Source organism: Jeotgalibacillus alimentarius (assembly GCF_000829445.1).
Classification (GTDB): Bacteria; Bacillota; Bacilli; order Bacillales; family Jeotgalibacillaceae; genus Jeotgalibacillus; species Jeotgalibacillus alimentarius.
In genome coordinates this window covers 230,289-287,959 of record NZ_JXRQ01000025.1, presented here as the reverse complement: position 1 = coordinate 287,959, position 57,671 = coordinate 230,289, and the positions used below count along the sequence as shown (strand labels likewise).

The 57,671-nt window shown below is 44.0% G+C and carries 54 protein-coding genes (2 of these 54 cut by a window edge); 43 read left to right on the top strand and 11 right to left on the bottom strand.

Annotated features, from left to right (window positions below; all coding sequences use genetic code 11):
- Positions 1 to 4, bottom strand: partial view of a WCX domain-containing protein gene (locus KP77_RS17650; protein ID WP_052474261.1) — the 5' end (the start) only. The gene continues 242 nt to the left of window position 1, outside the view; 4 of the gene's 246 nt are visible here — the first part of the coding sequence; the start codon lies at positions 2 to 4; its stop codon lies beyond the left edge, outside the window.
- A gap of 243 nt (positions 5 to 247) precedes the next feature.
- The gene (locus KP77_RS13970) at positions 248 to 544 is read right to left on the bottom strand and encodes a hypothetical protein (RefSeq protein ID WP_041123329.1); all 297 of its coding nucleotides are present in this window, start codon (positions 542 to 544) and stop codon (positions 248 to 250) included.
- A gap of 327 nt (positions 545 to 871) precedes the next feature.
- Here KP77_RS13970 and KP77_RS13965 point away from each other — a divergent pair, with 327 nt between their 5' ends.
- From KP77_RS13965 to mtnA, 5 genes are read left to right on the top strand one after another with little or no spacing between them, the layout of a single operon-like run.
- On the top strand, positions 872 to 1,993 hold the full coding sequence (locus KP77_RS13965) for a sugar ABC transporter substrate-binding protein (protein WP_041123328.1): 1,122 nt from the start codon (positions 872 to 874) through the stop codon (positions 1,991 to 1,993).
- 51 nt (positions 1,994 to 2,044) lie between these two features.
- Complete coding sequence (locus tag KP77_RS13960) at positions 2,045 to 3,550, top strand: sugar ABC transporter ATP-binding protein (RefSeq protein WP_041123327.1); 1,506 nt, start codon at positions 2,045 to 2,047, stop codon at positions 3,548 to 3,550.
- Position 3,551: 1 nt separating this feature from the next.
- Positions 3,552 to 4,550 (top strand): ABC transporter permease, encoded by a 999-nt coding sequence (locus tag KP77_RS13955; RefSeq protein ID WP_041123326.1) that lies wholly within the window; start codon positions 3,552 to 3,554, stop codon positions 4,548 to 4,550.
- A 19-nt stretch (positions 4,551 to 4,569) separates the two neighbouring features.
- Positions 4,570 to 5,796, top strand: a complete 1,227-nt coding sequence (mtnK, locus tag KP77_RS13950; protein ID WP_041123325.1) for an S-methyl-5-thioribose kinase — start codon at positions 4,570 to 4,572, stop codon at positions 5,794 to 5,796.
- Between the two features lie 12 nt (positions 5,797 to 5,808).
- Positions 5,809 to 6,870: an S-methyl-5-thioribose-1-phosphate isomerase gene (mtnA, locus tag KP77_RS13945; RefSeq protein WP_041123324.1), complete on the top strand. Its 1,062-nt coding sequence runs from the start codon at positions 5,809 to 5,811 to the stop codon at positions 6,868 to 6,870.
- A gap of 80 nt (positions 6,871 to 6,950) precedes the next feature.
- Here mtnA and KP77_RS13940 read toward each other — a convergent pair whose 3' ends face one another.
- Entirely contained in the window at positions 6,951 to 7,709 is a 759-nt protein-coding gene (locus KP77_RS13940) for a DeoR/GlpR family DNA-binding transcription regulator (RefSeq protein WP_041123323.1), read from the bottom strand.
- 179 nt (positions 7,710 to 7,888) lie between these two features.
- Here KP77_RS13940 and KP77_RS13935 point away from each other — a divergent pair, with 179 nt between their 5' ends.
- From KP77_RS13935 to KP77_RS13855, 17 genes are all read left to right on the top strand, one after another.
- Positions 7,889 to 8,662 carry a class II aldolase/adducin family protein gene (locus KP77_RS13935; RefSeq protein ID WP_041123322.1) on the top strand — a complete coding sequence of 258 codons (774 nt, stop codon included), beginning with the start codon at positions 7,889 to 7,891 and terminating at the stop codon, positions 8,660 to 8,662.
- A 13-nt stretch (positions 8,663 to 8,675) separates the two neighbouring features.
- Complete coding sequence (locus KP77_RS13930) at positions 8,676 to 10,223, top strand: aldehyde dehydrogenase family protein (protein ID WP_041123321.1); 1,548 nt, start codon at positions 8,676 to 8,678, stop codon at positions 10,221 to 10,223.
- 17 nt (positions 10,224 to 10,240) lie between these two features.
- The gene (locus KP77_RS13925) at positions 10,241 to 10,570 is read left to right on the top strand and encodes a BMC domain-containing protein (protein WP_152614740.1); all 330 of its coding nucleotides are present in this window, start codon (positions 10,241 to 10,243) and stop codon (positions 10,568 to 10,570) included.
- A gap of 15 nt (positions 10,571 to 10,585) precedes the next feature.
- Entirely contained in the window at positions 10,586 to 10,870 is a 285-nt protein-coding gene (locus tag KP77_RS13920; RefSeq protein WP_041123319.1) for a BMC domain-containing protein, read from the top strand.
- Positions 10,863 to 11,177, top strand: a complete 315-nt coding sequence (locus KP77_RS13915) for a BMC domain-containing protein (RefSeq protein WP_052474259.1) — start codon at positions 10,863 to 10,865, stop codon at positions 11,175 to 11,177. Before KP77_RS13920 ends, KP77_RS13915 begins: the two co-directional genes overlap by 8 nt.
- On the top strand, positions 11,170 to 11,442 hold the full coding sequence (locus tag KP77_RS13910) for a BMC domain-containing protein (RefSeq protein ID WP_041123318.1): 273 nt from the start codon (positions 11,170 to 11,172) through the stop codon (positions 11,440 to 11,442). Before KP77_RS13915 ends, KP77_RS13910 begins: the two co-directional genes overlap by 8 nt.
- A gap of 24 nt (positions 11,443 to 11,466) precedes the next feature.
- Positions 11,467 to 11,748 (top strand): BMC domain-containing protein, encoded by a 282-nt coding sequence (locus KP77_RS13905; protein WP_041123317.1) that lies wholly within the window; start codon positions 11,467 to 11,469, stop codon positions 11,746 to 11,748.
- A gap of 16 nt (positions 11,749 to 11,764) precedes the next feature.
- Positions 11,765 to 12,448, top strand: coding sequence for a phosphate propanoyltransferase (locus KP77_RS13900; protein ID WP_041123316.1), 684 nt, complete (start codon positions 11,765 to 11,767; stop codon positions 12,446 to 12,448).
- Positions 12,445 to 12,744 carry a EutN/CcmL family microcompartment protein gene (locus tag KP77_RS13895; protein WP_041123315.1) on the top strand — a complete coding sequence of 100 codons (300 nt, stop codon included), beginning with the start codon at positions 12,445 to 12,447 and terminating at the stop codon, positions 12,742 to 12,744. Before KP77_RS13900 ends, KP77_RS13895 begins: the two co-directional genes overlap by 4 nt.
- On the top strand, positions 12,741 to 14,075 hold the full coding sequence (locus KP77_RS13890) for a CoA-disulfide reductase (RefSeq protein WP_041123314.1): 1,335 nt from the start codon (positions 12,741 to 12,743) through the stop codon (positions 14,073 to 14,075). The genes KP77_RS13895 and KP77_RS13890 overlap by 4 nt, the downstream gene beginning before the upstream one ends.
- A gap of 16 nt (positions 14,076 to 14,091) precedes the next feature.
- A complete protein-coding gene (locus KP77_RS13885; RefSeq protein WP_235420723.1) occupies positions 14,092 to 14,955 on the top strand; it encodes a CoA transferase subunit A in 864 nt (287 codons plus the stop codon).
- Positions 14,956 to 15,669, top strand: a complete 714-nt coding sequence (locus KP77_RS13880; protein WP_041123313.1) for a CoA-transferase subunit beta — start codon at positions 14,956 to 14,958, stop codon at positions 15,667 to 15,669.
- 240 nt (positions 15,670 to 15,909) lie between these two features.
- On the top strand, positions 15,910 to 17,667 hold the full coding sequence (locus KP77_RS17645) for an S-layer homology domain-containing protein (protein ID WP_052474256.1): 1,758 nt from the start codon (positions 15,910 to 15,912) through the stop codon (positions 17,665 to 17,667).
- Positions 17,668 to 17,815: 148 nt separating this feature from the next.
- On the top strand, positions 17,816 to 18,064 hold the full coding sequence (locus KP77_RS18205; RefSeq protein WP_041123312.1) for a DUF3006 family protein: 249 nt from the start codon (positions 17,816 to 17,818) through the stop codon (positions 18,062 to 18,064).
- A gap of 336 nt (positions 18,065 to 18,400) precedes the next feature.
- Positions 18,401 to 19,069 carry an S-layer homology domain-containing protein gene (locus tag KP77_RS13865; protein ID WP_041123311.1) on the top strand — a complete coding sequence of 223 codons (669 nt, stop codon included), beginning with the start codon at positions 18,401 to 18,403 and terminating at the stop codon, positions 19,067 to 19,069.
- Positions 19,070 to 19,162: 93 nt separating this feature from the next.
- Complete coding sequence (locus KP77_RS13860) at positions 19,163 to 20,500, top strand: S-layer homology domain-containing protein (protein ID WP_041123310.1); 1,338 nt, start codon at positions 19,163 to 19,165, stop codon at positions 20,498 to 20,500.
- 267 nt (positions 20,501 to 20,767) lie between these two features.
- A complete protein-coding gene (locus tag KP77_RS13855) occupies positions 20,768 to 21,679 on the top strand; it encodes an acetamidase/formamidase family protein (protein ID WP_041123309.1) in 912 nt (303 codons plus the stop codon).
- Between the two features lie 64 nt (positions 21,680 to 21,743).
- Here KP77_RS13855 and KP77_RS17640 read toward each other — a convergent pair whose 3' ends face one another.
- The 3 genes from KP77_RS17640 to KP77_RS13840 all read right to left on the bottom strand — a co-directional run bounded on the left by KP77_RS17640 (position 21,744) and on the right by KP77_RS13840 (position 25,063).
- On the bottom strand, positions 21,744 to 22,832 hold the full coding sequence (locus KP77_RS17640) for an S-layer homology domain-containing protein (protein ID WP_052474254.1): 1,089 nt from the start codon (positions 22,830 to 22,832) through the stop codon (positions 21,744 to 21,746).
- A 179-nt stretch (positions 22,833 to 23,011) separates the two neighbouring features.
- On the bottom strand, positions 23,012 to 24,022 hold the full coding sequence (locus tag KP77_RS13845) for a hypothetical protein (protein ID WP_041123308.1): 1,011 nt from the start codon (positions 24,020 to 24,022) through the stop codon (positions 23,012 to 23,014).
- A 210-nt stretch (positions 24,023 to 24,232) separates the two neighbouring features.
- Positions 24,233 to 25,063 carry a hypothetical protein gene (locus tag KP77_RS13840; protein WP_041123307.1) on the bottom strand — a complete coding sequence of 277 codons (831 nt, stop codon included), beginning with the start codon at positions 25,061 to 25,063 and terminating at the stop codon, positions 24,233 to 24,235.
- 350 nt (positions 25,064 to 25,413) lie between these two features.
- Between KP77_RS13840 and KP77_RS13835 the strand changes: the two genes are divergently transcribed.
- Entirely contained in the window at positions 25,414 to 25,884 is a 471-nt protein-coding gene (locus KP77_RS13835; RefSeq protein ID WP_052474252.1) for an immunoglobulin-like domain-containing protein, read from the top strand.
- 166 nt (positions 25,885 to 26,050) lie between these two features.
- Entirely contained in the window at positions 26,051 to 26,392 is a 342-nt protein-coding gene (locus tag KP77_RS13830; protein ID WP_160289533.1) for an immunoglobulin-like domain-containing protein, read from the top strand.
- A 36-nt stretch (positions 26,393 to 26,428) separates the two neighbouring features.
- Here the strand turns inward: KP77_RS13830 and KP77_RS13825 are convergent, their stop codons facing one another.
- Positions 26,429 to 26,962, bottom strand: coding sequence for a CueP family metal-binding protein (locus tag KP77_RS13825; protein ID WP_041123306.1), 534 nt, complete (start codon positions 26,960 to 26,962; stop codon positions 26,429 to 26,431).
- A gap of 299 nt (positions 26,963 to 27,261) precedes the next feature.
- On the opposite strand from KP77_RS13825, the gene KP77_RS13820 reads away from it, so the two are divergent.
- The 3 genes from KP77_RS13820 (at position 27,262) to KP77_RS13810 (ending at position 31,953) form a co-directional block, all read left to right on the top strand.
- Positions 27,262 to 29,784, top strand: coding sequence for a bifunctional 2',3'-cyclic-nucleotide 2'-phosphodiesterase/3'-nucleotidase (locus KP77_RS13820; protein WP_084218713.1), 2,523 nt, complete (start codon positions 27,262 to 27,264; stop codon positions 29,782 to 29,784).
- A 295-nt stretch (positions 29,785 to 30,079) separates the two neighbouring features.
- A complete protein-coding gene (locus KP77_RS13815) occupies positions 30,080 to 31,318 on the top strand; it encodes a LysM peptidoglycan-binding domain-containing protein (protein WP_041123305.1) in 1,239 nt (412 codons plus the stop codon).
- 56 nt (positions 31,319 to 31,374) lie between these two features.
- Positions 31,375 to 31,953 (top strand): hypothetical protein, encoded by a 579-nt coding sequence (locus tag KP77_RS13810; RefSeq protein WP_041123304.1) that lies wholly within the window; start codon positions 31,375 to 31,377, stop codon positions 31,951 to 31,953.
- Positions 31,954 to 32,085: 132 nt separating this feature from the next.
- Here KP77_RS13810 and KP77_RS13805 read toward each other — a convergent pair whose 3' ends face one another.
- Complete coding sequence (locus KP77_RS13805) at positions 32,086 to 32,394, bottom strand: hypothetical protein (RefSeq protein WP_041123303.1); 309 nt, start codon at positions 32,392 to 32,394, stop codon at positions 32,086 to 32,088.
- A 275-nt stretch (positions 32,395 to 32,669) separates the two neighbouring features.
- On the opposite strand from KP77_RS13805, the gene KP77_RS13800 reads away from it, so the two are divergent.
- From KP77_RS13800 to KP77_RS13765, 8 genes are all read left to right on the top strand, one after another.
- Positions 32,670 to 33,659 carry an ABC transporter substrate-binding protein gene (locus KP77_RS13800; protein WP_041123302.1) on the top strand — a complete coding sequence of 330 codons (990 nt, stop codon included), beginning with the start codon at positions 32,670 to 32,672 and terminating at the stop codon, positions 33,657 to 33,659.
- A 61-nt stretch (positions 33,660 to 33,720) separates the two neighbouring features.
- Positions 33,721 to 34,635: an ABC transporter permease gene (locus tag KP77_RS13795; protein WP_041123301.1), complete on the top strand. Its 915-nt coding sequence runs from the start codon at positions 33,721 to 33,723 to the stop codon at positions 34,633 to 34,635.
- 6 nt (positions 34,636 to 34,641) lie between these two features.
- On the top strand, positions 34,642 to 35,436 hold the full coding sequence (locus KP77_RS13790; protein ID WP_041123300.1) for an ABC transporter ATP-binding protein: 795 nt from the start codon (positions 34,642 to 34,644) through the stop codon (positions 35,434 to 35,436).
- Between the two features lie 226 nt (positions 35,437 to 35,662).
- A complete protein-coding gene (locus KP77_RS17635; protein WP_052474247.1) occupies positions 35,663 to 37,234 on the top strand; it encodes a plasmid pRiA4b ORF-3 family protein in 1,572 nt (523 codons plus the stop codon).
- Between the two features lie 93 nt (positions 37,235 to 37,327).
- Positions 37,328 to 38,530: an MFS transporter gene (locus KP77_RS13780; RefSeq protein ID WP_041123299.1), complete on the top strand. Its 1,203-nt coding sequence runs from the start codon at positions 37,328 to 37,330 to the stop codon at positions 38,528 to 38,530.
- A gap of 198 nt (positions 38,531 to 38,728) precedes the next feature.
- Entirely contained in the window at positions 38,729 to 39,097 is a 369-nt protein-coding gene (locus KP77_RS13775; protein ID WP_041123298.1) for a MerR family transcriptional regulator, read from the top strand.
- Between the two features lie 5 nt (positions 39,098 to 39,102).
- Positions 39,103 to 40,602 carry a class I adenylate-forming enzyme family protein gene (locus KP77_RS13770; protein ID WP_041123297.1) on the top strand — a complete coding sequence of 500 codons (1,500 nt, stop codon included), beginning with the start codon at positions 39,103 to 39,105 and terminating at the stop codon, positions 40,600 to 40,602.
- Entirely contained in the window at positions 40,599 to 42,275 is a 1,677-nt protein-coding gene (locus KP77_RS13765; RefSeq protein WP_041123296.1) for an acyl-CoA dehydrogenase family protein, read from the top strand. Before KP77_RS13770 ends, KP77_RS13765 begins: the two co-directional genes overlap by 4 nt.
- A gap of 78 nt (positions 42,276 to 42,353) precedes the next feature.
- Here the strand turns inward: KP77_RS13765 and KP77_RS13760 are convergent, their stop codons facing one another.
- Positions 42,354 to 42,878, bottom strand: coding sequence for a VanZ family protein (locus KP77_RS13760; RefSeq protein ID WP_052474245.1), 525 nt, complete (start codon positions 42,876 to 42,878; stop codon positions 42,354 to 42,356).
- Positions 42,879 to 43,110: 232 nt separating this feature from the next.
- Here KP77_RS13760 and KP77_RS13755 point away from each other — a divergent pair, with 232 nt between their 5' ends.
- The 3 genes from KP77_RS13755 to KP77_RS13745 all read left to right on the top strand — a co-directional run bounded on the left by KP77_RS13755 (position 43,111) and on the right by KP77_RS13745 (position 47,344).
- On the top strand, positions 43,111 to 44,748 hold the full coding sequence (locus KP77_RS13755; protein ID WP_052474244.1) for a glucosaminidase domain-containing protein: 1,638 nt from the start codon (positions 43,111 to 43,113) through the stop codon (positions 44,746 to 44,748).
- Positions 44,749 to 44,870: 122 nt separating this feature from the next.
- Complete coding sequence (locus tag KP77_RS13750) at positions 44,871 to 46,058, top strand: aminotransferase-like domain-containing protein (RefSeq protein ID WP_041123295.1); 1,188 nt, start codon at positions 44,871 to 44,873, stop codon at positions 46,056 to 46,058.
- Between the two features lie 143 nt (positions 46,059 to 46,201).
- Positions 46,202 to 47,344, top strand: coding sequence for a Gfo/Idh/MocA family protein (locus KP77_RS13745; RefSeq protein ID WP_268747472.1), 1,143 nt, complete (start codon positions 46,202 to 46,204; stop codon positions 47,342 to 47,344).
- A 102-nt stretch (positions 47,345 to 47,446) separates the two neighbouring features.
- Here the strand turns inward: KP77_RS13745 and KP77_RS13740 are convergent, their stop codons facing one another.
- The gene (locus tag KP77_RS13740) at positions 47,447 to 47,974 is read right to left on the bottom strand and encodes a YehS family protein (RefSeq protein WP_041123294.1); all 528 of its coding nucleotides are present in this window, start codon (positions 47,972 to 47,974) and stop codon (positions 47,447 to 47,449) included.
- 247 nt (positions 47,975 to 48,221) lie between these two features.
- Between KP77_RS13740 and KP77_RS13735 the strand changes: the two genes are divergently transcribed.
- The 4 genes from KP77_RS13735 (at position 48,222) to KP77_RS13720 (ending at position 56,198) form a co-directional block, all read left to right on the top strand.
- Entirely contained in the window at positions 48,222 to 48,743 is a 522-nt protein-coding gene (locus tag KP77_RS13735; RefSeq protein WP_041123293.1) for a nuclease-related domain-containing protein, read from the top strand.
- A 262-nt stretch (positions 48,744 to 49,005) separates the two neighbouring features.
- The gene (locus KP77_RS13730) at positions 49,006 to 53,772 is read left to right on the top strand and encodes a S8 family serine peptidase (protein ID WP_052474242.1); all 4,767 of its coding nucleotides are present in this window, start codon (positions 49,006 to 49,008) and stop codon (positions 53,770 to 53,772) included.
- Positions 53,773 to 53,946: 174 nt separating this feature from the next.
- Positions 53,947 to 54,735, top strand: a complete 789-nt coding sequence (locus KP77_RS13725; protein ID WP_041123292.1) for a transposase — start codon at positions 53,947 to 53,949, stop codon at positions 54,733 to 54,735.
- A 152-nt stretch (positions 54,736 to 54,887) separates the two neighbouring features.
- Complete coding sequence (locus KP77_RS13720) at positions 54,888 to 56,198, top strand: acetamidase/formamidase family protein (protein WP_084218711.1); 1,311 nt, start codon at positions 54,888 to 54,890, stop codon at positions 56,196 to 56,198.
- A gap of 100 nt (positions 56,199 to 56,298) precedes the next feature.
- Here the strand turns inward: KP77_RS13720 and KP77_RS13715 are convergent, their stop codons facing one another.
- Positions 56,299 to 57,225, bottom strand: coding sequence for an LCP family glycopolymer transferase (locus KP77_RS13715; RefSeq protein ID WP_041123290.1), 927 nt, complete (start codon positions 57,223 to 57,225; stop codon positions 56,299 to 56,301).
- A gap of 263 nt (positions 57,226 to 57,488) precedes the next feature.
- Between KP77_RS13715 and KP77_RS13710 the strand changes: the two genes are divergently transcribed.
- On the top strand, positions 57,489 to 57,671 hold the 5' end (the start) of the coding sequence (locus tag KP77_RS13710; RefSeq protein WP_041123289.1) for a histidine phosphatase family protein. Its footprint extends 402 nt past the window's final position; only the first 183 of its 585 coding nucleotides appear in the window; the start codon lies at positions 57,489 to 57,491; its stop codon lies beyond the right edge, outside the window.

Below are 57,671 nucleotides of genomic sequence, written 5' to 3'. Positions count from 1 at the left end.
TCAATGATCTCTGGTTCTCCGGCAAACATATGAAACAGTTTTGACTTATATTCTTGCAGGTTAAAATATTGACCCTTCAGGAAATCCTCTACTGAAATTTGTACATCCCTCATCCTGTCAATGCGGTAATTAATGATTTTTTTGTTTTGCCTCATCAAAGGCTACAAGATAATAAAAATCCTGATACCAGAGCACTCCGTCCCCACATCCAAAATAGAGCATGAAGACCTGGGACTGTACCGGGTCTTCAAAATATCAAAAAGTATACATACACAATTAATGTCACCATCACAAAATAAAATACATAAATAACTAAAGCAGTCTGAACGAAATGTTTCAGGTTGTTTTCTTCTCTAAACTCAACAAAAAAACAAATCACACTTGGCACAGCTGAGACAAGAAAATAAAGGCCGAATGGAAAAAGAATAGTCTGAAACCATGTGTCAGGGTCTGCAAACATTAGAACATGTATAGCGAGACCAGGAAAAATAACAAAGTGAAAAGGCAGTCCGAAGATATTATAGAGAAGGTATTTTTTTGTCATGGTGATCCTTTCCTGCAAAGCAATGGCTCTTGCATAGAACGCTTAAGTTGCTGTTTTGGTAAGTACTATTTCAATCAGTTTAGCAGATTTCCAAATTTTTGTGCGGAAAACAAAAAGAGCACATGATAAAAAAAGAAAAGTTACAACACCTCAAAACAAACATAAAACATTTGTGATATTATGATCAAGTTCAACATAAACAACACAAATCCACACAAAATAAATAAAATACAAAATAAATATTGTATAAAACAAGTATAGGTGGTATTATTTTTTTAATAGTTAGAAATGTAAGCGTTTTAATTAAAGACAAAAGGGGGCTATTGCATGAAGAAGGGGTTATTCAGAAGTATTTTGTTGCTAATGTTTGTTTTGATGTTTGCATTTGTCGCAGGGTGTGGAAATGATGAGGCTGATGAAGGTTCTGAGGATGGCGGTAATGCAAATGCAGCTGATCTTGAAGGTGTACCTGAGGGATTAACGGATGAAACGAAAAAAATCCGCGTGATCCGCAAGATTGGCGGAGATGATCACACGGCTCAGTTTCTTGCTGGTGCCAGCGGAGAAGGGCAGTCACTTGGATTTGATGTAGATGTATTTACAGCAAACGGTGATTCAGCACGTTTCCTTGATGCGATTGCTCAGGCAATTGATGAAAATGTAGATGGATTAATTATTTCTCACGGTGATGATGCAGCGACGCTAGATGCAATAAAGGAAGCAAGAGAAAAAGGAATTGAAGTAGTTACATTTGATTCAATTGCTGACCTTGAGGACGTAGATGGTGTAACAATGACATCTCAGGATGATGAAGCACTTGCAACACTTGCGCTTGATCAGCTTGTTGAAGATTTTAACGAAGAGGCTAACATTGTATATCTTTGGGTGGATGGATTCCCTCCAATGGTACGACGTAACAATATTTATACTGAATACCTTGATCAATATACTGGTTTGAACGAAGTTGACCGCTTTGGTGTTGCCGCTGAAGATACAACTGTGCAGACTCAGAATGCAGTATCTGCAATGCTGAACGCACATCCAGAAGGTGAAATTGATGCGATTTTTGCGACATGGGATGCATTTGCAATTGGTGCAGCACGTGCAGTTAAAGAGGCTGGCCGTGATGAAATCAAGATTTATGGAATTGATGTATCAAATGCTGATCTGCAGATTATGCAGGAAGAGAACAGCTCTTGGGCATATACAGCAGCAGTTGATCCAAAGTTAATCGGTGCAGTTAATATGAGAATACTTGCAAAGAAACTGGCTGGTGAAGAAACGCCTGATACATATGACCTTGAAGCGTCATTGATTTCTCAGGAAGAACTTCAGGCAAGCGGTGAACCGGTTAATATGGAAAGCCTTCAGGATTTAGTTCCTGGTTGGGGAGAAACAGATGCATTCATGGAAGACTGGATGCAGACGTTAAAAGATCATAACGAATAAGTTACCAGAAGGGGAGATGCCAATCTCCCCTTTTTAAAAGAGGTGATAGTGATGGGGAAAACGGTTCTCGAAATGAGAGAAATCTCAATTGAATTCCCGGGTGTTAAGGCGTTGGATCAAGTGGACTTTACAACTGAAACCGGGAGCTCCCATGCATTGATTGGAGCAAACGGAGCGGGGAAGTCAACCCTGATGAAGGTTCTTTGCGGGGCCTATAACCATTATACAGGTGAGATTTTAATAGATGGTCAGAAGGTCAATATCAGATCACCAAAGGATGCGCAGGAACTTGGTATCCAGATTGTGTACCAGGAAGTAGATACTGCACTTATCCCATATTTGAGTGTAGCTGAAAATATTATGTTAAATGAAACGGTCAGCGATCTGGGGAAAAAACAGTTTGTGAACTGGAACCATATATATGATGAAGCAGAAAAGGTATTAAAAAGTATCAATGTACATGTGCCGCCTAAAAAGCTTGTAAGTGAGCTTACACTTTCAGAAAAGCAGATGGTGTTAATTGCAAGAGCCATTTCGAGAGATTGTAAGTATCTGATCTTAGATGAACCGACTGCTCCACTTAGTATTCATGAGACAGAAGAGCTGTTCAGAATCGTCAGAGACTTAAGAAGCAGGAATGTAGGCATTATTTTTATCTCGCACAGATTGACTGAGTTGTTCGAAATTTGTGATGAAATTACAGTGATGAGGAACGGTCAATTCGTCAGTAAAGAAAATATTCCTGACACTACGATTAACAGCGTCATTGAGCAGATGCTTGGTCAAAAGCTTGATGAACAGTTTCCTCCCAATACATCGCAGATCGGGGAAGTTTTGCTGGAAACGCACAAGCTGAATGATAATGGGAAAATTGATGAAGTTTCGATGAAGGTTCATACCGGTGAAATTGTGGGCATTGCAGGTCTTGTTGGCGCCGGGAAGACGGAGTTTTGTAAGGCGTTATTCGGCGTATCGCCAAAAGTGACCGGAGATATCACGATAAAAGGTAAAAAAGTAAGAAACCGCACGCCCCACGCAGCTGTAAAAAATGGATTTGCGCTTGTACCTGAGGAGCGGAGAAAAGAAGGCGTTCTGGTACATGAAACGGTGGTAACCAACTTTTCTGCTGCCAGTCTGAACAATTTCCTGAAAGTATTCAGCTTTCTGGATTTTCGAAAGGAATCAGACAAAGCGAAGGAAATGATTAAGAGTCTTGGGGTTAAAACACCTTCAGAACAGACGATTGTTGAAAATCTTTCAGGAGGTAACCAGCAAAAGATTGCCATAGGCAAATGGCTTGTAGCTGATGCTGATGTATACATCTTTGATGAACCTACAAAAGGAGTAGACGTTGGCGCAAAAAAAGATATTTTCACGCTGATCACGGCACTTGCCGAGCGCGGAAAATCTGTTATTTATGCATCCAGTGAGCTTTCTGAAATTATGGGAATCAGTGATCGGATTTATGTGATGTATGATGGGCGGATTGTAAAGGAAGTTATGAAAAAAAATACGGACGAAGAGAAATTACTGCTTTATTCAACAGGAGGGAATTAGCATGAGTACCTCAAATACGGACACAGCTAAGAAACATGGTACCGGGTTTGATTTTTTTGACTTTATGTATAAGTATGGAACACTGATTTTAATTGTTTTATTGGTTATATTTTTCGCGGTAATGAATCAGAATTTTCTGCAAACCAGTAATCTGATTAATATATTAAGATCTATTTCAATTGTCACCATTATTGGTGTTGGTATCACACTCTCACTTTCTGTAGACGGATTTGATTTGTCCGTCGGATCGGTTGCTTCATTAGCCAATGCTGTGGTGATTTCGATGTTTGTCTGGTATCAGCAGCCGACTTTTATTGCAATTGGAGCGGGACTGATGGCTGCACTTGCAGTTGGTGCGCTTAATGCTTTTATGATCGTAAAGGTGAGAATTCCGGATTTACTGATGACACTGGCGACTATGTTCATCATTCAGGGTGTAGCACTTACTTATACAAGAGGAGCAACAATTTCTGAGAATATGATTATGTCTGATGGCACATATGCTGAAGGTCAGATTTCTCCATTTTTTGAAAAGCTCGGACAAATTCCGTGGATCATTATCATTATGTTTGTCGCGGTCATTGTCGTTCATATTTTTCTTACATATACAAAGCATGGACGATATATGTATGTGATTGGCGGAAACAAAGAGGCTGCGAGATTATCAGGGATTCCGGTTAATAAGTATAAAGTCCTTGCCTATCTGCTTTCAGCAATTTTTGCCGCAATCGGAGGAATGGTTCTGGCTTCAAGAGTCATGACAGCCGAGATCAACGCCGGCGGACCTTATCTGATGGATGCTGTAGCAGCAGCATTTATCGGCTTTGCAGTACTGGGTGCTGGAAAACCGAACGCGATTGGTACGTTTGTGGGAGCAGTACTGATCGGTATATTGGCAAATGGCTTGGTTATGATGTCTGTACCATATTATGCAATGGATATCGTCAAAGGTACCGTTCTCGCACTTGCGCTTGCGCTGACATATTACAAACTGAAATAAGTGAAAGGGGTTACGCATAATGGCTGCAGTGGATTTTAAAAGTGAATATTTTACAATGTCAGAAGAAGATGTTGTGAGGTATGTGAAAACCGAAATGGATTTCTTTGATAGCAATGAGCAATTGAGCTGTAAAGAAATTGGTGATGGGAACCTGAATTATGTTTTTCGTGTGAAAGGCAGTAGTGGTAAATCAGTCATTCTTAAGCAGGCAGGCCCGGTTGCAAGGATCTCAAATGAGTTTAAAGTTTCTCCTGATAGAAATAGAATTGAAAGTGAGATTCTTAGAATACAAGGGAAGCTTGCTGAAGGGTTTGTACCGGAAGTCTATCATTATGACCCTGTCATGAATTGTATGTCGATGGAAGACTTATCGGATTACACGATTATGCGCGATGCCCTGCTGAAAAAGGAAACATTTCCGCAATTTGCTGACCATATTACAACATTCATGGTAAACACGCTGCTGATGACTTCTGACGTTGTAATGAATCATAAGGATAAGAAGGCGCTTGTGAAAGATTTTATTAATCCTGATCTTTGTGAGATCACGGAGGATCTGGTATTTACAGAGCCTTTTTTTCCTTCACTAAGAAATGACGTGTTTCCAGCCTTACAACATTTTGTAGAGAAAGAAATCTGGGGTGATGAAAAGCTCAAGCTTGAAACAGCAAAGCTGAAGTTTGAATTTATGACAAATGCTCAGTCATTGATTCACGGAGACTTGCATACAGGCTCTATTTTCATTAAAAAAGATGCAACAAAAGTGATTGATCCGGAATTTGCCTTTTATGGACCGGCTGGCTATGACGTTGGGAATGTCATTGCCAACCTTACTTTTGCTTACATGAATGGTGCTGTCACAATGAAAGATCAGCAGAGTAGAGAAGATTTTTTGCATTTTATAGAGCAGGCGATTATTGATGTAATCGATCTCTTTAAATCAAAATTCGAAAAAGCGTGGCAACAGCATGCTTCTGATCAGACGGCAGCTTATGAAGGGTATATGGAATATTATTTGCAGAATATCTTAAGAGACACAGCAGCAGTAGCCGGGTGTGAATTGATAAGGAGAACCATTGGCCTTGCCCATGTGAAAGATCTGACTTCTATTAGTGAGGAAGAAGATAGAGCAGCGGCTGAAAAAGCCTGTCTGACAGCCGGTAAAACATTTATTATGAATAGAGAATCCTACAGTGATGGGACTGCGTTTTTTAAAGTAATAAGTGATGCAATTATTAAAGATTAACAGGAGGAAATAATGGCGATCAATGTGATACAGTCTGTAAAACTTGAAGATAACCTTAATACACTTGTTCTGCTGGATCAGACAGTCTTGCCTGGTAAAACTGAATTTCTGGATTTAACCACTCAGGAGGAGATCTGGGAAGCGATCTTTGAATTGAAAGTACGCGGTGCACCTGCTATTGGCATTGCTGCTGCGTATGGTGTCTATCTTGCTGCTAAATCCTCTGCAGCAGAGAACGTGGATGAATTTTATCAGGACTTTAAAAAAGCAAAGGACTATCTGGCAACCTCACGTCCTACAGCAGTTAACCTGTTTTGGGCACTTGACCGGATGGAAAGAAGATTAAAAGAAGAAACAGAAAGAAATAAAGATGTAGAAGCACTAAAAAATGCCCTTCTCGAGGAAGCTCATGCTATCAGGGATGAAGACGAAGAAGTATGTAAAACAATCGGTGAGCACGCATTAACTCTTTTAAAACCTGAAATGGGGATTCTCACACACTGTAATGCAGGTACCATTGCAACAGCTAAGTATGGTACTGCACTGGCACCAATTTACCTGGGGACTGAACAGGACTATAACTTTAAAGTGTATGCTGATGAAACAAGGCCATTGCTGCAGGGTGCCCGCTTGACAGCATGGGAACTCGAACAGGCAGGTGTGGACGTCACGCTGATCTGTGACAACATGGCTTCTATTGTAATGAAAGAAGGAAAAGTTCAGGCTGTTCTCGTCGGTTGTGACAGAGTTGCGCAAAATGGAGATACCGCTAATAAAATTGGCACATCGGGTGTGGCGATTTTGGCGAAACATTACAACATCCCGTTTTATGTATGCGCTCCTTTATCTACAATTGATTTGAACTGTAAAAATGGTGATGATATTGAAATTGAAAACCGGGGTGCAGAAGAAGTTACTGCAAAGTGGTACAGCGAAAGAATGGCGCCTGAAGAGGTTAACGTCTATAATCCTGCATTTGATGTGACAGACCACAGTTTAATTACTGCAATTATTACTGAAAAAGGGATTGCTTATCCGGACTATCAGGATAGTTTGAAAAAGCTGTTTGACTGAGGGGTTTGATTTAAAAGGGCAGGGAATGTACCCGTTCTCCATAAGGAGGTCAGATACTTTCCCTGCCTTTTACCATACATTTAAGCCTCATGAAGCGAGATGTTAAGCTCTTTAAAAAAAGTATGCCAGTCGTCTGATAGTGTATCATCAACGATCACTGCATTAATCTGATCGAAGTTACATATTTTTGTGAAAGAAGTTTTATCGAACTTTGTGTAGTCAGCAATGAGAAAAACCTTGTTAGCCTGCTTAGTAGCAACGTATCTGACGCCTGCCTGAAGTTCGTTGGAATCTGTAATGCCGTGATCCATACTGACTGATCTGCATGAAATAAAAGCTGTATCGAAGAAATAGTTTTGCATATTCGCTTCTGCATTACGTCCAAGATTAGACTGTGAGGAAGAAGCGAACGTTCCGCCGATAATAATTAAATTAATCGTAGGCTGATCTTTTAACATATTCACTACCTTAATAGAATTAGTTACAACAGTCAGTTTCAATTCTTTAATCATAGAGGCGATCATCAGTGAAGTGGTTGAAGCATCCAGAAAAATGGAGTCTCCATTGTGTATAAATGATAAGCATTTACGTGCGATTTTCTTTTTCCCATCAACATGAATATATTCACGGAGATTAATGTCTACATCATTTTGCACACCTTCTGATATATAGGCACCGCCGTATGTGCGCGTAAGAACACCGTCATCTTCAAGCTGCTTCAGATCACGCCTGATCGTCTCTTCTGTCACTTTATACTGTTTAGTCAGTTCAGCCACCGTAATGCTTTTCTTTTCAACAATCAAATCTTTAATTCTGTTTTTACGTTCAATAGGAAGCATTGTTTTTTCTCCTTTGTTATAACTGCTTGATGATCATATTATACCATATTTTCTAAATTAAAAACAAAAAAACACACACCAAATCAACTAAAACAACATAAAACCAAATAAATATTGACAAAAACAACAAAAAGTAAGAAGATTAATGCAAGAACTGTGTATTGGAAGGAGGATTGCATATGAAGCAATCCAAGTATTATTCAGACTTTGAAGCGAAAAAAATGATTTGTGATATAGGAAGCAGAATTTACCAGAAGAACTTTGTTGCTGCTAATGATGGTAATATTTCAGTAAAAGTGGGTCCGGATACAATATGGACAACGCCAACCGGTGTCAGTAAAGGTTTTATGCGGCCGGATATGATGGTCAAAATGAAAATGGATGGCACCGTCATTCAAGGTAAATACAAACCATCATCAGAAGTAAAGATGCATTTGCGTGTGTATAAAGAGAACCCGGATGTAAATGCTGTAGTGCATGCACATCCACCGGTTGCCACTTCGTTTGCAATTGCGGGAATTGACCTTGATAAACCGATTTCTCCGGAAGCTGTAGTGCTTCTCGGTACAGTGCCGGTTGCACCTTATGCGACACCCGGTACAGAAGAAGTGCCGGAATCTATTGCGCCATATTGTAAAACGCATAATGCCGTCCTGCTTGCAAATCATGGAGCACTTACATGGGGCAAAGATCTGATTGAAGCACATTACAGAATGGAATCCCTGGAGCATTATGCATTAATGACGATGTATTCTAACCACATCATTCACCGCACAAATGAACTGGATTGCGGACAGGTGTCAGATCTGATTAATATCAGACAGAAAATTGGAATTACATCCGGCGGTACACCTCCATGTGAAACACCTGTAAAAGAAGAAAAAACTGACATTGATATTCAGTCAATCGTCAGTCTAGTAACAAAAGAAGTATTGAAAAAATATCAGAATTGAAAGGAGCAGGATGATGTCAATATCCGAAGAAACCCTACAGCAAATTATTAAATCTGTTGTTACTCAGGTAGAAAGTGAACTTGGACATAAGCATTCTGCTCCGGCAACCGGATCTCAATCAGCAACACCGGTTGCGCCGGTAAAAATGAAAGCGGTAACAAACAAGCCGGTATTCAAAGAACACACTTATAGGTCTTCAGGCGAAGGGATTTATACAACTGTTGATGAAGCAGTCAGCCGATCTGCAGCAGCACAAAAAAAATACGTGAAACATTTTACAATGAATGACCGTGTGACTGTGTTGAATGCCATTAAACAAACGGTACTGTCTTCTAAAGACACACTCTCTAAAATGGCAGTTGAGGAAACCGGCATTGGCTGTTATGAAGATAAAATTCAAAAGCATGAATTAGTGTGTAAAAAAACTCCGGGAATTGAAGATCTTAAAACAGAAGCGATGTCAGGAGATGACGGGCTGACAATCATTGAAGAAGCACCCTTTGGCGTAATTGGAGCTGTAACGCCAGTGACGAATCCCACTACGACAATTATCAATAACAGTCTTTCTATGCTCGCAGCGGGTAATACAGTCGTTTTTAACGTCCATCCTTCTTCAAAAAAAGTCTGCAGTTATCTAATCAGGGAATTGCATCAGTCCATTGTACAGGCTGGCGGTCCGGCAGATCTGATAACAATGGTTGCTGACCCAACACTTGACACGCTGAATGAACTTGCAGCACATCCGGATATCAGGTTGCTTGTCGGCACAGGCGGCCCGGGGCTGGTAAAATCACTCCTTCAGTCAGGGAAAAAAGCAATCGGTGCCGGAGCTGGAAATCCTCCTGTCATTGTTGATGAAACAGCGGACTTAGTGAACGCAGCGAAATCAATTATTCTTGGCGCTTCCTTTGATCACAACCTTCTTTGCATCGCTGAAAAAGAAGTATTTGTATTAGAAGAAGCAGCAAATGAACTGATTTACCAGATGCTTGATCAGGGAGCTTATATGCTGAACAACGAGGAACTCAGCCGGGTCATGTCACTCGTTCTGACTGAAGATTCCAGTTCTCCTGTTGCAGGAGGATGTACAGGCAAACCATCTAAAAAATATCATGTGAAAAAAGAATGGATTGGTCAGAGTGCAGCTGCTATAGCGCGTGCTGCAGGTATCAATAAAGAGAATATCAAGCTTCTAATTTGTGAAACTGACCCGGATCATCCATTTGTCGTCCTTGAGCAAATGATGCCTGTACTGCCAATTGTGAAAACACAGTCGTTCGAAGAAGCCGTCGAGTGGGCAGTAGCTGCTGAAAAAGGTAACAGACATACGGCAGTTATTCACTCTACAAACGTCGACCGTATGACAGCTTTTGCCCGGGCGATTGAAACCACTATATTCGTTAAAAATGCATCTTCACTTGCTGGAGTGGGTTTTGGGGGAGAAGGTCACACCACCATGACAATAGCAGGTCCTACAGGTGAAGGCGTAACCTCAGCGAGATCTTTTACACGAAAAAGACGATGTGTGCTGGCTGAAGGCGGATTTAGAATAATAGGATGATAGGCAGGTGATCAGAGGTGGGGAGTTCTTTAGGGATGATTGAAGTGCTTGGCTTCAGTGTTGCGATGAAAGCGATGGATACAGCATGCAAACATGCAGAGATAGAGATAAAGGGAATTGACTGTAATAATCCTGTCGAGGGTGACGCTGCAAAAATCCCGGTGGTAATCCAGGTGAAATTTTCCGGAGACATCTCTCAAGTACAGGAAGCACTCAATCAGGCAAAAAGAGAAGCACTGAATTATCTAGATGAAAAGGATATACACGTGAAAATGATCCCCAGCTATTCACCGGAAATTGAGCCGCTATTGATGGCTGGAAAAGTGAAAAATAAAAGACCGGTATAAGAGGGGTGAAAATGATTGAAGCAATCTTACGGTTTTCTGGAAGTAACAGGGTATGCAGCTGCTTTGAAATGTGCTGATATCATGATTAAAACCGCTTATATTACGATCAGTCATATGGAGAGGATTGGCTCAGGCCTTGTCACAATCATGATTGAGGGAGACCTGGCATCAGTTCAGGCGGCTATTGAAGCAGGCATTGAGTCAGCTGAATCATCATTACTGACTGCCAATGTGATAGCAAGACCTTACGAAGGTTTTCTGAATGTTACTAATCAGACGAAGGAGGGATCAGATGGATAAGCCAGAAGCAATCGGTCTGATTGAAACGACCTTTTATACAACAGCGCTCCGGCTCGTAGATATGGTTTGTAAAGCAGCTGATATCAGGCTTATCAGCAGTGAAAAATATCTTGGCGGCAGATTAGTCACACTTGTGATTGCAGGTTCTGTCTCGAGTGTGAAGGAAGCCCTGTTTTTTGCAGAACAAGGTGACAGCCAAAATCATATAAAGTCTGCAATCCTTATCTCGAGTCCGGCTGATGAAATCATGAAATATCTAGCAACGAAAAAAACTAAGAAGAACATGGAGGAAACAGAAAATGAATGAATCGATCGGAATTATTGAAACAAGAGGGTTCACAGCAGCGATTGAAGCAACGGATGCAATGCTTAAAGCAGCGAATGTCAAAGTAACAGGCAGTGAAAAAATTGGCTCAGGGCTTGTATCAGTCATGATTCAGGGTGACGTTGGTGCAGTAAAAGCTGCAACAGAAGTAGGAGCTGAAGCAGCAGAACGTGTTGGAGAGCTTGTAGCGGTACATGTCATTCCAAGGCCCCACGAAGAACTTATGCAGCTGTTACCAAAAAAATAAAGAAAAGATCAGGGAGGAATTTACATGAGTCACTCAATAGGAATGATTGAAACAAGAGGACTGACAGCAGCGATTGAAGCAGCTGATGCGATGTTAAAAGCAGCAAATGTTGAAATAGTAGGCAGTGAAAAGATTGGTTCAGGACTTGTAACAATCGTGATCAGGGGAGAAGTCGGCGCTGTTAAAGCAGCAATTGATGTTGGTGCAGAAGCTGTACAGCGAACTGGAGAACTTGTCGCTTCACATGTGATACCACGTCCCCATTCAGATGTTGAAAAATTACTGCCAATGATGCAGACAGTCTGAAGCAGGGAGGGATGACATGGTGGAACGCACAGAACTGATTAAAGAAGTAACCGATTCAGTTATAAAAGTACTGTCGGCGTATGGTATTGAAATCAGTACAGATCAACATCAGACGGATATTCCAATCAGTGTCTCAGCACGCCATCTCCACCTGTCTCCTGAACACGTTGAATATCTGTTTGGCAAAGGTTATCAACTGACACCATTTAAAGAAATTTCACAGCCGCATCAGTATGCCTGTAAAGAGCAGGTGACGATCTCAGGGCCAAAAGGACAAATTGAGAGAGTAAGAGTGCTCGGACCTTCAAGAGGTAAGACTCAGGTTGAAGTCTCAAAAACTGACGCCCGCGTACTTGGTTTACAGCCGCCTGTCAGAAGCTCAGGTGACCTTGCAGATTCTTCGCCAGTGACCATTACAGGTCCAACGGGGACAGTACTAAAATTGTCTGAAGGATGCATCATTGCTGACAGGCATATTCACATGACACCTGCAGATGCAGCACATTATGGCGTAAAAGACGGCGATCGAACTGATGTGGCGATTGATGGAGATAAACCCGGTATTTTAAAAAATGTAGCCATCAGAGTAAAAGATACTTATGCACTTGATATGCACGTCGATACGGATGATGGCAATGCATTTTTAATTGAAGGAAGCGGCAGAGTCCGATTGCTGAAAAAGGAGGAGCAACAGCTATGATCATGGGGAAAGTGGTTTCCAGTCTCGTTTCTACACGTAAATATGATGAACTCCAGGGATATAAGCTCCTTGTCATTGAACTTCTTTATACTGAGCAACCGTCCTATGTTGTAGCTGCAGACCGGATTGGTGCAGGCAGAGATGAATTTGTTCTACTCAGTTCCGGAGAGCCTGTCAGACACGGATTAAATCATGATGTTCCGATTGATATGCTGGTTGTCGGGATTTTGGACCAAAAACCTGAATTAGCGCCTCTTGATGCCTCCTCTGGACCAAAAAGAGGGAAAAACGAATGAAGTGCATTGTAATCGGAGGAATCGCAGCAGGTATGTCAGCCGCATCAAAGTTAAGAAGAATGGACCCTCATGCTGAGATTACTGTCTATGAGCGCGGCGGATACCCTACATATGGAGCATGTGGCCTGCCATACTTTATTTCAGGGGAAAATGATGATCACCGAAAAATGATTGCAAGAACTGCTGAACAATTTGAAGCGATGGATATTCACGTGAAGCTGAAGCATGAAGTCGTAAAGGTAGATGCGATCAAAAAACAGGTAATGGTCAGGGACTTGAACACAGGCAGTGTATTTGTGGACCATTTTGATAAATTAATGATCTCCACGGGCACCACAGCTGTCGTGCCCCCTTTTGCAGGACTTGAAGCAGAAGGGATTTCAGTATTAAAGTCGATGGAAGATGGACTCAGGATCAAAGAACAACTGTCGGCTGAAAGTGTAAGGACAGTAACGATTGTTGGCGGAGGCTATATTGGCATCGAGATGGCAGAAGCATTGACAACCCGAGGGAAAAAAGTACGGATTGTTGAAATGGCAGACAGAATTCTGACGCCATTTGATCAAGAAATGTCTGATCTCGCAGAACAGGAATTACTCGCTAAAGGTGTCAGCTTGCATCTCAAAGAAAAACTCCAATCGTTTGGAACAGAAGCCAATCACGTTGCAAGCGTCATAACGGATCGTGAAACGTATCAGACAGATTATGTGCTGATATCAGTAGGCGTAAGACCGGCTACAGCGTTTCTCAAAGATTCAGGTATTCATTTGTCTTCAAACGGTGCGATTATAACGGACCGTGAAATGAGAACAAATATGCCGGACATTTATGCGGCAGGGGATTGCGCAACTGTCTATCACAAGTTAAAGAAAGAAAATGACTACCTGCCTTTAGGGACGAATGCGAATAAATGTGGCAGAATCGTAGGGGCCAACATGGCGGGTCTCCACGAAAAATATACAGGTACCCTTGGGAGTGCTGCGATTAAAATATTCGACCTTGAAATGGGAAGAACCGGACTCTCAGAATCTGAGGCTAAAGCATTGAAGATAGAAACGGAAACTGTCTTCATCGAATCGAAAGATCATCCACAATATTATCCTGATGCAACCCCGCTGTATATTAAGTTAATCTGTGAAAAGCGCACCAGGACCGTACTCGGAGCTCAAGCGGCAGGACAAAAGGGAGCAGTACTCAGAATAGATGCGCTGGCGATTGCCATTCACAATCGTATGACTGCAGACGAATTAGGGATGGTTGACCTGTGCTATGCACCACCATTTGCCGGCGTATGGGATGCGATCCACATCGCAGCAAACGCTGTGAAGTAACGGGAGGGAAACGGCTTTGAAAAACAAAAAAAAGATGGATTTGAAAGAAGCAGTTGATCAGTACATAAAAGACGGTTCACTTCTGGCATTTAGCGGGAATGTCCTTCACAGAGCACCTATGGGATTTATCCGTGAGATTGTCCGTCAAGGTAAAAAGAATCTTGAAGTTGTCAAAACAGCAGCTGCTATGGATGTCGATCTGCTTTGCGCTTTCGGACTCGTCAAAACCGTTCACGCCGGTTTCGTCAGCTATGAAACGAAATACGGGCTGGCCACGCACTATCGCAGAGGTGTTGAGAGCGGGATTATTCAAGGGAATGAGCATGCTTGCTATACCGTTATCTGTGCACTGCGTGGAGCAACAATGAATGTACCTTTTATGCCTGTTCATGGTCTTCAATACGGAGGTTTATTACACGAAAACGATTATTTTATGGTAGTGGAGAACCCTTTTGAACAAGAGACAGCTGAGCCTGTCACCCTTGTTAAAACACTGAAGCCTCACGTGGCAGTTATTCATGTACAGGTTTGTGACGAAGAGGGTAATGCCATCATTGAAGGGGCAAAATATGAAGATGCACTAATCAGCCGTGCAGCTGATAAAGTCATCATTACCGCTGAAAGAGTCGTGCCTGCTGGTCAGCTGAAATTCCAGAAGGATAAAATTGTTATTCCTGGATTTTTAACAGAAGCAGTAGTGGAAATGCCTAAAGGTGCCGCTCCGTGTTCATGTGAAGGGAAGTATGATGTGAACCACCGTGACATCAAAGCATTTACAGAAGCTGATTCGACTGACCAACTCAAAAAGTGGGTGGCATCGTATGAAAAACAGGATCATGGACGCAGCTATACTGATCGTCAGAGGGGAGTGAAATCCTGAATGTATGATAAAAGTGATTTGATGACAATTGTGATCTCAAGACTTTTACAAGATAGAGAAACCGTTTTTCAGGGCGTATCCTCTCATCTTCCAATGGTTGCAATGCAGCTTGCTAAGGCGTTACATGCTCCTGAACTCGTTCAGCTCAATATCCCAGGTGGTGTCAACCCGGCTAATATCAGACAGGCAGACTATTCATCCGCGGGCTCTGATCTGACAAGAAATGCCGAGAGCACATTCCCATTGGAAGAAATCTTTGACCTTTCCATGAGAGGGAAACTTGATGTCGCTTTTTTAGGCGGAGTTCAATTTGATTACTACGGCAATGTCAATGCTTCAGTGATTGGAACTTACAAAAAACCGAAAGTAAGACTCCCTGGAGGAGCGGGAAGTGCCGTCTTGATCCCGACAGCCAAAAAAGCAATTATCTGGCGGGCTAAGCATGATAAAAGAACATTCGTAAAAGATGTCGACTTCATCACAACAAGAGGAAACCTGTGGAAAATCGTTACGCCTCTCTGTGTCTTCGGATTCAACGGCACCAACCTGACACTCGATGCCCTGCACCCAGGCGTCACAATAGAAGAAGTCCAACAGGCAACAGACTTTGATCTGGACTACCAAACTATTTACCACACTGAACCGCCCACAACTAAAGAACTTCAGACGCTCAATAAAATTGACCCGAAAAAATTACGTGGATTGGAGTTTTGAAAAAAGTATAAAGATGGTTTAAGAGATTTGAAAAACAAACTTATTGTAATATAATTGTATAATAGTGAAATGTTATTAAGAGCTTTTAATATGAAGCTCTTTTTGTTTTGAGGACGGAGTTAACACTCTATTTTCGGAGGACAGAGTTAATACTCTATTTGGAGTGTAAACTCCGTCTCCAAACAAACCGAAGACCCGGGACTGTCCCGGGTCTTCACTCATACATAAGGAGGCAACGACATGAAAAAATTATTTGTTTCAACGGTAACAGCCAGTTTGCTTCTGGCAACGCCTTTATCAGCTGATGCTGCATTCAGGGATGTCAGTATGTACGCAGATGAAATTGATTTTCTGACTGGTGAGGGAATTATTAAGGGGTATGATGATGGTACGTTCCGTCCGGGCAACGCGCTGAACAGGCTGCAGGCGGTTCAGATGATTTTGCGTGAGATGGGGATTATGAATATTGAAGAGAATGAGGTGCTTGATCCTGGTTTTACGGATCTGCGTCCCGGGGAGTATGGTTATAAAGAAATTGCAAAGGCTGTTGAGCTTGGGTTTATTGGAGGCAAGACAGCTGAAAATGGGTCGCGCTTTTTTGATGCATATGGAACTTTGACACGTGCGCAGATGGCGAAGATTATGGCGGAAGGATATGATCTTTCTTCTGGTAAGGATTATTCATTTAGAGATGTGGCAAACGGTCACTGGGCGAGTGAGCATATCAGCAGAATTGCGAATGCCGGGGTAACGACGGGTTATCAGGATGGTTCTTTCAAGCCTGAAAATAAGCTTCAGCGCCAGCACTTTGCATTGTTTATGGCACGTCTTTTAAATGAATCGTTCCGTGATAACGGCGGTTCAGGTCAGACTGGCGAGCTTGGTGAGATGGATGTGACGTTCCTTGATGTTGGTCAGGGCGATGCGATTTTGATTGAGCATACTAATGGTGAGGTGACGCTTGTGGATGCGGGACGTTATGGTTCTGTGACGGAAACGGCGTTGCAGGCTGAAGGTGTGACACGGATTGATACGCTGATTATTACGCATCCGGATGCAGACCACGTTGGCGGGGCTGCTGATGTGATTCGCAATTATGATGTAAAAGAGGTCTTTGACAGCGGTCAGGTCCATACGACGCAGGTGTTTGAAGATTACCTGGGTGCGATTGAAGATACGGGCGTTTTTTACAGTGATGTAAGAGTGGGAGACGAGCTTTCAGATGATGTGCGCACGGATCTTTCTGCGATTGCAGTTGACCCTGAAGCAAGTGATATGAATGATGGGTCCATTGTGCTCAAGCTGACTCACGGTGAAATGGACTTTATGCTGACTGGTGATGCCGGAATTGAAGTGGAAGAAGAACTTGTGGAGAGCGGAATGGACCTGGAGTCTGAAGTCCTGAAAGTGTCGCACCACGGTTCAAACACAGGAACTTCTGCAGCATTTTTAGCAGCGGTTGACCCTGATTATGCCGTGCTTTCATTTGGAGATAATTCTTATGGCCACCCGCATGATGAAGTGGTGCAGCGCCTGACGCAGTATCCGGTTGACATCTATGCGACTGAAGATGGATCAGTTATTTTTACAAGCGATGGTGACGGCCTGATTGTTGAAAAGGGTGGAGAGTTTACTGTGCCGGAGCCAACACCAGAACCAGAACCTGAACCAGTGCCTGGCGATGACGGCGACTTGTCAGATGATCTTCGTATCACTGGTAAAAATCTTGATACAGAAGTTGTAACGATCGAAAATCAAGGATCAACTGATGTCAGCATGAGCGGCTGGACACTTGTGAGCGTTGAAGGGAATCAGACATACACATTCCCGGATGACTACGTGCTATCAGCAGGTGCAAGCGTACAAATCGTCTCCGGAAATGGTGCAACTGCAGGAGCTAACCGTCTGCTTTGGACAGGCGCATATATCTGGAACAACGATGGCGATGCAGCCCAGCTGATTGATCCAGATGGAAATGTTGTGCACGAGCTCGACTGATTTTCAATTGGGGACGGAGTTTAGACTCCGTGAATTGGGGACAGAGTTGGGTTGCGAGGGGACGGAGTTTACACTCTACAACTCGGGGACAGAGTTGACAATGGATATAGAGTGTTACCTCCGTCCCCAAATTGCTAGGAGGGTTTTCATGCGAAAAGGTTTATACACGATAGATTCAATTGAAAACGGTCTGGTCAGACTGCTCTGGCAGGAAGATGAATCGGTTGAAGAATATGTGGCTGACAGTAGCTTCAGTTATGAGATTTCTGAAGGGCTTATGATTGATGTGAAAGAAGCTACTGATGAAACATTCATCAGCGAACCGAAGCATGATTTGACCGAAGCCAGGCGTAATGCAATGAAAAAGAGAATGGAAAGATTGAAGAATATAGACTGAATACTGGGGACGGAGTTTGCGCTTCGGGTACAGAGTTCAGAGCCGGGACGGAGTTCGCACTCCACCAATTGGGGACAGAGTTGACTCTGGTTATAGAGTGTTAACTCCGTCCCCAAATTTTTCTTGATTCACCTCCAAATTATGCTATGATAAATTCACCTCAGCTAATCTTCTAGATATCTCCTGCAAAAACCTCAATATATCGTATCCATTTTTATAGTTAAAGACTATCTTTTTATTAATACATAAATTATTGGAGGGATTTATCTGTCTCAAAAATCATTTTTAATAAAGTGTATTTTCATTTTATTATGCGTACTGAATAGCCCCTGGCCGTTGAAGTCAGCTGTTGCTGAAGCCAATAAACTGTATGAAAACCTCGATTGCACCTCTAATACTCACTCTGATACCACTATTTTTACAGACGTCACCAATCATTGGGCTAAGGACTACATTAATTCCCTCGCTGAATCACAGATTATTACCGGCAAGCCGGATGGCACTTTTACCCCCGAAGAAAAAATCACACGTGCTCAATTTACCACTATGATCTCCAGGTTACTTAACCTCAAACCCGTTTACACCATCTACTTTCAAGACGTTTATGGAAGTCTTCAGTATGAAATCAGTGCAGCTTATGAAGCAGGTATTATCAGAGGAATCTCACCCGAAACCTTCGCTCCGCACCGCGCGATCACCCGCGAGCAAATGGCTGTTATCCTGCATCGTGCCTACAACATCATTCACCTCACCAATTACCAGACCTTCATCACAGCACCTTACAAAGACCACCGCCAGATCCATTTTAAAAAAGAAGTTAACGCTATGTATGAGATTGAAATTATGACAGGTAATGCAGAAGGAGAGTTCAGACCAAAACAAACTGCAATCCGTGCTCAGGCAGCTAAGGTGATTTGGGAATTGGGGTGCTGGGAGGATAACAGGTTATTTAATAAACACCATGGAAATATGGGGGGGAGTGAGGATGCTATTGGTTTCAAATAGCCAAACATCCAAAAATAAAAATTTTTCCCTTTTTAATTACATTTAAATTACTTTTATGTTACATTAATATTACAAAAAATGAAAGGGGATATTATGAAGAAATTATTGATGACTGTATTGGCGTTGTTTCTGGTGTTACCGATTTTGCCTTCGAAGGCAGCAGGTTTTACAGATGTAGGTATGTATGAGGATGAGATTTCATGGCTGGTGGAGCGTGGGGTGATCAATGGTTATCCTGATGGCACATTCAGACCGGAGGAACCGATTAATCGTTTAAATGCGATTCAGCTGATTTTAAGAGATATTGGTTTTACAGAACTGCAGATTGAAAATTATGAGGCAAAAGATCCCGGCTTTGCTGATTTGAGTGAAGGAATGTATGGCTATCAGGAAGCGCTGATTGCTCATTCGCTTGGATTTATCAGTGGGAATACGAATGAGAATGGTGAGCTTGTGTTTAATGCAGGTGCTCCGATCAATAGAAGTCAGATTGCTAAAGTGTTGAAGAATGCGTATGTGATTCAGGCTGGCGGAATGGGAGATCCGGTGACTTTTAAAGACACTGAGAATCTTGGCCCGGAGCTTCGGGGTAACGTCGCAACACTTGCATTGGCGGAGATTACGACCGGTTATGAAGACGGTACGTTCAGACCTTTTGAGAGCACATCAAGACAGCATTTTGCAGTATTTTTGAAAAGAACATTTGACTACATAGATCAGCCGCTGGTTAAAACGCAGGTTCATTTCCTCGCTGATGATGCAGGGAATGCTGCAGTAATCGAATTTAATGATGGATCCACAGCTTTAATTGACGCAGGTCTTAACGCTGCGGAGCTTGAGAAACAACTGGCAGATCTTGAGCTCGAACGTATCGATACATTTATCGCGACAGAACTTTCAGGTGAGACACTGCAAGGAATAACAAGAGATCTTTTTGAAAAGTATGATGTGCAGCGTGCAGTGGATGCGAGCGATGAAACTGGAACTGGCTATACAGAATTGCTTGAAGAGTTGGATATTGACCGTGTAGCCGCTGTTTATGACGAGCCGATTGCCGGAGATAATAAAACGGCTAATCTGTTTGTTAAGCATATGCAGGATAACATGATGGTACTCAGACTTGGCACTGGAATGACTTCAGTGATGTTTGCGAATTCAGCAACATCAGAAATGTACGATGAAGCCGCTGATTTTTACTTCCCGTTTGATATCATGCAGGCTTCACGAAAAGTAAGAGTATCAGACGGCGTATTAAACGAAATTGACCCGGCACACGCCATCCTGCCATCGAACCATCCATTCGAGTTCTATAGACACCTGAATCGTAACGGCGTCTATGTTTACTCACCGCAGGATCAATACATCACAACACTTTCAATAACAGATGGCTACTATTTCTTTGAGCAGCCTCCGTTGAATGAATTTGAGTAATTAAATATTTTGTTGGAGCGGGTGAAGCTGTGGCTTTGCCCGTTTTTTCTTGCTCTCTTTTCCTGGGGACGGAGTTTGCACTTCGGAATTTGGGGACAGAGTTTGCAAGGTTCGGGGACAGAGTTGATATGAAAAGTGGAGTATTAACTCCGTCCCCCAAACACCAGGCAACCCAGGCGACCAGACTCCTTCCAGAAAAATAAAGGAATTCTATTTCGCGCATCTAGAAATATATAAATAAATCCATTCTGAAAGGAGCACGAATCAATGACAAACCATTTAGCAAAAGAAAACTTCATCTACGCAATGGATCAGGCGAATGACCCGGCGATGAAGGTGAAATCGGGTGATCAGATTGTGGTGGATACATATGATTGTTTTGAGAATCAGATAGAGTCAGAGGAAACAAGTTTTGATTCGATTGACTGGAATAAGGTGAATCCTGCGACTGGTCCGATTTTTGTCGAGGGTGCGGAAAAAGGGGATATTTTAAAGGTCCGGATTGATGATATTGAGATTGGTGACCAGGGTGTTATGGTGACGGGCCCCGGATTAGGTGTGATGGGGCATCGCATGGAGAATTTCGAGGTGAAAATGATACCGGTCCGCGATGGAAAAGCTATTTTTGATGATAATTTAAGTATTCCATTGAACCCGATGATTGGGGTAATCGGGGTGGCGCCTGAAAAGGGGGGCATTTCATGCGGAACACCTGGTGCGCACGGGGGAAATATGGATACAAAAGAAGTTACAACTGGCGCAACATTGTACTTCCCAGTGTTTCATGAAGGAGGATTGCTCTCACTAGGTGACCTACACGCGGCAATGGGAGACGGCGAGGTGAGCGTCTCTGGTATTGAAATCCCGGCTACTGTTAAAATTACAGTAGAAGTTGTAAAAGGGCATAGTATCACTTACCCGTTTTTAGAAAACGAAGCAGGCTTGACAGCGCTTGTATCAAAAGAAACACTCGATGAAGCGGCAGATGCAGCAGTTGAACTCATGATCGACCTGATCAGACCGCAGACAGGGCTTTCTTTATCAGAAATGACCATGCTGATGAGTGCCGTGGGGCAGGTCCAGGTAGGACAAATCGTAGATCCGTTGAAAACCGCAAAGTTTCATGTGCCGAGGTATGTGTTGGAGGCTTATGGGGTTGATGTTTGGGGACGGAGTTAATACTCCAAAAAATAGGGACGGAGTTGGCACTTCATATAGAGTGCTAACTCCGTCCCCAAACTATTTAATATGGTTCGCCACCGATAAACCCGAATTTTCCATCAATATATCCTTCGTTAGGCGCATAATAACCTTCAACTTCTTCATTGCCATTTGGTCCGCCTGATGCATAAATACGCACAACATTTTTATAAATCTGACCATCTGCTTCATAAGAATCAAGTAGATGAACAGTCCCGTTATAATGACCATAGTAGAATTCCTCATCTTCAGTAATAGGATAAGGTATATCAAGCCAGAAATCCCGCCTATCAAACAATTCTTTATTAGAAGCATCTTTTGTGAAAAGACCTTCTGACGTTTCTTTATAAGCTTGAAATTTCGTGAGTGGATAAGGAGAGTCGCTTTCCGGTTCTCTCGTGATCATCCATAACGCAGAGCCATCTTCCTGAAAGCCTTGAAATTCATAGATACTCTTATAATCTTCATATTCGACTACATAGTCCTCCGGATCAGGCATATAACTCACATACTCCATCACGTCGCCTTCCACAAAACGATCATCAAGCATTCGCGCCATAAATAACGCAAAGTGACTGCGTTTAATCTGCTGATCAGGTCTGAACGTGCGGTCTTCATAACCGGTAGAAATCCCATGAGAAGCCAGCGTATCTACATAATCTTTTGCCCAGTGATCATGACTGATATCTGTAAAGAAGTAATTCCACTCCTCTTCAAGACCATAAGCATTTGTTAAGATCTTTGCCATTTGTGAACGAGTCAGAGGCGCATACGGATCAAAATACTGCTCGCCAGTCTCCGCATCCGTTTTACCCGAAATAATGCCAAGCTCAACCGCTTCAGAAATTTCATCATAACCATAATCGCCAGCGTCAATATCGCTAAATTCAGCACTGCCCTCATCATCAGGCTCAGCCTGAAGTCCGCGCAAAATCATCTGCACAGCCTGCAGTCTCGTCACCTGATTGCCAGGTCTGAATTCACCGTTTTCATACCCTTTAATGATATCCAGATCTGTTAAATAATTGATCTCTTCACCATACATTGTCACATCACTAAATGAAGCATCCGCTGCTAAGGGGAACGTACTCAACCCAAGTGCCACCGCAGCTCCTGTTATGTACTTTTTCATGATAAAACCTCCTGGAATTTGTTGTTACTGAGTATAGACGAGTTTGAAGGGAGATAGGATTCAACTTTGGGGACGGAGTTAATACTCCACCATTCGGGGACAGAGTTGCCACTCCATTCGAAGTGCCAACTCCGTCCCCAATTCTGAAATGGTCAGTTTTAATCCGGTACAACGATCTCTTAAACCTGGTCATTCTCACTATTTATAACGGAAGCGGTCCATTTGTCCGCAGCTTGAACATAGGTCAGTTCTGAAATGGTTTTGATATTGGGTTTACGAAAGGAATTCATTTGTACGAGTTCCTGTACGATTTGTTCCTCTGTTTTATCTGCGTCCTGAGGCTGATAGGATGGGAGAATTTTAACAATGACGGCCCCAGATTGTTCTGGGTAAGAGGTGAGTGAGAAACCGGTCCCATCTACTTCGACACGCTGACCGACCTTTAACTGTTCAGCAGCCCCTTTAAAAGACCAATCGGTTGCGTCAAATTGTTCTCCTGCTATTGCACCTGCTTCAGCAGTAGAAAAGGCATCTTCCTCGACCTCAAAAATATATTGACCACTTAATTCAGGATTATCTGTCACAGGTGAATCGGGCTCGAGCACCCGATCACTCTCTTTTTCAGGAACCTGTGTCCCTCCATTTTCAAAGTTGATTTTATATTGTGGGAACGCAACCTGTAATTCTGCTTTATCATCTTCATTTAAAAAGTTATGAGTAACAATCGGTTCTCCAGTATGAAAGTCTGTGCTGACTTCAAAGCCTGTCCCTTCATACTTTGAAGCAATCCGGCTCACCTCATCTGCCACAAGACGTGTCCGGTCTGCCAAATCCTTCTGAGTAAATGGTGCATAATAAATGTGAACACGATTGTAAGGTATCTTTCCTTCATCTGCCTTTTCCTGCAAATAAGCAGTCAGTGCATCAAGGTGATCCTCTGGGTGATGAAGACCAATCCAGACTCCTTTGCGCGGTTCCTCGTGCTTTATAAATAAAAGCCCTGCACGCTCCATCGCTTCATAACTTTCAAAATAGTCTTCCACAACGATTGTTGTTTCCACAGTGTCAGTCGAAGGTTCAGAATCCGTACCAGGGTCTTCAAGCTCTCCAATAACTGCTTTCCCGTCCACTTCCTCAATTGTCTCAAACTCAGTAGGATTCATCTCAATCTCCGGCGGTTCTTCCTGCATAGATGAGCCACTTACCGGACCATCCGCAGCCAGCTAACAATAACAGCATAGCTGTCCCTACCACAAACCTCTTCATATCCATTCCCCCTCATTATTTCGTGCATAACTATTGGCCGGTAAAAAATATTGGGGACGGAGTTAATACTCCGAAATTGGGGGACAGAGTTGGCATTCCACATGAAGTGCCAACTTTGTCCCCCAAGTCCACTTTTAAAGCGCACTCAAGAGCGCAATAATCATCAATATCCAAAGAATAACCGCCCAAAACGAGCGCCACTTTTTCTTTTTTTGATTTTCCTGATGCGTTTTTAGTTCAATTTCATCGATTTTCATTCTTTTTAAAGAAGATTGATTTTTCCATTTTTCATAGAGTGCTTCAGCATCGTGCGGCCAGTTAAATGGCGCTTTGTATTCGACGAGATCACTTCCATCGCGTACGTATTTCTCTCTCTTTTTTACACTCCAGAATTTCGTATGTCCGATAAAATGCATGATTTCATCTGTATAAGTTACCGGAATACCCTGATCATCAAAAAACTGCAGCCATTCATTTGTAGCAGGATTGTGATGGTCACTGATCAGCATTTCAACCACATCATCATCGCTCACAATATATAAAGCGGGCGCAGTTACCGGTGTGTAGTAATGCGTGTCGAGTGTATGGGAGTGACGATGAATATTTAGTCTCAAAATATATGAAGTGACCACTACACGTTGAACATCATTGAGATCGACATCGTGCATCCGCGGCTTTTCATCTAATCTGTAAGACATCCCAGTCAATCTGCCATCCTTAATCTCATAGCGTGACAGATACTTCTCTTTCATAAAACTTTGTCTAGATGCCTTAGCCATATACCATGCAAGCCAAAGCAAAAAAGGCGTCATCCACGCGACCGTCAAAATCCACCACGAAGGCATTGTAAACAATAAATAAACCGGAAAAAGACCGGCAGCCAAAAGAAAAAGTCCAAAACCAATAAAAAACAACTGATAAAAAATCCTGAAAAACATATCTGTATTCGTTTCCTGATAAATCATCGTTTCACCTCAAGTAGATATACGGACGGTTTTAAGAAAGGTTTCAAGGTGACACAAGGGGGACGGGGGTGACTGTGCTGTTTTTAGAATCAATATAAAAATAGTACATGAAGCCCCGTTCCTGTTGTGCCCTCTCAAAGAATTGATAAAAGTGTACCATAAATTTGGAAACTAAAATGGATTATTATGTTATATGGGAGATTAGTAGTATGCAGGTTGGGGACGGAGTTAACACTCCAAATATAGGGGACAGAGTTCTGACTCTAAGTGGAGTGCCAACTCCGTCCCCGAAATACCCAAATGAAACTTCCTCCCCTCCACAACGTCTAATTCCAAAAGGAGGTAAAAACATGACTAAATTACATATTTTATCTGGTGTGTTGTTAATGTTACTTTTAGCCGGATGCTCTACTACTAACGCTGAAGAAGCTGACTGGGAGCCGTCAGAAGTTGAGGATGTGAACACGTTAGAGGGTGTAAGCATGAAAGTGAAAGAAGGGTCTGTTACTTCAAAGGGTGCGATTGTGGTGATTAAGAATGATTCTGGCAGAGAGGTAATGTATGGAAACGCTTATATACTCGAGAAAAAGGTAAATGGTGAGTGGTTTGAAGTTCCAATCACTGTTGAAGGGGAATATGGTTTTACCGCGATTGGATACTCCATTGCCCCAGGCTCATCTGCAGAAAAAGAAATGGAATGGGATTGGCTTTACGGGGAGCTTAATAAAGGCGAATACCGGATCCTGAAAGGAATCAACTACTCTGAGTCAGAGAGCTTTAAAAAGCGGAATTATCTTTCTGCGGAATTTACTATAAAATAGATCATTTACAGTTTGAAAGAAAGGGTGAAAGCACTATGAAGTCGCATATTATTTCAGGAATTCTCACCTTTGTGCTTTTTTAACAGGCTGCACTTTATCCGGTGTAGAAGAAACTGCCTGGGAGCCAACAGATGCTGAAGTAGTGAATGATTTTGAAGGTGTCAGCATGAGTGTGGTTGAAGAGTCAATTTCAAAGACAGGTGTGACTGTGGTGATTGAGAATGATTCTGAGAAGGAAATGGAATATGGTGAATCTTATGCCCTCGAAAAGAAAATAAATGGCAGGTGGTATAAGGTTCCGATCATACTTAAGGGGAATCATGGGTTTGAAGCGATCGCGTATACGGTGCCGCCAAGTTCTGCTGTTGAATGGAAAACTTCCTGGAACGGGTTATATGGTACGCTGAAAAATGGGGAATACCGCATTGTGAAGGATGTCATGGATTTCAGAGAAGCAGGTGACTATGACAAGTATAACCTCGCCGCTGAATTTGAGATAAATGAATGAAAAATGACGCAGGCTCATGTCTCCTGCGTCATTTTTTCAGCTGAGCTGCATCGTTGTAATGCAGGTTGGATCTCCTTCAAATGTTGAGATCTCAGCTTCTGTACTCATTCCATCTTGTTCGATTACTACACTGTACGTTTCATCACGTGGCAGCCACAGGTCAATAAAGCCGTTTTCAAAAGTGGTCATGCTCTCATCGATGATCACATTGCCTTCTGAATCTTCAATATAAACGTCAAACGTTTCTTCAATCATTTCGCCCTGACACCCAGTCAGACTGTGAAACGTGCACGAGTGGGTCTGATCAACAAAAGGTGCGATCGACACGAAGAAATCCTCACCTGACACATCATGTGTTTCCTCACTGCCGTCCTCTTCAGTAATCGTAAGCGTCTCTCCAGTGATTGAAGCCTGTTCAGCACTCACTTCACGAGTACTGAAATCATTTACAAGTTCTTTTATATCAATAGATGCACTGTTCTCAGATGCAGCTTCCTCGGTGCCTTCATTACCGCAAGCAACCAATAAAATCGAAGCAAATAATAATGCTAAAAGCGATTTGAATTTCATAAAGCAGACGTCCTTTCTATGCTTGATATACCCCATTATAGTATGTAGCGCGGGAAATGTAAGTAGGGAATGTGGTTTTGACAAAGAATGTTCATAGGGGCACAGTGGGGACGGAGCTTGCTGTGCTATTTTTATATTTATTCTAATTTCGGCACACGAAGCTCCGTCCCTCCTGTGCTACTTTTAAAATTATTACAAAAACACCTCAGGCTGCTCCTCTCATTCTTCCCAAATCCATCCACCAAATGGTAAAATAAAACTGGTTGATCTAACCAATGATACATAGGGAGGAGTTTTTGATGGTGAGAAAAGGTGGTAAATTGAAAGCGTTTGCTGGAGGAGCTTTGGCTTTGGGGTTGATTGTGCCAATGGCGACGCCGTCTGTGTCGTATGCTGAGGTGATGGGTGAGGATGTTGTAAAGCTTCGGATCCTGGAGACGACTGATATTCATGCGAATCTTGTGAACTATGATTATTATCAGGATCAGGAGACGGATGCATATGGATTGGTGAAGACGGCTGCGCTTGTCATGGAAGCGCGTGAGGAAGCGAAAAATAGTCTGCTTTTTGATAATGGGGATCTGCTTCAGGGGAATCCGCTGAGTGATTATTTTGCGAAGGAGAATCCGCTGAAGGAAGGCGAGACGCATCCTGTTTATAAAGTCATGAATATGATGAATTATGATGCCGGGAATATTGGGAATCATGAGTTTAACTATGGTTTGGACTTTTTGGATCAGTCGCTTGAAGGTTCTGCATTTCCATATGTGAATTCAAATGTGTATGTAGATGATGGTGACGATGATCCTTCAAATGATGTTTCTTATTTTAAGCCTTATGAAATTCTTGAGCGCACAGTGGTCGATGAAGAGGGCGATGAACATCAGATTAAGGTTGGTGTGATCGGATTCGTACCGCCTCAAATCATGCAGTGGGATAAAGCTAATTTAGAAGGGGAAGTTATCGCAAAAGATATGGTGGAGTCTGCTGAGAAGTACGTTCCACAAATGAAAGCAGAGGGCGCTGACCTGATCGTTGCGATTCCGCACTCAGGTATCGGATCCGTGACGCAAAACGGTATGGAAGAAAACGCTACGTATGATCTTTCAAAAGTTGAGGGAATCGATGCGCTTCTTTTCGGCCACTCACATGGCGTGTTCCCTTCTGAAGATTACGCAGGTATTGAAGGGGTAGACGTTGAAAAAGGAACGATCAATGGCGTGCCTTCTGTGATGCCGGGCTATTGGGGCAGCCATCTTGGCCTTGTTGACCTTGATATTCAGCTGAAAGACGGTAAGTGGGAAGTCATGAACGCACAGACATCAACGCGCGGTATTGCGGATGATGAAGGAGCTGCGCTGGTTGACCGCGTGGAAGAACTTTATGAAGTGATTGAAGAGGACCATAACGATACAGTTGAATGGGTGAGAAGTGCTGTAGGGACAACGACTGCGCCGATTAACAGCTATTTTGCTCAGGTAAAAGACGACCCATCCATCCAGATCGTCACGAACGCTCAGAAATGGTATGTGGAAAATTATATTCAGGGAACTGAATACGAAGGACTGCCGGTTTTATCAGCAGGTGCTCCATTTAAAGCAGGAACGCGCGGCGACTCGTCTTACTACACAGACATTCCGGCCGGCGAGCTTGCGATTAAAAACGTAGCGGACCTCTATTTGTACCCGAATACGCTGCAGGCCGTTCTGATTACAGGCGCTGATGTAAAAGAATGGCTCGAGCGCTCAGCTGGTCAATTTAACACAATCGATCCTGACTCAACTGAAGAGCAGGAACTTGTAAACGGAGAATTCCGTTCATACAACTATGACGTGATTGACGGCGTTACGTATGAAATTGATGTAACTGAACCTTTGAAATATGATGTCGATGGTAATTTGATCAACGAATCAGCTAATCGTATCAAAAACCTTGAGTATAACGGATTTTCAATTGATCCAGACCAACAATTTATCGTTGCGACAAATAATTACCGTGCAAGCGGCGGCGGTGGTTTCCCGGGCATCGATGGCAGTAACATTATCATTGAATCACCGGATGAAAACCGTAACGTACTGATCAATTACATTTTAGAAGAAGGCACAATCAACCCTTCTGCAGACAGTAACTGGAGATTTACTCCAATCGATGCTGATGTAAATGTTGTATTTGAATCATCACCAAAAGCGCAGGATTACCTGACAGAAGATAGCAATATCGCTTATGTGGGTGAAGGCGAGAATGGTTTTGCTAAATACAGCCTGACATTTGATGAATACGTAACGGAATTACCAGGTGTTATCGTTTTCACTGATATAGAAGGTCACTGGGCAAAAGAATACATCGAAATACTCGCTACAAATCGCATTGTTAAAGGTAAACCGAACGGCACATTTGATACAGAAGGCAAAGTCACGCGTGCACAATTTGCAGCACTTGTAGTTCGCGCACTGAACCTAACAGCAGAAGGCGACAGCTACTTTGACGATGTAACTGGTGCTTATGCAGATGAGATCAACGCAGCGTTCGAAGCAGGCATCACAACAGGTATCACAGACAGCACATTTGCACCGTACCGCGAAATCAGCCGCGAACAAATGGCTGCCATGCTCGTACGTGCCTATAATGTTAAAAACAACACAGACTACCAGGCAGATACAACAACAAACTACACTGACCAGGACAACATCTACTTCACAGAAGAAGTCAGCGCAGCCACAGAACTTGGCTACATGCAAGGCCTAAACAACGGCAACTTCGGCCCTAAACAGCCGGCAACCCGCGCCCAGGCCGCGAAGCTGATTTATATGTTGATGGAATAGAGTTTTGGGGGACGGAGTTTATACTCCGGGACAGAGTTTGATTTGGGGACGGAGTTTGCACTCCACATGCCGGGGACAGAGTTAGCTCTAAAATAGAGTATGAACTCCGTCCCCGCAGAGTGCGAACTCTGTCCCTTTCCTTGTCCTCAAAAAGGCCCTTTTCTAAATTTATTTGTAACACTTTTGTAATATCACTTACCTCCCAAAAGGAAGTATTATAGACTTATATTTTAATTATCTGATAATTAATAGGACAGGTTAATTGAATTTAACAGTTTGAAGGAGAGTGTGCGGGTTGAAGAAGTGGTTGTATACGGCTGCAGCAACGATAGCTGTGGCGGCTTTTGGGGGAACGGATTCGGAAGCCCAGGCAAGTACCCACAAGGTATCGAGCGGGGATTCTCTTTGGAAGATTGCAAACAAATATCAAACGTCTGTCGACCATATTAAAAAGTTAAATAACCTGAGTTCTGAACTCATACGGCCGAATCAGGTACTGAAGATTTCTGCAGAGCCGGCAACCTTTACAGCGGCAACAGCTCCTGCAGGTAACAGCACCGGCGCTGCATCAGTGCAGGCGGCAGTCTATATCGTACAGCCAGGGGATACTTTATCAGCAATCTCAGCCAAAACAGGTACAAAAGTAGCTGATCTCACTGCACTTAATCAGTTGTCATCTCATATCATTCATCCAGGCCAGTCATTAAAATTAATAGGCGCTGCAACAGCCAGTCAGCCGGCAAATACTGAGACTCCAGCTGTTACAGGCAGCAGTACATATACGATCAAACCTGGTGACACATTATCTAAAATTGCAGCGGAACACAATATCAGTCTTGCGAAACTGATGGAATTAAACGGTCTGAACGGACACATCATATACGCTGGACAAAAGCTGACGGTCAGCGGCCAGGGTGCAACTGCTCAGCAGGCACAGCCGACAGGTACAGCGCAGCCAGCCATCAGTGACTATATCGTAAAAGGCGGCGACACGCTCAGTAAAATTGCAGTCTTACATAAAATGTCGCTGTCAGAATTAAAGAATATTAATCAGCTGACTTCAGACATGATCAGAGTCGGTCAGAAGCTTCGTTTAAAAGGGTCAGTTCAATCTGTCCAGCCATCTGCAGGACCAGTCCAGACTTCACAGGGCTCAGAGAATGTGACAGCGAGCGTCAGCAAACTGCTTGCAGAGGCCCAGTCGCACCTTGGTACGCCTTATGCATGGGGCGGCACAGCACCGGGCGGATTTGATTGCAGCGGTTTTATTTACTACGTACACAAGCAGGCAGGGTTTGATATCACACGTACCAATTCAGAAGGCCAGCACGCACGGTCTTTTGAAGTCAGCAACCCGCAGCCGGGAGATCTCGTATTTTTCGAAAATACATATAAACAAGGGATTTCACACGTAGGCATTTACATTGGAGGCAACCAGTTTATCCATGCCGGAGATAATGGTGTCACCATTTCAAGTCTGGCTGGCGGCTACTGGCAGTCCAAATTTGAAAGCTTCAAACGCTTCTACAACTAAACGAGCTGCCGCGGCAGCTTTTTTTGTATATTTTAAGTGAAATGGAGGAAATAAGAATGGCTTTTTTCAGGAAGAAAATGATAGAAGAATTACCAATACTAGATCCTTTGACAGAAGAAAAAGCTATTCTTGGCAAACAAATTTCTGCTGATGTTGATCGAGAACTCAAGCCGCTACTTGAAAAAGATATGAGCAGTTTAATAGAAGAAAATATAAAAAAACTGCGATATCTTTATCCGGACGACAATGATTATAAATACGAACTGCTAAGAAGAAACGTCTTTTATATAGAAGTAATAAGCGAATTGAAGCGGCTGCTCGCAGATCTTTTAAGAGGCTATCAGGTTACAGTCGACCTGAAAGCAATTAAGCGCAAAACAACTATTCAGATCGAAGAAGCCATCGGCCGGCACTACGACCACTTCTACAAACACTACCTCTCAATAGAAGGCGGTCTGACTGGGCTCGAACAAACCTGCCGCCAAAACCTCCTCATGTACGAATGGCTCAAACAGCTCATGCCATACTACCAACGCCATCAATACCAGACCTCAGAAAACCTCCCAAAACGCTGGATCGTCAGGCGGATCGAAGAAGAATGCAGGCGGGTGAGTGATGAGGTGATATTTTTTTAAGAGCTGTTTTTGGGGACGGAGTTGGCACTCTATTATTTGGGGACAGAGTTCACACTCGAAATGGAGTGCAAACTCTGTCCCTATTTTTGTACGTATTTGGAGTGCGAACTCCGTCCCCGATTTATGTACCCCCTACTCCCGCTCTGCATCCACATGCAAAACCCGAAACACATTTGACCACAACAGCCATTTAGCAGGGTAAATCACTGCAATTACAATGACAATAAATACTGGCAAACGAAGGGGTGACCATGGAATCATTCCCACCAGCCAGTTACCGACATAGTAGATCAGGAACGCAGCACCAGCGATAATTGATGCAAATAATCCTGCAATAGCGAATAGACTTTTGAGAGGTAGAGTGAATATTTTTTCGCGATATTTATGTAATGTGTAAGCAACAAATATAATTGAAATAATGGATGTTAGGATTTCAAGCATGAAATTTCCTCCTTGATTACGTTTACGAATAAGGCTGCAGAAAGTTTCAGGGGACGGAGATGACACTCTATATGGAGTGCCAACTCCGTCCCCGAATTGTTTTCTCCCGGGGACAGAGTTCTCTTCTCTCGTAGAGTATGAACTCCGTCCCCAAAAAATCTCCCCTAAACCTATTGCACTAATCCCAATTTCATGTATAATAACTTTAACACATAAAAGCATAAAAGCTTAAAAGCATCGAAGTGAAAAAGTGAATTGAGATGGGGGTATTTTGAATGAAGAAGGTTTGGTTGTCTGGTGCAGCGTTGTCTGCAGTGTTGGTGTTAGCGGCTTGTGGTGAAGAGACTTCTGAGACGTCTGCTGCTGATGGTGAGGGCGGAGACGATTCATATACGATTGGGGTTACGCAGATTGTTGAGCATCCGTCACTCGATGCTGCAACGGAAGGGTTTAAGCGTGCATTTGAAGAGGCCGGACTTGATGTGACATTTGATGATCAGGTGGCACAGGGTGATCAGAATAACAGTCAGTCGATTTCGCAGAAGTTTGTGGCGGATGGTGTGGATTTGATTTTTGCTAACTCTACGCCTAGTGCGCTTAGTTCACTGAATGCGACGACGGATATTCCGATCGTGTTTACATCGGTGACGGATCCTTTAGCTGCAAGCCTGGTTGAGGATATGGAGGCGCCGGGTGGTAATGTGACGGGTACGACGGATATGCATCCGGATGCGATTTCAAATACGGTTGATTTTATGACAAGGGAGCTTGGCGTGAAGTCTATTGGAATGGTCTATAACGCAGGCGAGCCGAATTCTGTGGTACAGGTTGACGCGGTAAAAGAAGCTGTCGGATCGGATGTGACAGTTGAAGAAGCTGCTGTTTCGACTTCTGCAGATGTGAAGCAGGCGGCTGAATCGCTTTTTGGGAAAGTAGATGCATTTTACATTATCACCGATAATACAGTTGTTTCAGCACTTGAATCTGTGATCAGTGTTGCAAATGATCAGGATATTCCATTGTTTGTCGGAGAACTGGATTCTGTAGCGCGCGGCGGATTCGCGGCTTACGGATTTGAATATGGGGATATCGGTTATGAAGCCGGCCAGATGGCAGTTGAGATTTTAACAGAAGGCTCTGCCCCTGGTGAAATGGCGGTTCAGTACCCGGGTAATCTGAAGCTGATGATCAACAAGGATGCAGCTGAAGAGATGGGTATTGAGATCAAGCCTGAATGGGAAGAGATGGCTGAATTTACTGAGTAAGAGCAATGAGCGGAGCGCGCTGCTTCGCTCTTTTTGATCAAAGGGAGAGAGGAAGAGTTGTATGTGGATGTCTATTTTCACATCGGTTGAGGTTGGACTGATGTTTGCTTTAATGGCGCTTGGCGTTTATTTATCCTTCAGAATACTGGACTTTCCAGACCTGACTGTTGACGGGAGCTTTGTTACAGGCGCGGCAGTTGCGGCAATTATGCTCGTAAACGGTGCGAATCCGCTGATCGCTGTGACAGCAGCATTTGCAGCGGGATTTATCGCAGGTGTGATTACAGGACTGCTGCATACAGTCGGCGGAATTAATCCACTTTTATCAGGTATCCTGATGATGATCGCACTGTATTCGATCAACCTCCGTATTATGGATGCACCGAACGTATCGCTACTTACGCAGACTCACCTTTTCACATGGATCCGTGAAGGCATCGGCGGTACGTGGGCAATTATGGGGGTCATGGTGGCAGTTGTCCTTATCGTAAAAGTGATGCTGGATTTCTTTTTAAAAACGGAATTCGGTCTTGCATTGAGAGCGGTTGGCGATAATCACCTGATGATTACGTCATTTTCAGGAAACATTCACTTTTATAAAGTATTCGGGCTAGGCTTATCTAATGCGCTCGTCGCACTCGCAGGTGCACTCGTTGCGCAATACAGCGGCTTTGCGGACGTGAACGCGGGAATCGGAATGATCGTAATCGGTCTTGCCTCTGTCATTATCGGGGAAGCGATTTTCGGTAAAAAAACCATCATCCGCACAACGCTTGCAGTCATTGTCGGGGCAATCATCTACCGCATCATTGTCGCCCTCGCATTGCGCGTGGAATTTCTAGAAACAGGAGACCTGAAACTGATCACAGCCATCATCGTGATTTTAGCCCTCGTCCTGCCCAAAGCCATTGCCAAGCAGAAAGAAACGATGCGAAAACGACAGCGCCGCCTACGACTCAGCGCGCAGAAAGGATAGTGTCCCATGCTTCAGCTAAACGATATTTACAAAGTATTTAATGAAGGAACGCCTGACGAAAAAGTAGCGATCGATGAGATCAGTCTCGACGTTAAAAAAGGTGACTTCATCACGATCATCGGCAGTAACGGTGCCGGTAAATCTACACTTTTCAACATTATTGCCGGTAAAATGTTTCCTGACATGGGTGGGGTCGTGATTAACGAACAGGACGTAACCGGACTGCCTGAATATAAGCGCGCGAGAAGAATCGGCCGCGTCTTCCAGGACCCGATGGCCGGTACATCGCCAACGCTTACCATTGAAGAAAACCTGGCGATCGCATACAGCCGCGTGAAGCCGCGAACACTGCGTCCAGGCGTCACTGCTAAAAGGAGGACGTTCTTCAAAGAGCAGTTAGAAACACTTGGACTAGGCCTTGAAGACCGCCTGCGTGCAAAAGTCGGCCTGCTCTCAGGAGGCGAACGCCAGGCGCTCTCACTGCTCATGGCTACATTCACAAAGCCGGATCTGCTCCTGCTTGATGAACATACAGCTGCACTCGACCCGTCAAGAGCGGCACTAATCACACGTCTTACCAAAGAAATCGTCGAACGCGAACAACTCACAACCATCATGATCACCCACAACATGCAGCAAGCCGTCGACCTCGGCAACCGCATCCTCATGATGGACAAAGGCCAAATCATCTTTGAAGAAGAAGGCGCCCGAAAAAAGCACCTCACCGTCTCAGACCTGCTGAACGAATTCGGCAAAATGAAGGGGACGGAGTTGTCGGACCGGACGCTGCTTGGGGGATAGGATTTTTTGGGGACGGAGTTTGCACTCTGCATAGTGGGGACAGAGTTTGGATAAATGGGGACGGAGTTAATACTCCAAGTGGAGTGTTAACTCCGTCCCCGAAATACCAGTGCACAATAGACTGAATGAACAACGCATCTCTATGCCATGTTCATTCAGTCTATTTTTATATTAAAACTCCTTGTTAATGTTAAGATATTAATAACATTTACTTGGAGGTGTACCTATGATTTTAGAATTGAAGGTAGAGCTTTTGCATGTTGAGCAGCCTGTGTGGCGCAGGCTTAGGATAGATGGGGATATGAGTTTTTTCGAGTTGCATGAGGTGCTGCAGCTGGCATTTGATTGGGAAGACATGCATTTACATAAGTTTATGGTGACAAAGTCTAGAGGGAAAAAAGTGCACTCGATTATTGATGGTGATGATGAGTTTGGCACGGGGGAAGATGAAGATATTGAGACTGTTGGATTCTGGTTATCGAAGAAGGGGGACCGGGCAGTCTATATATATGATTTTGGTGATGACTGGCACCATGAGATCATAGTTGAGAAGGTTCTTCGCGATGATGCGGATATCCAGGTGCCATATTGTCTGGATGCTGAAGGGCTTGCGCCTGAGGAGGATTCAAGAGGTGCTTTGCTGAGCGGTGAATATGAAGTCGAACAGTATTTATCAGGGAAAGCGATTGTCCTGGATCTGAACAGTCAGTTCGAATTATGGGAAGATCCTGATGAGGACTTTTTTACTGATGAAATTGAAGAAGCGCTTGACGATTTGGATGACGATGATTTTGATGATGAAATGGATGAACTGATCGATGAGTTTTTTGGTCATATGACTGATCACATCCATACTGAGAGAGAATTTGATGAACTTTATGAAACGGTGAAAGAGTTTTATAAGCGTGCGCCGTGGGAAGACCTCGATGTGGATCAGGTTTTTTATGTGGATTATGGAGTTGCAGGGGTTTTTGGTTCGGTGCTTGGCAGTTCCGGCGTTGAGTTCGGATTGTCGGTCTATAGTGGACCGAATGGATGGCTCGCCATGAATGAATTAATGACCGGCCGGATGAAGCAGGAACATTTCATTTATAAAAACAGCGGGCTTGGATTGATGTTCTGTGACAGGGAAGAGCTCCCGGTGGATTATTACCGTCAACTGAAGGAAAGCCGTGTGAGGTTTCACGGTCGCGGAAAATGGCCTCTTTTAAGTACTTATGATCCGGGATACGTACCAGCGCCGCTTCAAGTCGAAAGTGCAATGGTTATGAAAGATATGCTCAAGTTTGCTATAAAGGCAGCTGACCTGGCTAAAAGCGGGAAGGCTGTGCCTTATCCTTTTGAAACGCATGAATTTTTATGCTTTGTGCCAAATGAAAAAACCGGGGTATATGAAGATCTATACGGTGACTACGATATGCTTGAGAAAGTGGAATTTATCGAAGAAGGCGGTTTTAAAGTAATTAGTGAGGAAGAAATCAGCAGGTTGGAAAAACTGCCTAAAACCACAACTGTATACGATCTTTCACTGCAGTTTTCTAATGATCCTGTTCAGGAAAAAGAAGGAGACAGACCGTATCTGCCAATTGTCGGTCTTGTGAAAGAACAGCCGGCTGACTATTTTATCCATCATACAGTCTTGTCCCATATGACACCTGAACAGGCTCTCATGCAAACCCTTGTTGACCTCGCAGATAAGCTCGGGCAACTGCCTGAAAAAATCTGGCTGCCTGCTGAATTTGAATCGGCAGTTGGGGAAGTGATGAAGGAGATTGGTGTGGAAGTTGTGTGGGTTTAGGGGACGGAGTTTATACTCCATTTATTGGGGACGGAGTTAACACTCCAAGCAGAGTGCTAACTCCGTCCCCAAAGTTGGAAAGGAGACAACACCATGTCAACTTTACATAGACAACTTTCGACTTCATGGCAGATGCTGGGCTGGTTGTTGTTGGCTCAGGTGGCGGTGGCGCTTGTGGGTCGTTCGCTTGCGCCGCTTGGACCTTTGATTGCTGAGGATCTCTTGCTGACAAAGGCGCAGGTTGGTTTGCTGCCTTCCTTTTTGTTTTTGGGTCAGATGCTGGTGAGCATTCCGGCTGGGATGCTGACAGATAAGATTGGTACCAGACGCCTTTTGCTGCTGCTTTGTCTCGTGCTTGGAAGTGCCTTCTTAGTTGGAACGTTTGCTTCATCGTTTTACATGCTGCTGTTTTTTATTATGATCGGCGGTATGGGGTACGGTGCCACGCACCCTGTGACAAATCGGGGGATTCTATATTGGTTTCCAGCTAAACGGGGGACTGCCATGGGCATCAAACAAATGGGTGTCACATTCGGCTCAGCCCTTGCTGCCATCGCACTTTTACCACTTGCAGTCATGTTTGGCTGGCGGATCGCGCTTGCAGCTGCATGTATCGTTCTCATGCTGAGCGGTGTGATTGCATTCCGCTTTTATAAAGAGCAGCTGGCGGAAAAAACCGGCCGTGAACCGTCAATGAAAGGCGGCATGCGCAGTCTGATTACATATAAACCACTTTTGATGATCAGTCTGATCGCCCTCATTTTAAACGGATCACAAATGAGTGTGAACACGTATTTATTATTTTTTGTGACTGATGAATTGTTTCTAAGTCTCGCAATTGCAGGAACGATGCTCGTTTTATCAGAAGTAGGCGGGTCAGTTGGACGCATTCTGTGGGGAACGGTGAGCGATTCAATGTTCGGGGGCAAGAGATTTCCGGTCCTCATGATGATTATTATCACGGCTTTGACAGGCACACTCGGAATGGCGTTTTTATCAGATGGTGTACTGGTGCCATTACTCGTTTTCATCGTCATCATCCTCGGTTTTGCAGTCTCTGGATTTAACGGTCTATGGATGAATATCGCAACCGAACTCACACCAAAAGAGCAAGCCGGAGCAGCAAGCGGTGTCAGCCTTACAATCGGTTCAGCAGGCGTCATTATCCTGCCACCACTCTTCGGCCTCACCATCGATATCAGCGGAAACTTCCATACGGCCTGGTTTTTACTGGCAGGTCTGCTTGGACTTGCTGCAATAATTGCGGTGGTGCTGCGGCGGATGAGAGAGTTTTAGGGGCACAGAGAGATTTTGGGGACGGAGTTTAGACTTCATATGGAGTCTAAACTCCGTCCCTATTGCTGTAATTATCGGGGACAGAGTTCACATTTCTTGTGGAGTGTTAACTCCGTCCCCAAAAAAGGAATTTCCCCGCCCCCTCTTGAACTTAACGTTAACGTAAATGATATTTTATTTTTATGCAGGGGTGAGAAGATGACGATTCGTGAGGTGGCTAGATTATTTGGGGTGTCGACGCGGACGATCCGTTATTATGAGGAGTTAGGACTGGTTTGTCCTGAGCGGTCTGATGGGAATGTCCGGTTGTTTGGGGCACGCGATTTGGCGAAGTTGAAGTTAATTTTCAGGGGAAAGCGGTTTGGTTTTTCGCTGGATGAGATTAAGGAAATGGTGCTGCTCTTTGATCTGGACCGATCTGGTCGCAGGCAGCTTAAGCGGACGGTTGAATACGGCCGGCAGCGGATGGCGGAGATTGATGAGAAGATTGCTGAACTTGAGGAAATGAAGCGTGAGATGAATGGACTCCTGCAGGAATTTGAACAAAAATTACGTGAAAAGGGGTAGGGAGAATGAACACATCATCATTATTGGCTTTTCAGGCAAAAAAGTACGGAGATCGTGATGCACTGCGCTTTATGGGGAACGGGATGACTTATGGTGAGCTGAATCAGAAGGTCAACCAATTCAGTCATGGGTTAAAGCAGCAGGGAATTCAAAAAGGTGATAAAGTCGCATTGTTCTTACCGAATACGACTGAATTTGTAATCGCTTACATAGCAGTTCAGCGGCTGGATGCAGTGGTGGTGCCGGTTAATGTGAAGCTGACGGCTGAGGAGCTTGAGTATATTTTAGATCATGCTGATGCAAAAGCGTTGATTGTTCATGAGTGGGTGGAAGGTGCGGCAAAAGGTTTGACGTCCCCGGACATGCTGATTACGACCGGGGCTCCTGACGCAGGCTGGCTTGCTTTCAATGACCTGTTTATTCAAAGTGGTGAGGAACTGATCAGCCAGTCGAAAGAGGATGATGAATCAACGATTCTTTATACGTCAGGTACGACGGGGCGTCCGAAAGGCGTTTTGTTCAGTTATCGCAATATATTTACAGTGGCGTCCATGATTTCAGTGGAGATGGAAGTGAAGCCTGAAAGCAGGATTCTTTTGATGATGCCGCTCAGCCATTCTGCACCGCTCCATTTATTTTTAATGGCGGGGCTGTATGTCGGTTCGACGCTTGTGCTGACGCCGACATTTACACCTGAGCTGCTGGTTGAAACGGTTGAGGTGGAGCGGACCACTCACTTTTTTGGTGCGCCGGTCGCTTACTTACTGACAGCAGGGCACCCGAAGCTCCAGGCAGCGGATCTGTCGTCTATGAAGTGGTGGATCTATGGCGGATCGCCTTTATCTAAAGGTGAAATCGAGAAAATTTCAGCAGCCTTTCACACGGATCGGCTGGTCTGTGTATATGGGCTGACTGAAGCGGGTCCGAGCGGTGCGCTTCTGCATGCTGATGAACATACCGAAAAAGCACGCAGTATTGGAAAGCGTGCGCCGCTTCATACAGATCTGCGGATTATCAACGAGGATGGAGCAGAAGCCGGCACGGATGAAGTGGGAGAAATTGTGCTGAGTGGGGAAGGTAATATGCTTGGTTATTATAAGGATCCTGAAGCGACTGCTAAAACAATGACGGGCAACTGGCTGCGGACAGGAGACCTCGCAAAGCGTGATAAGGACGGATATATCTGGGTAGTGGATCGCAAAAAAGATCTCATTATTTCAGGCGGCGTGAACGTGTATCCGAAAGAAATTGAAGAAGCGATGCTGACTGTACCGGGCGTTCGTGAAGCAGCGGTGATAGGCGTGCCGCATCCTGAATGGGGCGAGACGGTAAAAGCTGTTTTTGCTGCAGAAACGGATATCAGTGATAGCGAGCTTGCATCCCATTTAGCGAAAAAGCTTGCGTCATTCAAGGTACCAAAGATCTATGAACAGGTGGAAGCACTGCCGAGGAATGCGTCAGGCAAAATTTTAAAACAGGTACTGCGTGAGGCGGTGGTGAAATGACACGTGTGTTAACTGAGGAGAAATTGGATACAAATCGTAATTTTTTTGACGGAAATGAAACGTTAAAAAAATTGTTGAAAGAAAAGCTAGAAGGTCCGCTTTATGAGTTTGCAAGCGCAGAACTCCCAGAGCTTGGACGTGCTGCAGCGAATGAAATTGATGAGCGGGCGCGGCACACGGATCGCGAGGGAGCGCCGAGACTTGAGAAGTATGACCGGTTTGGAAATGATCAATCGAAAGTCTGGGTGAATGAGGGATACATGGAAACTGTGCAGCATGTGTACGGGAGTGGAATTGTCGGTTACGTTCATGAACCTATTCCGCCGCTCGGGCGCAAGGGGAATTATCTTTACAGCTTTGCGCAGGGCTTTCTTGTGTCGCATGCGGAAGCAGGTTTTTACTGTCCAGTCACGCTCACGATGGCGACTGCCTATCTGCTTGATCATTATGCTGATGACAGTGTGAAAAGCCGATTTTTACCGCACGTCTGTTCAACCGGCGACCTGCCGCTGTATGAAGGCGCGACCTTTTTGACGGAGCGGCAGGGAGGGTCAGATGTCGGAGCTAATGTGGTAAGGGCGGTGTGTGAAAATGGGGAATACCGTCTGTACGGAGAAAAATATTTCGCTTCAAATGCCGGTATGGCTGGCGTTGTCATGGTGCTTGCAAGAATGGAAGGCGCGCCGTCAGGTTCTAAAGGACTTACACTCTTTGCAGTGCCATGGAGGGAAGCCGGTGAATTAAACGGTGTGAAAATCAGGCGCCTGAAAGATAAGCTCGGCGTTCGCGCAGTGTCATCAGGTGAAGTGGAATTTGACGGAGCAAAAGCTTATATCGTCGGTGACCCTTCGCGTGGAATAAACTATATGCTTGAGGCGCTGAATCTCTCGCGCATCTGTAACGCGGTCGCCTCAATCGGTATCATGCGAAGGGCCCTTTTAGAGGCAAAAGATTACGCTAAAAAACGGGAAGCATTCGGCGCGCCGCTCACGCAGTATCCGATGGTCAAGGACTCCCTTGGTAAACTGGCCGCTACCCTTCATGCTGAAACGGTCAGCGTATTCGAATTGATCGCGCTGTATGACAAAGTGACAGATGGATCAGCCAGCCGTGAAGAAAGCCTGCTTGTCAGACTGCTGATCGCTCTTTTGAAAAAAGAAACCGCTGAAAATGCGATTCACTTTTCGCACGAAGCAATCGAAATGCACGGCGGCAACGGTTATATAGAAGACTTCGTCACACCGCGGCTGCTGCGCGATGCCCAGGTGCTGACCGTCTGGGAAGGAACAGCGAATATCCTTGCGCTCGAACTGATCCGACTGCTCAAAAACGGCATTGATGATATTTTTGAAAAATGGGTGGAGGGGCAACTGGAAGCGATTCAGGATTCATCGTGGCATAAGGAGCTCGAGAAACAGGCTGGGCGCATCCTGGGAGAACTGAAACAGTTCAAGCAAATGTCCCAAGACCTGCAAACATTCGAAGCCAAACGCACGATGAAAGACATGACCAGACTCACAGAAAGCCTGATGACCGCGGGATTTGCAGTTAGACACGGTGAGAGAGAGCATATGCTGTGTGATGTGTTCTGTGAAGAAGTCTGGGGTTTGAGGGAGTTTGGCGATGAGATGAAGACTGTGGATGGATTTGGGGAGTTGATGAGCGGGGTTTAGGGGGACGGAGTTTGCACTTCGTTTTTGGGGGACAGAGTTCGCCTTTTTGAGGACGGAGTTAACACTTCAAATGGAGTGTTAACTCCGTCCCCAATTCTCCCGCTGTTTCTTATAACGCACAAAAACACCAAACGCCACTGCCAAACCAAGTATTCCTCCAGTTGTGTCGAGTATAATATCGTGAAAGGTGGGTGTCCGTCCGCCACCTGTCAGGTACTGATGAAATTCATCGCTGAATGCGAAAAGAATAACAAGAGTCAAATTCAGAATTGCTGCCTTTTTCACAGATGGAATCAGATGAATGAGCAGTCTGAATAGAAAGAAGCTGACAGAAAAGAAAATAACGACGTGTGCTCCTTTTCTTAAAAAGAATTCAGTAAAACCTGCGTAGCCAAGTGATTGTGTGCTGACCAGACTGCCTGCATAAGTAAAGCTGATCTGATCCATAGCCGTTCGCAGCCAGTCAGGAGCAGAAAGACTTTTCATCACAGGGATGAGTGTTTGCTGTTCATACGTTTGTGAGGAAGAGTAGGCAACGATTAAAAGAATAAGTGCGATTGGTATGAGAAGAATCAACGTTACTGGTTGCTTGATTTTGTCCATATAATCACTCCAGTGATTTTTTTCTGAAAGTTCTGTTTTTATTTTATTATAAAGTGATTTTTAATTGAAGTTTTATTTGGGGACGGAGTTTAAACTCTACTATAGAGCGGACTCTGTCCCTTTTTAGTGGAGTGCTAACTCCGTCCCCAAAACAACCCCCAGTTTCCAAGCCCCAATCCTAACTCCTATCAATCTGGTATTCTGTTACAATACTAGAAAAGGAGTGATTGGATTGATCGGTAGAAAGAGGTATTTACTTTCATTATTGTTCTGTTTGATTGCCGCGGTGGGGCTGTCATCCGTTGCTCATGCGTCTGATTTTAGTGAAGAGGAAGTGCAGAGTGGTAAGGTATGGACGGTTAAGTTTAATGAGACCCCGGACCCGGATTTTGTGAATGAAGATACGATTCAAGTGACAGATGAGGATGATCGGTCTGTTAATGTGACTTATGAAACTGAAGGTAATTCCGTAAAGGTTTATCCCCCTGCAGCAGGCTATGAAGAAGGCGCGCGGTATGTGCTGACTGTATCCGGCGTTCGTAACAGTGATGGTGATATTTTATCAAAAGCAGCTGTGAAGCCTTTTGTGATAGAAGAAACGTCGTACTGGTCAGCTGTGATTGATGAAAATGGAGAGATTTCAAAAAATACGCGATTTGATTCGTTTGAAGCAGCGGCAGGGAATTTAAGCGCTGATGAAATCATTGTACATAAAAATGAGATCATTAAAATGAGCGATGGTGTAGTGAGTACGAAAGCAGAAGGAGTCACGATTGTGTACGTTAATGAGTCACTTCTTACACATACGACTTACGTGGAGCCTTATACTGAACTTGTTTACATCGATTCGACACCTGACTGGATTAAAGTGAAGGCTGGAAGTGCAGAAGGCTATATTAAAGCTGCAGATGCTGTACTGATTCCGGAGTCTACGCTAAATGAACGTTCGCATTATGTAAATGCTGACGGCGAGCTCGTTCACAACATTTACAATCATGCAAGTGAATCATACAGCAGTTACTCAGTTGGGCCTGCACCTTCATTTATAAATGAAGGAACGAGATATTTAAGTTCGGATGGAACAACATTCACTGACTGGGAAGGAAATGAAGCGGGTACGCATTATCAATACTTCCAATTTCTATCAGCAAGAAGTTCCACAGATTATACGGCAGAGGAAATCGATGAATATATTGTCGACCGGCTGATTGAACTTGAAGAAACCTATCCGAATTCATCAGTCTATCAGAATGCTTCTGCTAAAAGTAAACTGATCGGAATCGGGGAATCTCTTAAGAAAATTGAGCAGGAACATAATGTGAATGCGCTCACGATTCTTGCGCTCGCACAGCATGAAAGCCGTTATGGTCTGAGTGCCCGTGCTCAGGATTACAATAATCTATTTGGTTTGTACGTCTATGATTCAAACCCGGCAGCTAAATACTTTGACTCGATCGAAGAAAATATTGAAGAATTGATCAAAGAGTTCTTCAATAAAAACTATCTTCCACCAAACCGTGCATACGCTAACGGGGCTGTATTTGGTCATAAAGCGATTGGCATGAACGTTCGCTACGCATCAGATCCATACTGGGGTGCAAAAGCCGCCGGTCACATGTACCGGATCGACCAGGCAATGGGCGGACAGGAATTTGAAAAATATCAATTAGGTATCACAACAACTGCAGGACTAAACGTCCGCACTGGGCCGGGTACTCAATTCGAAAAAGCTTTCACATACGACAAAAGCAATATGCCCATCCTGATCCTTGATGACTCATCATATGACGAATGGCTTGTCGTGAAATCTGATGACCCGGAATACGATGAACTGTATGTTTTCAGAGAATATGTCATGCCATTGAATTAAAACGGGGACGGAGTTTAGACTCTATTTTCGGGGGACAGAGTTCAGACTCTATTTTTAGAGCGGACTCTGTCCCTTTTTAATAGAGTGCCAACTACGTCCCCGAAAAAAGGAGGTCACCCATCATGAAACACTCAGCCTATTTTTCTGCAAATGTTCATTCAGCTCTCAAGCATGATCCTCCTGGTGCATGGATGCCGCACGTGCCTGAAGGTTGCATTCGTCTCAGCTCAGGGTTTCCTGATTCTTCGCTCGTTCCGGTGGAGGAACTGAAGCAGTCAGCGGTTCATTTGTTAGATGAAGAGCGTGATCTGCCGATGCATTATATTGGCAGTCCACAAATCGAAAAGCTGCATATTCAGTTACTCGAGCGCATGAATGAAAGAAACATAAGTGTGAAACGTGAAGAGTTACTGATTACTTCAGGAGCGTGTCAGGCGATTGATCTGATCGCAAGGATTTTAATGGATGAAGAAACGTACATCATTGTAGAATCACCAACATACATGGAAGCACTCGAGATTTTTCAAAACTACACAGACCGGATTCTGACTGTTCCTGTTGATCAACATGGGTTAAATACTGATATGTTGGAAGTGTTGCTGGTGACGAGAAAGCAGAACGGGAAACCAATGCCTAGAGTGCTATATACAATTCCAACCTTCCAAAACCCAACAGGAACAACGATGTCTGAAACACGCAGAAAGCATCTGCTCAACTTAGCATCAGTCTATGATTTTCTCGTGATGGAAGATGACGCATACGGAGAACTTCATTTTAACGAACCGATGCCAACATTGAAATCTCTTGATCGCGAAGGAAGAGTGCTCTATGTCGGTTCATTATCAAAAGTCGTTGCACCTGGGATGCGCATCGGATGGGTCGCAGCTGACCGGGAGTGGATTCAGGCTCTGTTCCGATTTAAAAAGGATCTGGACCATCCATTTGCACAATCAGTCATGGCGACTTTTCTGGCAGGAGTAGACTGGAAGAGTCATCTTCAGTCGTGCCGGGCCGTTTACAATGCTAAATGTCGTACGATGACAGACGCACTTGCAGCACACATGCCTAGTAATGTCAGCTGGACAAAGCCTGACGGAGGCTACTTCATCTGGCTAACCGCAACAGGTGTTGATACTGCAGAACTTTTAAACAAAGCCACTAAAGCAGGAGTGTCCTATATCCCTGGGAAACACTTCTGTCTTGAACAGGAGTACGGACAGGATAAGCTGAGGCTGTCGTTCAGTGCGGCAGGTGAAGAAGAGATTGAGCAGGGGGTTAGACGGTTGGCTGAGTTTTTGGGACGGAGATGACACTCCGTTTTTGGGGGACGGAGTTCAGACTCTATTTAAGAGCGAACTCTGTCCCTTTTTCGTGGAGTGTTAACTCCGTCCCCAATGAAATGCTATAATACCATTATCTGAAAATTCATTTATCTGCAAAGGGGATGGAGTAGGTGAAAGAGTTAATTCGTGCGGCAGTGGTTGGTACCGGTTTTTCAGCAATGGCTCATTTAGAAGCATTGAAACGGCTGCCTGGGGTTGAGGCGGCTGCGATTGTATCGAGATCGATGGAGAAAGCGGAACAGATTGCAACGGAATATCGGCTTGCTTATGCGTATTCATCTATTGATGAGCTGCTGGAAAACCCCGAGATCGATGTTATACATAACTGTACGCCTAATGTGCTTCACTATGAGCTGAATAAAAAAATTCTGCTTGCAGGAAAGCATGTGCTTTCTGAAAAGCCGCTTGCTTTAAACAGTGAGCAATCTGCTGAGCTTCTTCAAATTGCAAAAGAGTCAGGTCTGGTCCACGGCGTCTGTTTTAACTACAGGCATTATCCCATCGTCGAAGAAGCCAGAGTACGGATTGCGAATGGGGAGATGGGACGTCCGCACCTTGTTTCGGGCGGTTATCTACAGGATTGGTGTTTATATGATTCAGATTACAGCTGGCGTATGGACCCGGAGTTAAACGGGGAATCAAGAGCAATCGCTGATATTGGTTCGCACTGGTGTGATACCCTTCAGCACCTGCTTAGCAGCCGGATTACCCGCGTGATGGCTGACCTAACTATCCTTCATTCATCACGTAAAAAACCTGCAGTATCTGAAGGCTCGACCTTTTCAAATGAATCTGGACAAGCATTTACATCAGTCGACATTTCCACAGAGGATGCCGGCAATGTGCTGGTTCAGTTTGAAAATGGGGTGAAGGGGATGTTCAACGTCTCGCAGGTAACAGCCGGCAAAAAAAATCATCTTCACTACACTATTTCACTGGCAGACGGCTCAATCGAGTGGGATCAGGAAGAGCCAAACCGGTTATGGATCGGCAAACGAAGCGAACCGAATCAGCTGCTTATGAAAGACCCGGGCCTTCTATCAGAAACCGCCGGCAGCTACGCACACTTCCCGGGCGGCCATCAGGAAGGCTGGCCAGACTGCCTCAAAAACCTTATGCACTCGTTTTATAATAAAATTGAGCACCCGGGTGTGCAGAGTCATTTCGCTGATTTTGAATCGGGACATTATAACATGAGGATTGTGGATGCTATTTTGAAGAGTGCTGAGGAGGAGAGATGGGTGGAGGTTTGAATAAAGGGGGACGGAGTTGGTACTCCAAATAGAGTGCAAACTCCGTCCCCAAAAATTCAACTCTGTCCCATAAAATCAGAGTCTAAACTCCGTCCCCAAAAATCAATCCACATCATCACGAAACTTCAACGTCAATCCTTTCAAAAAGTTCCGTGCAAAACGGTCGCCGCATGGCTTATAGTTTTTCTGCCCTTCTTTTCTAAGCAGTGCGCCTAGTTCGCCTTTAGTGATTGTGATGCCTGCGAGGTCAAAGATGTCGAGCATGTCTTCGCTGGTAAGAGCCAGAGCAATTTTCACTTTTTTGAGCAGGACGTTATTAACGCTTGCATGGTTTTTGATGGAGCGGTCAGGTTTAACGGGTTCTCCCGTTTTTGATTTCTGCGGACCTCTTTTAAATGTGATGAAGCCATTTAAAAATGATTCGAGCATTGAATTAGTGCATTTGATATAATCCTCGGTCTCTTCGGGCTCATCGTGATCATAAAATGTATCCTCATCAACCTTCGTGAGAATCTTCAGCACGTCATCTTTTGTTACATCGACTCCGCCTAAACGAAAAATCTCAATCATATCAACGTTTTTAATATCCAGGGCATATCGTAAACGGATTAAAATATCATTATTTGTCATATCAGTACTCCTTTTCAGTTCGAACGGCTTTAGTCATTTTAGCAGGAAACATGATTGTATTCCAGCTGGAATTGGGATTCGACAAAGCGTACGCACGTATTAACAGTAATATGCAGGTTGATAGAACTATTCGTCATGATTTGTAGTAGGACCTTTTTCATTAATTTCTCTTATGACCTTTTTATCTGAAAACTGAAAGATATAATAGAATTATCTGTTAATTACAAATGAAAAGGGAGGGCGGATCATGGTTCAGGCTTTAACAAACCTTGATAATGAAAACGCATTAAATTTGAAGATAGATAACCGGACGCTGACTCAGTTGAATCTATCACATCGTTCACTCGAGAATGAGCTGATGATTGACAGTCTTGTTTTTACAAGCGGCGGCATTTTCGTGATTCAATATAATGAAGCAAGGGGGATGATTGACGGAACGCAGGAGCGGCCGATCTGGCTCTCAGACGGAGACGTGAGAATGAAGAACCCTCTCCAGGAAAATGAAAAAATCATTCAAGCCTTAAAGAACATAATCCCTCCATATTTCCACGACTACTTCTATTCAATCGTAGGCTTCAAAAAGCGGGTTAAAATTAATGTCCCCGGCAACCATAAAAATATTGAAGGCAATCAGTGGCTGCTCAGTGAAAGTGAAATTCCGGAATACATAGAGCGCATTATTCTTAAGAAAAACGTGCAGCAGCAAAAACCGATTAAGCCGCACCATTTGAATATACTTGAGCGTGGATTTAGTTGGATGAATAAATAGCAGATGAGGCACCCCGGAGACCAGATCCGGGGTGTCTTTTAACTTTGGGAACTTGGGGACGGAGTTAACACTCTGATTTTATGGTTTAAAAAGAGATAGCTCTGTCCCCTAAAAGTGGAGTCTCAACTCCGTCCCCATAGAGTGCAAACTCCGTCCCCAAAAATTCGCCTTCTCCCAAATAAATCCCACATTAGTCCAAAATACCCCTTTCGTTTTCTGAATATTTGCATCTATAATAGGAAGGCAAGGAAATATTTAGAATATGATTGGAGTTGAGGTTGTGGGCAGGAAGTTGTTGGTTAGTGTACTTGTGCTGATGCTTGCTTTTAGCAGTGCTGCTTTTGGGGCGTTGCCGAAAGAGAAGCCGGTGCGGGAAAGTGGTAAGGTTTCAATGAGTATGGCTCAGGATGAAGAGGTTCGGGTGATTATTGAGCTCGAGGGTGCTTCAGCGATGGAGGCTGCTTCTGAAGACGGAGCGGATTTTCAGGAACTGAGTAATGCTGAACAGGAAAAGATTATTAATGAAGTGCTGAAGAGTCAGCAGGCTGCGAAGAATGAAGTAGGGGAATTTACAGCAGCTTCTGTTGAGAACGAATTCACAACGATTGTGAATGGATTCAGTACAACTGTTCAGGCGGGGGATCTTGAGAAGATTGAGAAGATCGCCGGTGTGAAGAAAGTACATATTGCTAATGAGTATGAGCGTCCGGAAGTATCACCGGATATGTCTTATACGGGCGAGCTGATTGAAAAAGAGCTTGCGTGGGAGGAATACGGTTATAAAGGAGAAGGCCTGGTTGTTGCGATTATTGACTCCGGGATGGATCCTTCGCACCGTGACATGGTCATCAGTGAAGATACTGATGTAAAACTTGATGAAGCAGATGTAAATGCTGTGATTGAAGAGTTTGGCTTGAAAGGGGCTTATCTGACTGAAAAGATGCCTTATGGCTATAACTATTTCGATAAAAATCAGCAGGTAAAAGATTTTGGCATGGAAGCGTCTCACGGGATGCACGTTGCGGGTACAGTTGCTGCAAATGGAGACACTGAAAATGGCGGTATTAAGGGTGTTGCACCTGAAGCGCAGCTGCTTGCGATGAAGGTATTCGGCAGTGATCCGCTGATTTCAACAACTTACAGTGACATTTTCATTAAGGCAATTGATGATTCGATCCGTCTTGGCGCGGATGTGATCAATATGAGTCTTGGTGCAACTGCTGGTTATGTGGATGAAACTGATCCTGAGCAGCAGGCAGTTCAGCGTGCAGTGGATGCAGGGATTCTTGTATCAATTTCTGCGGGGAACTCTGCATTATTTGCTGACGATTATTACTATCCATATGCTAGTAATCCGGATTACGGCCTGGTAGGTTCACCTGCTGTGTCTGAAAATGCTGTAACGGTTGCGTCTTTGGATAATGTATTTGTTGATTCTAAAGCTGTTCAAGTGACAATCGACGGTGAAGAAGCCGGACTTGCACCTTATTCAGTTGCAAATGAAGAAGATCCGGAAGATTATGTACAGACGGATTTTGAAGTTGTCTATGCTGGTCTTGGTTATGAAGAAGACTTCATGGATATCGATGTAGCTGGTAAATATGCGTTAATTCAGCGTGGCGAACTTGATTTCGTTTCAAAAACGCTTAACGCACAGTACGCAGGTGCTGCAGGGGTTATCATTTACAACAATACTGATGGATTTGTGAGTATGGCGACTGATCCTGAAATTACAATTCCACAGTTATTTATGGTGAAGTCTGAAGGAGATCGTCTGGCAGCAGCGCTTGCTGACGGCTCAGTTGTTGAGATTTCATTTAACGGGGACGAGCTGACACGGCCTAATCCAACAGCTGGTATGCTGAGTGATTTCACATCATGGGGGCTGACGCCTGATCTTGAATTCAAACCTGAAATCACAGCGCCGGGCGGCAGTATCTTATCGACTGATAATGAAGATGGATACGCTGTAATGGGTGGTACGTCAATGGCTGCGCCGCATATCGCGGGTGGATCAGCACTTGTAATGCAGCAGCTGAAAGATACAGTTGAAAAAGAATACAGATCTGACTGGGTAAAAACGATCATGATGAATACAGCAGCACCGGTCATGGATCCAAATGGCCTTGCGATTTCACCAAGACGTCAGGGAGCTGGTCTGATGCAGCTTCATGCAGCACTATCTGCACCGGCAGTTGTAACAGATGCAGAAGGTGACGCAGCTGTTGCACTGAAAGAGATTGATGGCGATACAGCTGTATTTGAACTGATGGTTGAAAACTTAACGGACGAAGAAGTAGTATATGACGTTGCAGTTAATGCGCAGACTGATGCATTAACAGAAGGCTTCACTGCACCAAACCTGATCTACGGACAGGAAATCACTGGTGTCGGTCTTCTTTTAAATGGAGAAGAAGCATTAACGCTTGAAGTGGCACCGATGGAAACTGAAACAGTTGAAGTTGAAATTGATCTATCAGATGTTACATTGCTTCAAGATGACGTTGAAGTAACACCTGAAGACATTTTTGAAAATGGTTATTTTGTAGAAGGGTTTGTAACATTTACAGATCCGTCTGACATGAACCCGGTACTGACAGTTCCTTATGCAGGCTTTAAAGGTGACTGGAATGCACCACCAATCTTCGATGAACCTCAGTGGGATGAAATGACTTACTATGGCTTCACTGGAGTACGTTCATTTGACATGGTCAGTGAATGGGGAGAGGATCTTGGAATTGATCCGTTTGCTGAGGAATTCGTTGTAGATCCTGAATTGATCGCATTTTCTCCAGATGGAGACGGGATGCAGGATGCAGTTGTACCTGTTGTGTCTCTTCTCAGAAATGCGAAAGAGCTGAAAGTAACTGTCACTGATGAAGACGGAGATGAACTGCGCACGATCCGCACTGAGCGTGAACTGCGTAAGAACTATCTTTATGGAGATGGGCTTGACGCTGAAACGTGGTCACCAATGTGGGCATGGGACGGTAAAGTCAACGGCCGCACAGCAGCTGACGGACATTACTACCTGACGCTTCAAGCAAAAATTGATTATGACGGAGCAGAATGGCAGGAGCTTTCACTTCCGGTTAAAATCGATACAGAAGATCCTGAAGTTGAAGCAGCACTTGATACAGCTGCATCAACAATCACTTTTACAGCTGAAGACGATCATGCCGTTCAGTATGTAAATGTATTAGTAGATGGTCAGAGTGTGACAGAGTCTTATCTGTCACCGGAAGAAGATTCATTTACATTCACGAAAAAGATTGATTCGGACCAGCGTATTCAGGTTGAAGCGGTAGACTTTGCAGGTAACAGCGTGAAAACGACTGTTCAGCAGGGTGCTGATACAGAAGGTCCACAAATCTACCTTGATTCACCGGCATTCTTTGAGCCGACACCTGTTCGCGAAACATTCGTGAGCGGTTATGTAACGGATGCATCAAATGTCGAAGAAGTAACGGTGAATGGTGAAGCTGTTGATTCGTTTGAAGTCTTTGAAGGAGAGTACATGTTCTTCAAGCGTCTGACATTCGACAGTGATGACATTTATGACATCATTGTTTCTGCGACAGATAAAGAAGGCAATGAAATCAGCATTAACCGTACAATTATCGTAGACAGCGAGGCACCTGAAGTTGAACTGATAGGCGATAAAGTACCTTATATTGTTGGTGAAAATGCTGACAACCCTGTCATTTCAGTGAATCTGAAAGACAACTATGATGACGTTCGTCTATATGTAAATGGAGACGAAAAGTTTGCTTCAGTACCGACAAAGCTTTTAGAGAAAAAAGCCTTGGAAACAACAGTTGAAGATATTGAATTAGATCTTCAGCCTGGATTGAATCACTTTGAAGTCATCGCAGTTGATGCGACAGGCAACGTTGGTTATACGAAGGATATCATCGTATTCAAAGAGGGCGAAGATGATTCACGCGTATTGAATATCGATGAAGAAGCAGCGAAGCAGATTGTGAAGGATTCTAATGAACTCTTTATGCTAAAAGCAATTCCACAGCAGGCTGACGGTTCAGTGGATGCAACACTGATGATGAGCGGAGCAGCTGTTAAAACATTGGCAGCAGCGAAAAAAGACCTTGAATTCCGTTCAGGACCATTCCAGATACTTGTTCCTGCTGGCTTCCTGAGTGAGAACGCATCTGCCGACAGTGTGGCATTCAACATTGCAACTGACGAATCAGCAGAACTTGGCAAAAACGCTAAAGCACTGTCTGATGCATACCGATTTACTGCAGTTGCTGATGGCGAAATGATTGATACGTTTGACCATATGTTCCTTGCAAATGTAGTGTATGACGACAGCAGTGTAAGTGACGTTAAGAAAGTATCAGTCCAGCAATGGAAAGATAACAAATGGCACTATGCAGGCGGATCAGAGTTTGATGATGGACTCATCTACATGATGACAGCACCGGGTGTATATCAGGTAATTGAAGGAGACGTTACATTTGATGATATTAAAGATCACTGGGCACGCCCTGAGATCGAAGTCATCGCGTCACTGAATATCACAACAGGTAAAACACCTGATGAGTTCAGACCAAACCTGAACCTGACACGTGCAGAATTCGCTGTACTACTTGCCCGTACAATGCAGCTGACGTCTGAAGAAGCTGAAGGCGTATTTACAGACGTAAGCGAAGATCATTGGGCAGCTTCAGCAATCGAAGCAGCCTACCATGCAGGCATCATTACAGGTAAAGAAAACGGAACATTCGCGCCAGGCGAACAAATCACTCGTGAACAAATGGCAGCCATGATCATGCGCGCCATCAACCACAGTAACGAATTCCTGGCACCAACCATATTCATGCCAAACGAATTCAAAGACCATGACAACATCTCAAGCTACGCACGCGACGCCGTATACCAGGCAGAAATGCTCGGCCTGATCACAGGTAAACAAAACGGCACATTCGCACCAAAAGACCAGCTCACACGCGGTCAGATGGCTGCAGTGCTTGGAAGATTGGTTGAGGTTTTGAGAAAAGGATATTAAGAGACTTCGGGGACGGAGTTTACACTCCAGAACTTGGGGACGGAGTTCATACTCCATCTAGAGTAAAGTGCTGACTCTGTCCCGGGGTTTAGAAATTGCGGGACGGAGTTTACACTACGTTTTTTGTAGAGTGCAAACTCCGTCCCAAAAATAATTAAAAAAGGAGAGACTGCAATGCCAAGAGAAGGAAGAAAGATTAGCAGTACAGGTATTTACCATATTGATACTTTGGGAATTAATTCACAGTTGATATTTTATGATGATGCAGACAGAGAAATGTTTCTCAAAAAACTTCTAAAAATCAAGAATGAGAAGAAATTTAAGATTTATGCCTGGTGCTTGATGGATAATCATTACCATCTTGTAATGAAGGAATCAGATTATTCTATTTCAAGGATTATGCAGAGTCTTAATGGAAGTTACGCAAGGTATTTCAATCAAAAGTACAGAGGCAGTGGTTCAATTTATGCCGGAAGATTTTACAGCAGTCCGATTGAAAATATCTCCTATCTCCACACTGCGATTCGTTACATTCACCAAAACTGTGTACGCGGTTTTATTGTTGAATCCCCTGCGCTATATTTTTGGAGCAGCTGTCAGGAATACTATAGTCAGCGAAGTTTGTACAATGATTTGAGTGACCGTAGGGATATTTTAGAGCTCTTTTCTCGCGATCCAGTTAAAGCAGTGAATTATTTTATTGAATTTACAGAAGCTGTCTATGAACTTCCTCAAAGAAAATCCCCATACCGAATGAAACACTCCGATACTGAAGCAATTGACTTAATAAAATCCCATGTAGGCTCAGTCGAACTCCCCAATATAAAAAAACTTCCAATGAATGAAAAAATCATTATTATTCAACATCTGAAATCAATAAAAGATATTTCCGGCCCTCAGCTATCAAGAATTCTCGGTATTCCGCTTGGTGTGATTTGGCGAGCAGGGAAGCGAGAGGAATAAGAGCTTTTGTTTTGGGGACGGAGTTGACACTCTATTTATTTTGTTGACTCTGTCCCCTGTAAATGGAGTATTAACTCCGTCCCCAAAAAACCTCGAACTCGAGATATTCTCCAAAATAAGTTATAATAAAACTGAATTTTCAGAAAGGGGAAATGGATATGTCGAAAGCGACTGAGACTTTGCTGGTGAATTCGTTTATTGACGGGGTGCTGGATCCGGAGAAAGAGATGCTTGGGCCGGTGCGTGATGGCGGGCATATTATTGCGAATACGGCGCCTGGGTGCTGGGGACCAATGATTACGCCTTGTATCCGGGGTGGTCATGAGGTGACGAAGCCTGTGTTTGTTGAGGGGGCTGAGCCGGGGGATGCGATTGTGATTAAAATTCGTTCGATCAATGTGACGTCTTTGGCGACTGCTTCAGGAAATGATGCGCCGGTTGATGGGCGTTTTCTCGGCGATCCGTTTGTTGCGGTAAAATGTCCGGAGTGCGGAACAATGTATCCGGATACGGTCATTGACGGGATCGGTCAGGAGGCAATCAGATGTGCAAACTGTCACGCTGATGTGACGCCTTTTGTATTTACAAATGGCTATACAATAAGTTTTAGTGAGCATGGTGACGTGGGTGTGACGATGTCAAAGGAGTCGGCTGAGACGATTGCGCGCGATGGCCGTCATTATATGATGACGCCGGATCAATCTGTGCAGAATCCGATTGTGACGTTTGCGCCGCATGATCTTGTTGGGGTGGTGGCGCGTATGAGACCGTTCCTGGGACAATTGGGTACGACGCCTTCACGGCCAATTCCGGATTCTCACAACGCTGGTGACTTTGGATCATTTTTAGTTGGCGCACCGCATGATTATAAGGTAACTGAAGATGAGCTGAAGGAGCACCGTACTGATGGCCATATGGATATTAGTCGGGTGCGTGCAGGTTCAACACTGATTTGTCCTGTAAAAGTACCTGGCGGCGGTGTGTACCTCGGAGATATGCACGCGATGCAAGGCGACGGCGAAATTGCAGGTCACACTGCTGACGTTTCAGGTATTGTTCACTTACAGGTTCATGTGATTAAAAATATGAACCTTGAAGGACCAATCCTTCTGCCAAATGAGGAAGACCTTCCTTATACAGCAAAACCATTTACAGAAGCTGAACTAAATTCAGCACAGGCAGTAGCGAAACAATGGAACATAGAAAAGCTCGAAGAATCACTACCTGTTTCAGTAATCGGTACAGGATCCAATCTGAACCTTGCCACAGACAACGGCCTGCAGCGCGCAGCTGATCTATTTGGCGTAACCGTTCCTGAAATCATGAACCGCACCACTATCACAGGATCGATCGAAATCGGCCGTCATCCAGGCGTAATCACCATCACATTTTTAGCGCCGGTTGAGTATTTGGAGAAGGCTGGGATGCTGGATGAGGTGAGGAGGCATTATAAGGGTAAGTGAATTGGGCAGGACGGAATTGGGGACGGAGTTAACACTCCATTTTTGGATAAACTCTGTCCCCTATATTATGAAGTGTTAACTCCGTCCCCAAATAAACTCCTCACAATCCAAGCTCACCCCTTAACTCACCCTGCAATTCTCTAATCCGTTCCTCAGGGACTTTATAATAATAGATTCCATCAATATAGGTGTCCTCCCCACCCTCAATACTTCGTTTTGTCATGTGGTTGAGGGCTGGTTTGTAGTCGCTTTGGATCTGGATGATGTGCGGGATGGTCAGGTTGGTTTTCAGGTTTGTTCCGAGTGCCTGCAGAATTTCATTATAGTTCCACAATGTGGTGACAGTCGCTCCTTCTTTAATGATGTTTTCAATAACTTGTTTTTGTCGTTCCTGGCGTCCGAAGTCACCGGCAGGATCCTCATAGCGCATGCGGGCGTAAGCAAGTGCCTGTTTTCCATTGAGGTTAATCTGACCTTGTTCGAACATGTAACCATTTGAGCTGAACGAAAATGCGTTTTCAACTGTAATTCCTCCTACCGCATCCACAATATCTTCAAAGCCCTCCATATTTACTTTTACAAAGTAGTCGATGGGTACGTTTAGAAGGTTTTCAACAGTATCTATAGCCATTTCAATACCGCCAAAAGCGTATGCATGATTAATTTTATCGAATGTACCATGTCCGACAATTTCTGTATACGTATCTCTTGGAATACTGAGTAAACTTGTCGTTTCGGTCTTGGGATTCACCGTAGCCAGAATCAGCGTATCTGACCGACCACGATCACTTTCTCGTTCATCTACTCCTAAAAGAAGAACTGTGAAAGGGTCTTGTTCTTTAAAACGAACTGAAGATACCCTTTTATCTGATTTTGTTCTATCGATTGAGACATGAATATCTTTAGACGCACTTGCAATTGAATGATAAAAATGAAAACCGTATGCACCAAAAAAACCTGTAATAACTAAAATGATTGCCAAATCAATCATTAACCAGCGCCGCCATTTACTTCTTTTTTTATTCAAAAAAGCACCCCCTGCTTCCCTTTATATAATTCTTAATAATATACATTATGTTCATTATAAAGAACAAAAATAGATTTGTAAATCTTCTTTTTATGTGGGGACAGAGTTCAGAAGCTGGTATTGTGTCAACTCTGTCCCCTATAAATGGAGTACAAACTCCGTCCCCAATCCCAAGGTACATCATATAGATAGTATCTCAGTCCTTACTATAGTAAAATATAGGAACAAGTCAGGGAAGACGGATTTGATGGGAGGGGTGCGTGATGGTGACAGAGGTGTATATGGTTCGGCATGCTCATTCGGTGTTTTCACTGGAGTTTGAGGAGACGCGGGGCTTGTCGAAGCAGGGCTGGAAGGCTACTGAGAAGGTGACTGAGGTTTTGGTTAATGAGGGAATTGAGGTCATTGTTTCGAGTCCTTATGTGAGGGCAAGGCAAACGGTTGAA

Bases quoted from the DNA above. Each gene is read 5' to 3' on its own strand.
- KP77_RS17640 (WP_052474254.1), bottom strand. From the start codon at position 22,832: ATGAAAAAGTACATAACAGGAGCTGCGGTGGCACTTGGGTTGAGTACG.
- KP77_RS13915 (WP_052474259.1), top strand. From the start codon at position 10,863: ATGGATAAGCCAGAAGCAATCGGTCTGATTGAAACGACCTTTTATACA.
- KP77_RS13825 (WP_041123306.1), bottom strand. From the start codon at position 26,962: ATGAAATTCAAATCGCTTTTAGCATTATTATTTGCTTCGATTTTATTG.
- KP77_RS13900 (WP_041123316.1), top strand. From the start codon at position 11,765: ATGGTGGAACGCACAGAACTGATTAAAGAAGTAACCGATTCAGTTATA.
- KP77_RS13725 (WP_041123292.1), top strand. From the start codon at position 53,947: ATGCCAAGAGAAGGAAGAAAGATTAGCAGTACAGGTATTTACCATATT.
- KP77_RS13905 (WP_041123317.1), top strand. From the start codon at position 11,467: ATGAGTCACTCAATAGGAATGATTGAAACAAGAGGACTGACAGCAGCG.
- KP77_RS13930 (WP_041123321.1), top strand. From the start codon at position 8,676: ATGTCAATATCCGAAGAAACCCTACAGCAAATTATTAAATCTGTTGTT.
- KP77_RS13955 (WP_041123326.1), top strand. From the start codon at position 3,552: ATGAGTACCTCAAATACGGACACAGCTAAGAAACATGGTACCGGGTTT.
- KP77_RS17645 (WP_052474256.1), top strand. From the start codon at position 15,910: ATGAAAAAATTATTTGTTTCAACGGTAACAGCCAGTTTGCTTCTGGCA.
- KP77_RS13770 (WP_041123297.1), top strand. From the start codon at position 39,103: ATGAACACATCATCATTATTGGCTTTTCAGGCAAAAAAGTACGGAGAT.
- KP77_RS13760 (WP_052474245.1), bottom strand. From the start codon at position 42,878: ATGGACAAAATCAAGCAACCAGTAACGTTGATTCTTCTCATACCAATC.
- KP77_RS13730 (WP_052474242.1), top strand. From the start codon at position 49,006: ATGATTGGAGTTGAGGTTGTGGGCAGGAAGTTGTTGGTTAGTGTACTT.
- KP77_RS13935 (WP_041123322.1), top strand. From the start codon at position 7,889: ATGAAGCAATCCAAGTATTATTCAGACTTTGAAGCGAAAAAAATGATT.
- KP77_RS18205 (WP_041123312.1), top strand. From the start codon at position 17,816: ATGCGAAAAGGTTTATACACGATAGATTCAATTGAAAACGGTCTGGTC.
- KP77_RS13775 (WP_041123298.1), top strand. From the start codon at position 38,729: ATGACGATTCGTGAGGTGGCTAGATTATTTGGGGTGTCGACGCGGACG.
- KP77_RS13840 (WP_041123307.1), bottom strand. From the start codon at position 25,063: ATGATTTATCAGGAAACGAATACAGATATGTTTTTCAGGATTTTTTAT.
- KP77_RS13795 (WP_041123301.1), top strand. From the start codon at position 33,721: ATGTGGATGTCTATTTTCACATCGGTTGAGGTTGGACTGATGTTTGCT.
- KP77_RS13860 (WP_041123310.1), top strand. From the start codon at position 19,163: ATGAAGAAATTATTGATGACTGTATTGGCGTTGTTTCTGGTGTTACCG.
- mtnA (WP_041123324.1), top strand. From the start codon at position 5,809: ATGGCGATCAATGTGATACAGTCTGTAAAACTTGAAGATAACCTTAAT.
- KP77_RS13800 (WP_041123302.1), top strand. From the start codon at position 32,670: ATGAAGAAGGTTTGGTTGTCTGGTGCAGCGTTGTCTGCAGTGTTGGTG.
- KP77_RS13890 (WP_041123314.1), top strand. From the start codon at position 12,741: ATGAAGTGCATTGTAATCGGAGGAATCGCAGCAGGTATGTCAGCCGCA.
- KP77_RS13960 (WP_041123327.1), top strand. From the start codon at position 2,045: ATGGGGAAAACGGTTCTCGAAATGAGAGAAATCTCAATTGAATTCCCG.
- KP77_RS13855 (WP_041123309.1), top strand. From the start codon at position 20,768: ATGACAAACCATTTAGCAAAAGAAAACTTCATCTACGCAATGGATCAG.
- KP77_RS17635 (WP_052474247.1), top strand. From the start codon at position 35,663: ATGATTTTAGAATTGAAGGTAGAGCTTTTGCATGTTGAGCAGCCTGTG.
- KP77_RS13940 (WP_041123323.1), bottom strand. From the start codon at position 7,709: ATGCTTCCTATTGAACGTAAAAACAGAATTAAAGATTTGATTGTTGAA.
- mtnK (WP_041123325.1), top strand. From the start codon at position 4,570: ATGGCTGCAGTGGATTTTAAAAGTGAATATTTTACAATGTCAGAAGAA.
- KP77_RS13810 (WP_041123304.1), top strand. From the start codon at position 31,375: ATGGCTTTTTTCAGGAAGAAAATGATAGAAGAATTACCAATACTAGAT.
- KP77_RS13845 (WP_041123308.1), bottom strand. From the start codon at position 24,022: ATGCAGGAAGAACCGCCGGAGATTGAGATGAATCCTACTGAGTTTGAG.
- KP77_RS13820 (WP_084218713.1), top strand. From the start codon at position 27,262: ATGGTGAGAAAAGGTGGTAAATTGAAAGCGTTTGCTGGAGGAGCTTTG.
- KP77_RS13835 (WP_052474252.1), top strand. From the start codon at position 25,414: ATGACTAAATTACATATTTTATCTGGTGTGTTGTTAATGTTACTTTTA.
- KP77_RS13895 (WP_041123315.1), top strand. From the start codon at position 12,445: ATGATCATGGGGAAAGTGGTTTCCAGTCTCGTTTCTACACGTAAATAT.
- KP77_RS13740 (WP_041123294.1), bottom strand. From the start codon at position 47,974: ATGACAAATAATGATATTTTAATCCGTTTACGATATGCCCTGGATATT.
- KP77_RS13880 (WP_041123313.1), top strand. From the start codon at position 14,956: ATGTATGATAAAAGTGATTTGATGACAATTGTGATCTCAAGACTTTTA.
- KP77_RS13970 (WP_041123329.1), bottom strand. From the start codon at position 544: ATGACAAAAAAATACCTTCTCTATAATATCTTCGGACTGCCTTTTCAC.
- KP77_RS13765 (WP_041123296.1), top strand. From the start codon at position 40,599: ATGACACGTGTGTTAACTGAGGAGAAATTGGATACAAATCGTAATTTT.
- KP77_RS13790 (WP_041123300.1), top strand. From the start codon at position 34,642: ATGCTTCAGCTAAACGATATTTACAAAGTATTTAATGAAGGAACGCCT.
- KP77_RS13805 (WP_041123303.1), bottom strand. From the start codon at position 32,394: ATGCTTGAAATCCTAACATCCATTATTTCAATTATATTTGTTGCTTAC.
- KP77_RS13830 (WP_160289533.1), top strand. From the start codon at position 26,051: ATGAGTGTGGTTGAAGAGTCAATTTCAAAGACAGGTGTGACTGTGGTG.
- KP77_RS13720 (WP_084218711.1), top strand. From the start codon at position 54,888: ATGGATATGTCGAAAGCGACTGAGACTTTGCTGGTGAATTCGTTTATT.
- KP77_RS13735 (WP_041123293.1), top strand. From the start codon at position 48,222: ATGGTTCAGGCTTTAACAAACCTTGATAATGAAAACGCATTAAATTTG.
- KP77_RS13910 (WP_041123318.1), top strand. From the start codon at position 11,170: ATGAATGAATCGATCGGAATTATTGAAACAAGAGGGTTCACAGCAGCG.
- KP77_RS13965 (WP_041123328.1), top strand. From the start codon at position 872: ATGAAGAAGGGGTTATTCAGAAGTATTTTGTTGCTAATGTTTGTTTTG.
- KP77_RS13750 (WP_041123295.1), top strand. From the start codon at position 44,871: ATGAAACACTCAGCCTATTTTTCTGCAAATGTTCATTCAGCTCTCAAG.
- KP77_RS13780 (WP_041123299.1), top strand. From the start codon at position 37,328: ATGTCAACTTTACATAGACAACTTTCGACTTCATGGCAGATGCTGGGC.